The organism is Bradyrhizobium sp. SZCCHNS3052 (genome assembly GCF_032484495.1).
Taxonomy (GTDB): Bacteria; Pseudomonadota; Alphaproteobacteria; order Rhizobiales; family Xanthobacteraceae; genus Bradyrhizobium.
Map to the genome: position 1 here is coordinate 629,904 of NZ_JAUETB010000003.1, position 57,671 is coordinate 687,574.

At 63.4% G+C, this 57,671-nt stretch carries 52 protein-coding genes (2 of these 52 cut by a window edge); 32 read left to right on the forward strand and 20 right to left on the reverse strand.

From position 1 onward, the window contains the following. The 4 genes in view from fabF to QX073_RS14520 are tightly spaced (at most 13 nt apart) and all read right to left on the reverse strand, a layout consistent with a single transcriptional unit that may run on beyond the window. On the reverse strand, positions 1-1,131 hold the 5' portion of the coding sequence (gene fabF / locus QX073_RS14505; protein ID WP_315714210.1) for a beta-ketoacyl-ACP synthase II. Its footprint begins 132 nt before the window's first position; only the first 1,131 of its 1,263 coding nucleotides appear in the window; the start codon lies at positions 1,129-1,131; its stop codon lies beyond the left edge, outside the window. A gap of 13 nt (positions 1,132-1,144) precedes the next feature. Further along, complete coding sequence (locus QX073_RS14510) at positions 1,145-1,999, reverse strand: xanthine dehydrogenase family protein subunit M (protein WP_316225914.1); 855 nt, start codon at positions 1,997-1,999, stop codon at positions 1,145-1,147. After that, complete coding sequence (locus QX073_RS14515; protein WP_316225915.1) at positions 1,996-4,368, reverse strand: xanthine dehydrogenase family protein molybdopterin-binding subunit; 2,373 nt, start codon at positions 4,366-4,368, stop codon at positions 1,996-1,998. The genes QX073_RS14510 and QX073_RS14515 overlap by 4 nt, the downstream gene beginning before the upstream one ends. Further along, complete coding sequence (locus tag QX073_RS14520; RefSeq protein WP_315714213.1) at positions 4,365-4,856, reverse strand: (2Fe-2S)-binding protein; 492 nt, start codon at positions 4,854-4,856, stop codon at positions 4,365-4,367. Before QX073_RS14520 ends, QX073_RS14515 begins: the two co-directional genes overlap by 4 nt. 161 nt (positions 4,857-5,017) lie before the next feature. On the opposite strand from QX073_RS14520, the gene QX073_RS14525 reads away from it, so the two are divergent. Beyond that, on the forward strand, positions 5,018-5,512 hold the full coding sequence (locus tag QX073_RS14525; RefSeq protein WP_315750123.1) for a helix-turn-helix domain-containing protein: 495 nt from the start codon (positions 5,018-5,020) through the stop codon (positions 5,510-5,512). Between the two features lie 103 nt (positions 5,513-5,615). Here the strand turns inward: QX073_RS14525 and QX073_RS14530 are convergent, their stop codons facing one another. After that, entirely contained in the window at positions 5,616-6,812 is a 1,197-nt protein-coding gene (locus QX073_RS14530; protein WP_316201263.1) for an acetyl-CoA C-acyltransferase, read from the reverse strand. A gap of 219 nt (positions 6,813-7,031) precedes the next feature. Here QX073_RS14530 and QX073_RS14535 point away from each other — a divergent pair, with 219 nt between their 5' ends. Next, positions 7,032-7,691, forward strand: a complete 660-nt coding sequence (locus tag QX073_RS14535) for a TetR/AcrR family transcriptional regulator (RefSeq protein ID WP_316201261.1) — start codon at positions 7,032-7,034, stop codon at positions 7,689-7,691. A gap of 9 nt (positions 7,692-7,700) precedes the next feature. Here QX073_RS14535 and QX073_RS14540 read toward each other — a convergent pair whose 3' ends face one another. Continuing rightward, on the reverse strand, positions 7,701-8,795 hold the full coding sequence (locus QX073_RS14540) for an alkene reductase (RefSeq protein WP_316201259.1): 1,095 nt from the start codon (positions 8,793-8,795) through the stop codon (positions 7,701-7,703). A 113-nt stretch (positions 8,796-8,908) separates the two neighbouring features. Further along, the gene (locus QX073_RS14545; protein WP_315714218.1) at positions 8,909-9,694 is read right to left on the reverse strand and encodes an oxidoreductase; all 786 of its coding nucleotides are present in this window, start codon (positions 9,692-9,694) and stop codon (positions 8,909-8,911) included. Between the two features lie 117 nt (positions 9,695-9,811). Between QX073_RS14545 and QX073_RS14550 the strand changes: the two genes are divergently transcribed. Next, a complete protein-coding gene (locus tag QX073_RS14550; protein WP_315714219.1) occupies positions 9,812-10,402 on the forward strand; it encodes a TetR/AcrR family transcriptional regulator in 591 nt (196 codons plus the stop codon). A gap of 66 nt (positions 10,403-10,468) precedes the next feature. After that, a complete protein-coding gene (locus tag QX073_RS14555; protein ID WP_316201256.1) occupies positions 10,469-11,503 on the forward strand; it encodes an NAD(P)H-binding protein in 1,035 nt (344 codons plus the stop codon). Positions 11,504-11,540: 37 nt separating this feature from the next. Here the strand turns inward: QX073_RS14555 and QX073_RS14560 are convergent, their stop codons facing one another. Both QX073_RS14560 and grxD read right to left on the reverse strand, forming a co-directional pair. Beyond that, positions 11,541-12,866 carry a 4Fe-4S binding protein gene (locus QX073_RS14560; protein WP_316225916.1) on the reverse strand — a complete coding sequence of 442 codons (1,326 nt, stop codon included), beginning with the start codon at positions 12,864-12,866 and terminating at the stop codon, positions 11,541-11,543. Between the two features lie 230 nt (positions 12,867-13,096). Then, positions 13,097-13,423 (reverse strand): Grx4 family monothiol glutaredoxin, encoded by a 327-nt coding sequence (gene grxD / locus QX073_RS14565; protein WP_316201252.1) that lies wholly within the window; start codon positions 13,421-13,423, stop codon positions 13,097-13,099. Positions 13,424-13,920: 497 nt separating this feature from the next. On the opposite strand from grxD, the gene QX073_RS14570 reads away from it, so the two are divergent. The 5 genes from QX073_RS14570 to QX073_RS14590 all read left to right on the forward strand — a co-directional run bounded on the left by QX073_RS14570 (position 13,921) and on the right by QX073_RS14590 (position 19,217). After that, complete coding sequence (locus QX073_RS14570; RefSeq protein WP_316225917.1) at positions 13,921-14,502, forward strand: 2-hydroxychromene-2-carboxylate isomerase; 582 nt, start codon at positions 13,921-13,923, stop codon at positions 14,500-14,502. After that, positions 14,499-15,212, forward strand: coding sequence for an SDR family NAD(P)-dependent oxidoreductase (locus QX073_RS14575; protein ID WP_316225918.1), 714 nt, complete (start codon positions 14,499-14,501; stop codon positions 15,210-15,212). The genes QX073_RS14570 and QX073_RS14575 overlap by 4 nt, the downstream gene beginning before the upstream one ends. A gap of 145 nt (positions 15,213-15,357) precedes the next feature. After that, on the forward strand, positions 15,358-16,527 hold the full coding sequence (locus QX073_RS14580) for an iron-containing alcohol dehydrogenase (RefSeq protein WP_316201249.1): 1,170 nt from the start codon (positions 15,358-15,360) through the stop codon (positions 16,525-16,527). Between the two features lie 145 nt (positions 16,528-16,672). Next, positions 16,673-18,493 carry an AMP-binding protein gene (locus QX073_RS14585; protein ID WP_316225919.1) on the forward strand — a complete coding sequence of 607 codons (1,821 nt, stop codon included), beginning with the start codon at positions 16,673-16,675 and terminating at the stop codon, positions 18,491-18,493. A 235-nt stretch (positions 18,494-18,728) separates the two neighbouring features. Beyond that, entirely contained in the window at positions 18,729-19,217 is a 489-nt protein-coding gene (locus QX073_RS14590; RefSeq protein WP_316172568.1) for a MaoC family dehydratase, read from the forward strand. A gap of 156 nt (positions 19,218-19,373) precedes the next feature. Here the strand turns inward: QX073_RS14590 and QX073_RS14595 are convergent, their stop codons facing one another. Further along, entirely contained in the window at positions 19,374-20,309 is a 936-nt protein-coding gene (locus QX073_RS14595) for an alpha/beta hydrolase (RefSeq protein ID WP_316225920.1), read from the reverse strand. A 124-nt stretch (positions 20,310-20,433) separates the two neighbouring features. Then, on the reverse strand, positions 20,434-21,216 hold the full coding sequence (locus tag QX073_RS14600; protein ID WP_315714229.1) for an SDR family oxidoreductase: 783 nt from the start codon (positions 21,214-21,216) through the stop codon (positions 20,434-20,436). Here QX073_RS14600 and QX073_RS14605 point away from each other — a divergent pair. Beyond that, positions 21,200-21,391 carry a hypothetical protein gene (locus QX073_RS14605; RefSeq protein WP_315827696.1) on the forward strand — a complete coding sequence of 64 codons (192 nt, stop codon included), beginning with the start codon at positions 21,200-21,202 and terminating at the stop codon, positions 21,389-21,391. The genes QX073_RS14600 and QX073_RS14605 overlap by 17 nt on opposite strands. Further along, complete coding sequence (locus tag QX073_RS14610; RefSeq protein WP_316169258.1) at positions 21,375-21,884, forward strand: helix-turn-helix domain-containing protein; 510 nt, start codon at positions 21,375-21,377, stop codon at positions 21,882-21,884. The genes QX073_RS14605 and QX073_RS14610 overlap by 17 nt, the downstream gene beginning before the upstream one ends. A gap of 680 nt (positions 21,885-22,564) precedes the next feature. Here QX073_RS14610 and QX073_RS14615 read toward each other — a convergent pair. Further along, positions 22,565-23,263: a helix-turn-helix domain-containing protein gene (locus QX073_RS14615; RefSeq protein WP_315827697.1), complete on the reverse strand. Its 699-nt coding sequence runs from the start codon at positions 23,261-23,263 to the stop codon at positions 22,565-22,567. A 197-nt stretch (positions 23,264-23,460) separates the two neighbouring features. Here QX073_RS14615 and QX073_RS14620 point away from each other — a divergent pair, with 197 nt between their 5' ends. The 11 genes from QX073_RS14620 to QX073_RS14670 all read left to right on the forward strand — a co-directional run bounded on the left by QX073_RS14620 (position 23,461) and on the right by QX073_RS14670 (position 37,216). Next, complete coding sequence (locus tag QX073_RS14620; protein WP_316174909.1) at positions 23,461-26,205, forward strand: MFS transporter; 2,745 nt, start codon at positions 23,461-23,463, stop codon at positions 26,203-26,205. An 11-nt stretch (positions 26,206-26,216) separates the two neighbouring features. After that, positions 26,217-29,969, forward strand: coding sequence for a nitrate reductase subunit alpha (locus QX073_RS14625; RefSeq protein ID WP_316225921.1), 3,753 nt, complete (start codon positions 26,217-26,219; stop codon positions 29,967-29,969). Then, positions 29,966-31,486 carry a nitrate reductase subunit beta gene (narH, locus tag QX073_RS14630; RefSeq protein ID WP_316225922.1) on the forward strand — a complete coding sequence of 507 codons (1,521 nt, stop codon included), beginning with the start codon at positions 29,966-29,968 and terminating at the stop codon, positions 31,484-31,486. The genes QX073_RS14625 and narH overlap by 4 nt, the downstream gene beginning before the upstream one ends. Next, positions 31,486-32,196 (forward strand): nitrate reductase molybdenum cofactor assembly chaperone, encoded by a 711-nt coding sequence (narJ, locus tag QX073_RS14635; protein WP_316225923.1) that lies wholly within the window; start codon positions 31,486-31,488, stop codon positions 32,194-32,196. The genes narH and narJ overlap by 1 nt, the downstream gene beginning before the upstream one ends. A gap of 10 nt (positions 32,197-32,206) precedes the next feature. Beyond that, positions 32,207-32,929, forward strand: coding sequence for a respiratory nitrate reductase subunit gamma (gene narI, locus QX073_RS14640; protein ID WP_316225924.1), 723 nt, complete (start codon positions 32,207-32,209; stop codon positions 32,927-32,929). 3 nt (positions 32,930-32,932) lie between these two features. Continuing rightward, positions 32,933-33,757: a peptidylprolyl isomerase gene (locus tag QX073_RS14645; protein ID WP_316225925.1), complete on the forward strand. Its 825-nt coding sequence runs from the start codon at positions 32,933-32,935 to the stop codon at positions 33,755-33,757. Between the two features lie 10 nt (positions 33,758-33,767). Next, the gene (locus QX073_RS14650) at positions 33,768-34,061 is read left to right on the forward strand and encodes a hypothetical protein (protein WP_315750143.1); all 294 of its coding nucleotides are present in this window, start codon (positions 33,768-33,770) and stop codon (positions 34,059-34,061) included. 45 nt (positions 34,062-34,106) lie between these two features. Next, complete coding sequence (locus QX073_RS14655; protein ID WP_316225926.1) at positions 34,107-34,712, forward strand: DUF2478 domain-containing protein; 606 nt, start codon at positions 34,107-34,109, stop codon at positions 34,710-34,712. Between the two features lie 335 nt (positions 34,713-35,047). After that, complete coding sequence (locus tag QX073_RS14660; protein WP_316225927.1) at positions 35,048-36,385, forward strand: hypothetical protein; 1,338 nt, start codon at positions 35,048-35,050, stop codon at positions 36,383-36,385. 10 nt (positions 36,386-36,395) lie between these two features. After that, positions 36,396-36,905: a DUF2249 domain-containing protein gene (locus QX073_RS14665; RefSeq protein ID WP_316225928.1), complete on the forward strand. Its 510-nt coding sequence runs from the start codon at positions 36,396-36,398 to the stop codon at positions 36,903-36,905. Beyond that, positions 36,902-37,216, forward strand: coding sequence for a metal-sulfur cluster assembly factor (locus QX073_RS14670; RefSeq protein WP_315750147.1), 315 nt, complete (start codon positions 36,902-36,904; stop codon positions 37,214-37,216). Before QX073_RS14665 ends, QX073_RS14670 begins: the two co-directional genes overlap by 4 nt. Positions 37,217-37,351: 135 nt before the next feature. Here the strand turns inward: QX073_RS14670 and QX073_RS14675 are convergent, their stop codons facing one another. Further along, on the reverse strand, positions 37,352-37,984 hold the full coding sequence (locus tag QX073_RS14675) for a UbiX family flavin prenyltransferase (protein ID WP_316191979.1): 633 nt from the start codon (positions 37,982-37,984) through the stop codon (positions 37,352-37,354). Next, the gene (locus tag QX073_RS14680) at positions 37,981-39,507 is read right to left on the reverse strand and encodes a UbiD family decarboxylase (protein ID WP_316225929.1); all 1,527 of its coding nucleotides are present in this window, start codon (positions 39,505-39,507) and stop codon (positions 37,981-37,983) included. The genes QX073_RS14675 and QX073_RS14680 overlap by 4 nt, the downstream gene beginning before the upstream one ends. A gap of 101 nt (positions 39,508-39,608) precedes the next feature. Between QX073_RS14680 and QX073_RS14685 the strand changes: the two genes are divergently transcribed. Genes QX073_RS14685 through QX073_RS14700 form a run of 4 tightly spaced genes read left to right on the forward strand, consistent with a single transcriptional unit; the run spans position 39,609 to position 42,311 of the window. Then, on the forward strand, positions 39,609-40,169 hold the full coding sequence (locus QX073_RS14685; protein ID WP_316225930.1) for an SCP2 domain-containing protein: 561 nt from the start codon (positions 39,609-39,611) through the stop codon (positions 40,167-40,169). Then, positions 40,160-41,137: a peptidase U32 family protein gene (locus tag QX073_RS14690; RefSeq protein ID WP_316225931.1), complete on the forward strand. Its 978-nt coding sequence runs from the start codon at positions 40,160-40,162 to the stop codon at positions 41,135-41,137. The genes QX073_RS14685 and QX073_RS14690 overlap by 10 nt, the downstream gene beginning before the upstream one ends. A 36-nt stretch (positions 41,138-41,173) precedes the next feature. Beyond that, positions 41,174-42,064: a U32 family peptidase gene (locus tag QX073_RS14695; protein WP_316225932.1), complete on the forward strand. Its 891-nt coding sequence runs from the start codon at positions 41,174-41,176 to the stop codon at positions 42,062-42,064. Between the two features lie 49 nt (positions 42,065-42,113). Continuing rightward, a complete protein-coding gene (locus tag QX073_RS14700) occupies positions 42,114-42,311 on the forward strand; it encodes a hypothetical protein (protein WP_316225933.1) in 198 nt (65 codons plus the stop codon). An 11-nt stretch (positions 42,312-42,322) separates the two neighbouring features. Here QX073_RS14700 and QX073_RS14705 read toward each other — a convergent pair whose 3' ends face one another. Continuing rightward, positions 42,323-43,258 (reverse strand): LysR family transcriptional regulator, encoded by a 936-nt coding sequence (locus tag QX073_RS14705; RefSeq protein WP_316225934.1) that lies wholly within the window; start codon positions 43,256-43,258, stop codon positions 42,323-42,325. 108 nt (positions 43,259-43,366) lie between these two features. Here QX073_RS14705 and QX073_RS14710 point away from each other — a divergent pair, with 108 nt between their 5' ends. Next, complete coding sequence (locus QX073_RS14710; protein WP_316169253.1) at positions 43,367-43,780, forward strand: hypothetical protein; 414 nt, start codon at positions 43,367-43,369, stop codon at positions 43,778-43,780. 413 nt (positions 43,781-44,193) lie between these two features. Here the strand turns inward: QX073_RS14710 and QX073_RS14715 are convergent, their stop codons facing one another. Beyond that, positions 44,194-45,531: an MFS transporter gene (locus QX073_RS14715; RefSeq protein ID WP_315750153.1), complete on the reverse strand. Its 1,338-nt coding sequence runs from the start codon at positions 45,529-45,531 to the stop codon at positions 44,194-44,196. Positions 45,532-45,981: 450 nt separating this feature from the next. Between QX073_RS14715 and QX073_RS14720 the strand changes: the two genes are divergently transcribed. Further along, positions 45,982-47,007, forward strand: a complete 1,026-nt coding sequence (locus QX073_RS14720; RefSeq protein WP_316225935.1) for a histone deacetylase family protein — start codon at positions 45,982-45,984, stop codon at positions 47,005-47,007. A gap of 224 nt (positions 47,008-47,231) precedes the next feature. Further along, positions 47,232-48,665, forward strand: coding sequence for a lysophospholipase (locus QX073_RS14725; protein WP_316225936.1), 1,434 nt, complete (start codon positions 47,232-47,234; stop codon positions 48,663-48,665). 13 nt (positions 48,666-48,678) lie between these two features. Here the strand turns inward: QX073_RS14725 and ppsA are convergent, their stop codons facing one another. Further along, entirely contained in the window at positions 48,679-51,132 is a 2,454-nt protein-coding gene (gene ppsA / locus QX073_RS14730) for a phosphoenolpyruvate synthase (protein WP_316225937.1), read from the reverse strand. A 174-nt stretch (positions 51,133-51,306) separates the two neighbouring features. Between ppsA and QX073_RS14735 the strand changes: the two genes are divergently transcribed. Further along, entirely contained in the window at positions 51,307-52,434 is a 1,128-nt protein-coding gene (locus tag QX073_RS14735) for an SbmA/BacA-like family transporter (RefSeq protein ID WP_316194275.1), read from the forward strand. On the opposite strand, the gene QX073_RS14740 is transcribed toward QX073_RS14735, so the two are convergent. From QX073_RS14740 to QX073_RS14750, 3 genes are read right to left on the reverse strand one after another with little or no spacing between them, the layout of a single operon-like run. Then, positions 52,394-53,332, reverse strand: coding sequence for a 1-phosphofructokinase family hexose kinase (locus QX073_RS14740; protein WP_315827712.1), 939 nt, complete (start codon positions 53,330-53,332; stop codon positions 52,394-52,396). The genes QX073_RS14735 and QX073_RS14740 overlap by 41 nt on opposite strands. A 6-nt stretch (positions 53,333-53,338) precedes the next feature. Next, entirely contained in the window at positions 53,339-54,319 is a 981-nt protein-coding gene (gene glk, locus QX073_RS14745; RefSeq protein ID WP_315714260.1) for a glucokinase, read from the reverse strand. A gap of 2 nt (positions 54,320-54,321) precedes the next feature. Next, positions 54,322-55,674: a GH1 family beta-glucosidase gene (locus tag QX073_RS14750; protein WP_315714391.1), complete on the reverse strand. Its 1,353-nt coding sequence runs from the start codon at positions 55,672-55,674 to the stop codon at positions 54,322-54,324. 212 nt (positions 55,675-55,886) lie between these two features. Here QX073_RS14750 and QX073_RS14755 point away from each other — a divergent pair, with 212 nt between their 5' ends. Continuing rightward, on the forward strand, positions 55,887-56,837 hold the full coding sequence (locus QX073_RS14755) for an ABC transporter permease (RefSeq protein WP_315714261.1): 951 nt from the start codon (positions 55,887-55,889) through the stop codon (positions 56,835-56,837). A gap of 8 nt (positions 56,838-56,845) precedes the next feature. Continuing rightward, positions 56,846-57,671 carry the 5' portion of an ABC transporter permease gene (locus QX073_RS14760; protein WP_315714262.1) on the forward strand. Its footprint extends 41 nt past the window's final position, so only the first 826 of its 867 coding nucleotides appear in the window; its start codon is at positions 56,846-56,848; its stop codon lies off the right edge, out of view.

Here is a 57,671-nt window from a genome sequence, read left to right on the forward strand (position 1 = left end):
AGTTTCGAGATTGAGAGTAGGTGGCGCGACCTGATCGCGCAGTGCCAGAATCGTGAAGATTGCTTCCGCTCCGCCGGCCGCTCCGAGCAGATGGCCAGTTGCGGATTTGGTGGCACTCACGGCAATCTGCCCCTCGCGGCCGAAGACCGCCTTGATCGCCTCCAGTTCGGAAACATCGCCAACTGGCGTTGACGTGGAATGCGCGTTGAGGTGCTGGACGTCACCGGGTTTGAGGCCGGCCTGCCGCAATGCGCCTTCCATGGCGCGGCGCGCACCGTCGCCGTCCTCGGGCCCTGACGTGATGTGGTACGCATCTGCCGTCGTTCCGTAGCCGACGATTTCCGCAATCGGCTTTGCGCCGCGGCGGATCGCATGCTCCAGCTCTTCTATGACCAGGACGCCCGCGCCTTCGCCCATGACAAAGCCGTCGCGATCACGGTCGAAGGGACGGGAAGCGCGGGCGGGCGTTTCATTGAAGCCGGTCGAAAGCGCACGCGCAGCGGCGAACCCGCCCAGGCTCACGAGATCGATGCAGGCTTCCGAACCGCCGCAAACCGCGGCGTCGGCTTCTCCAGATCGGATCAGGCGTGCGGCATCGCCGATTGCCTGCACGCTCGCGGCGCAGGCGGTGACCGGCGCGCCGATGGGACCCTTGAAGCCGTAGCGGATCGAGATGTGGCCAGCCGCGAGATTTGCGAGAAAGGACGGCACGGTGAAAGGCGAGAGACGCCGGACCCCGCGCTGGTCTGTGGTGCGGACCGCTTCCACGATCGCCGGAAAGCCTCCGATGCCGGAAGCGATCACTGTTGCCGTGCGCTCGAGCGAATGCGCATCGGACGGAGTCCATTCCGCCTGGGCAATGGCCTCGGCCGCGGCGGCAAGCGCGAACAGGATGAAGCGATCCATCCTTCGCTGATCCTTAGGCGCGACGGTCAGATCCGGATCGAATCCGCCCTCTTGATCTTTGGCCCTTGTCGGCACCATTCCTGCGACCCGCGCCGGCAGGGCCGCCGCCCACTCGGGAAGGGCGGCAAGCCCCGAACGGGCCGCGAGCAGCCGTGACCACGCCAGCTCGCTGCCGCAACCCACCGGCGATACCAATCCCAATCCCGTAACGACGACTCGGCGCATCACGGATTCCGTCTCACAAGGAAAGCGCAAGTAGCGCGCGTCTGGTCTCGGTCCGGATCAGATTCGCCCGATACTCCGCTGAAGCGTAGCGATCCGAGAGGCATTCGGTGGTCTCGCTCAGCAATGTGGCCGCCTGGTCGATATTCTCCCGCGACAACGTCTTTCCGGTCAGGAAATCGGCAGCGGCCTGGCCGGCGAAAGCGTGGTTCGCCGCGCCTGTCACGCCGAGGGAGACCTCGGCCACCACGCCGTCTCGCATGCGCACGCCGACCGCAATGCCCACGACAGCAAAGCCGCTCGCGGGATGCCGGATCTTTCGGTATATGAAGCGCATGCCGGCTGTCGGCCGCGGGATATGAATGCTGGTGAGAACCTCGTCCGGTTCCAGCACAGTAGAAAAGATATCGACAAAGAAATCCTGCGCCGCGACCCGTCTGTGGCCGTTCGCGCCGGCGATCTCGATCTCTGCCTTCAGTGCGACGACGACCGCCGGCCAGTCAGCTGCCGGATCGGCATTCGCAAGCGAGCCGCCGATCGTGCCACGGTTACGCACCTGGGGATCGGCTATCAGACTCGCCGCCTGGCGAAAGATGGGCAATTCCTCGAACAGCGTCTCTGATGCAAGCAGGTCGGCATGCCGCGTCAGCGCGCCGATCCTGACTCCGGCTTTGCCGATCTCGATGCCCTTGAGCTCGGTGATGCCTCCGATATCGATCAGAAGTTCGGGCGACGCCAGCCGCAGCTTCAGGGCCGGAAGCAAGGTATGGCCACCGGCCAGGAGCTTCGTTCCGTCGGGATCTTCCCGCAGCAGATCGATGGCCTGGGCGAGCGAAGCCGCGCGGACATAGTTGAAGGCTGCCGGGATCATTGGAGTTCTCCCGAGCGCGCCTCTTGTACCGCCTTCCAGATTCGCGGCGGCGTCAGCGGCATATCGAGATGTTTGATACCGAACGGTGACAACGCATCGAGTACGGCGTGGACCATGCAGGGGGGCGCCGCGATCGAGCCACTCTCGCCGATGCCCTTGACGCCAATCGGATTGGTCGGCGAGGGCGTCTCCTGGAACTGCGAGCGGATGTTCGGCACGTGCTCGGCGCGCGGAACGGCATAGTCGAGCAGTGAGCCGGTCAGGAGTTGTCCATTGTCTGGATCGTAGCTGACCTCTTCATAGAGCGCCTGCGCGATGCCCTGCACGACGCCACCATGAATCTGGCCCGCCGCGAGACGTGGATTGATCAGGGTGCCGACGTCGTCAACCGCGACATAGTCGAGAATGTCGACGATGCCAGTCTCAGGATCGACCTCGACGTAGGTGAGGTGGACGCCTGACGGCGAGCCCATACCGGTTGGGTCGTAAAACTCCGTTTCGTCCAGGCCCGGTGTAACGCCATCCGGCAGCTTGTGGCCGACATAAGCCATGCGGGCCACCTTCGAGAACGTTAACGGCGCGATATCCGTGCCAGGCACGCTGAACGCACCGGCGGAATAGGAAACGTCCTTCTCATCCACTTCCAGCATGCTCGCCGCGATCTTCTTTGCTTTGGCCACGACGCGCTGCGAGCACACATGCACACTGGATCCGCCGACCGCCATCGAGCGGGAATTGAACGTGCCGTGGCCGGCCTGCACTTGCCGCGTGTCCCCCTGCACGATGTCGATGTCCTCAACGGGAATCTGCAGCACGTCCGCGGCAATCTGCGACAGCGACGTGATATGGCCCTGACCCTGGCTCATCGAGCCTGAATAGATCGTAGCCCGGCCGCTGGAATCGATGCTGACCCGCGCACTTTCCCAGCCGCCGCGATCAAATCCGCTGAGCGCCAGCCGCCGCGACGGCGCCATGCCACACATATGCGTATAAGCGGCGATGCCGACGCCGCGATAGACACCGCTGGCCCGCAAGGCATCACATTCCTTTCGGCGCCCTTCGTAGTCGAAGGCGGCAAGCGCCTTGTCCAGCAGTCCCTGATAATTACCGCTGTCGTACATCACGCCCGTGCTGCCATACGGTCGATACGGAAATTCCGCTGCTTGAACGAAATTCTTCCGCCGCACCTCGACCTGGTCGAGATGAAGGTGACGCGCGACCGCATCGATCGCCCGCTCGGCGATATAGGCGCCCTCTGGCCGTCCATAGCCGCGATAGGCATCCACCGGCACCGTATTGGTGACAACGACTCGGGATATCGCCTCGTAGTTATCGATCTTATAGGTTCCGGTACCGAAGTTGACGGTGTTCACGGTGGGACCGCCGCTCGCCATGTTCGACAGATAGGCGCCGACATTACCAAGGGTCTCGACTTTCAGGCCCAGGATCTTGCCGTCGTTTTTGAACGCGATCTCGATATTTTCCGTGTGCGCGCGACCGTGGCTGGTCGATTGATGGCTTTCGGAGCGGCTTTCCCACCATTTGACTGGCACGCCGAGCTCGCGTGCGAGATAGGGGCAGAGCAAGTCTTCGGGGTAGAGGTGCATTTTGGCGCCAAACCCACCTCCGATATCAGGCGCGATCACCCGCAACTGATGCTCGGGAATACGAACCGTCTCGGCGATCCAGCGCCGGTGCATGTGCGGAACTTGGCTGCCAATATAGACCGTCAGCGTCCCGTCTGGCTCCGGCGTGGCAACGATCGCGCGCGTTTCCATGCAGGTCGGGATCAGGCGGTTGTTGACGACGCGCAGTCCGATGACCTGATCGGCCTCGTGGGCGGCCTTCTGGTAGTCGCCGCCACGCACCTTGTAGATCGTAGTGATGTTGCCGGGAACGTTGTCATGAAGTTGCGGCACGTCCTGCCGGATTGCGGTCTCTTCGTCGATCACGGCAGGCAGCACTTCGTAACCGACGTCGATCAGCCCGACGGCGTCGTAGGCTTCGGCCAACGTTTCCGCCACTACCAGCGCTACGCATTCGCCGACAAAGCGGACGCGGTCGGTCGCGACTACAGGGCGGAACGGCACCTTGCTGCCCGGAAGAACCCAGTTCGGAACAATCGGGCCAATCTTGCCGGCGAGCGCCATCCCGGAAAGGACCAAGCGAACCCCTGGTGCGGCTTTTGCTGCAGAGAGATCGACGCTTCTAATCTCGGCGTGGGCGTGCGGCGATCGCAGTACCGCCATGTGCAGCATGCCCGGCAGCCTGACGTCATCGACGTAGCGGCCCTTGCCAGCGAGCAGCTTGAAATCTTCGCGCCGCTTTAAGGGCCGACCGATATGGCGGATCGCAGGCGTGTCGTTCAAGGCTGCTGCTCCTTCGCTGCGAGGCTTTCAACGGCGCGGACAATGTTGTGATAGCCGGTGCAGCGGCAGATATTGCCGGCAAGTCCATGGCGGATGTCGTGCTCGCCGGGATTGGGATGATCCCTCAGGAGCTGCCGTACGCTCATCACCATGCCCGGCGTACAGAAGCCGCATTGCAGCGCGTGATGTTCGTGAAAGGCGGCCTGAACGGCGCTGAGTTCGCCACCGGGATCGGTCAATCCCTCGACCGTGGTGATCGACGCGCCGTCCGCCGTCACGGCCAGTACCGTGCAGGATTTGACCGCCAGTCCATCGATTTCGACGGTGCAGGCACCGCATTGGGAGGTGTCGCAGCCGACATGGGTGCCGGTGAGGCCAAGATCCTCCCGGATCAGATGGACCAGCAACTTTCGCGCTTCAACGAAAACCGTCTTGCGCGATCCGTTTATCTCGAATGTCACCAAGTGCCGGCTGTGAGGGTCGGGCATTTATCCTCCTGGGATCGGCGCGCGGTTTTTGTTATCCAATAGTCACTCTAATAATAAGAGTGACAAAAATGCAAGACATTTCTTGTCGACGTTCGCGGCTTGGCGCTTGGATGGCGTCCCGAGCATGATTATTCTGCTGAGAAGTGTTGTTAGGAGGGATGATGCGCTCGAAGGGCTTTGAAGGAATGGCGTGCTCGATCGCCGGCGTATTGAACGCTGTCGGTGACCGCTGGGCCATGCTCATCCTGCGCGATCTGTCACTGGGATTGAGCAGATATGAGGAGTTGAGGAAGTCGACCGGCGTCACACATGCCACCCTGTCCGATCGGCTCAAGCATCTCGAAGAAAATGAACTGCTCGAGCGGCGTCGGTATCAGACCGGCCCTGAACGCTACGAATACCTTCTGACCCGAAAGGGCAGGGACATTATCCTGGTGATCCAGGCGCTTGCCCAGGTCGGGGACAAGTGGGCGATTACGGGGGATGCGGGTCCGCCGCTCAAATTCATCAACAAGAACAGCGGACGTCCGGTTAAGCTCGCTCTTGTCGATGACAAGTCGGGCGAATTGGTACGCATGAGGGATGTCCGGCCGCTGGCCGGACCAGGGGCTGACGACCTTGTTCGGTGGCGACTCGCCAAGTTCGACCAGCGATGATTCGGATTGCAGAAGGTGGACCGGGGGTGAGCTTCCCGATAGAAAATCGGCAAGCGACACCATGTGGGCCGCTTGCCAAGTGCTTTTTGCGAGCTGGCCTCGACTAGCGAACGATACGCTGGACGGCGATTGCAGTGGCTTCACCGCCGCCGATGCAGAGTGCGGCGACGCCGCGTTTGAGGTTCTGCGCTTCCAGCGCATGCAGCAGCGTCACGATCAATCGCGCGCCGGTGGCGCCGATCGGGTGGCCGAGCGCGCAGGCGCCACCATGGACGTTGAGCTTTTCGCGGGGAATGCCGAGGTCCTTCTGCGCGGCCATCGCCACCACCGCAAAGGCTTCGTTGATTTCAAACAGGTCGACGTCGCCGACGCTCCAGCCGACCTTGTCCAGGAGCTTGCGGATCGCCGGGATCGGCGCGGTGGTGAACCATTGCGGTTCTTGGCTATGGGTGGCATGGCCCCTGATTTCCGCCAGCGCCGGCAGTCCCTCGCGATCGACGAGCGAGCGCTTCGCCAGGATCAGGGCGGCGGCTCCGTCCGCGTTCGCCGAGGAGGCGGCAGGCGTGATGGTGCCGTTGGCGCGGAACGCCGCCTTCAAGCCAGGGATCTTGGCAGGGTCTACCTTCAGCGGATGCTCGTCATTGGCGATGACGCGCGGCCCTGCTTTTTCGGCCAGAGTGATCGGTGCGATCTCGGCCTTGAACGCGCCGCTTTCCACGGCCTCGCGTGCTCGGATCAGCGTCTCCATCGCATAGGCGTCTTGGTCCTTGCGGGTGAACTGATAGGCTTCGGCCGTGGCCTCGCCGAAGTCACCCATCGAACGGCCGGTCTCATAGGCATCTTCCAGGCCGTCCATCAACATGTGGTCGATGATCCGGTCGTGGCCGGCCCGATAGCCGGCGCGCGCCTTTGCCAGCAGATATGGCGCGTTGCTCATGCTCTCCATGCCACCGGACAGCACGATGGCGGCAGAGCCCGCATTGATGATGTCGTGGCCGAGCATGGTCGCCTTCATGCCGGAGCCGCAAACCTTGTTGATCGTGGTGGCCCCGGTCGCATCAGGCAGCCGGGCGCCGCGCGCAGCCTGGCGGGCCGGCGCCTGACCCTGGCCGGCCGGCAGCACGTTACCCATGAAGACCTCGTCGATCCGCTCCGGCGCGAGCTTGGCACGCTCCAGCGCTGCCGCGATCGCGTGAGAGCCGAGCTTATGTGCCGAGAGCGGCGACAACTCACCCATGAAACGTCCCAAAGGCGTGCGTACGGCCGAAAGAATGACAACGGGATCGGTGACTGCGGACATGATGAAATCTCCCCGACAAGCGGTGTTGTTTGTATGACGATAATCATATAACTTGGCTCATCTTGCAATGAAATGTTGCGGGGAGGCATGGCGCAAAATCCAGGACTGAAACGCCGTCGCCGATGCTTAGATGTCGGCTGGAATCGGAGCGGCCGGCCATGGGGCGTTTGGCGTCTGATGAGCCGCCCAACAGATCTTCTGCAAATCGGATGAAGCACGATGCGTTACGTGAGAGATCATAAGCGTCAGACCCGCGACCGGATCGTCGAGAATGCCTCCTACGGTCTGCGCAAGAAAGGTGCCGAAGCGCTCAGCGTTGTCGATTTTATGCAGCTCGTCGGTCTGACACATGGCGGCTTCTATAACTATTTCGCGTCCCGTGCGGCTCTCGTTGCTGAAGCAACTGGCTTTGCAATGGATCAGACGATCGAGCGCTGGAAGCGGCTGACGAATGGGAGCGCTGTCCCGACGTGCGTTGATGCGATCGTTGCCGATTACCTCAGTCCTCGCCACCGTGACGATTCCACGCACGGTTGCGCGCTTCCGGCGCTCGCCGCCGACATCGGGCGATCAGAAGCGCGGGCACGCCGGAGCTTTGAGCGTAAGCTGGATCAAATGGTCGACGTCCTAGCTGAGCTAAATTCCGGCGGTTCTTCTCAAGAGGCACGCCAGATCGCCACAGGCATCATCTCGACCATGGTAGGTTCAATTCTGCTCGCCCGTGCTGTCAACAGCAAAGCAGCTTCTGACCATATTCTTGGGGCCGGTCGAGAGATCGTTGGTGAACTTGGTGCTCGACGGTCCGACCGCGCGGCCAGCAGCTTAGTTCGAAAAAATGATCGTGATGGCGCTTCTGTTCCACACCGAGGTGTTCGGTGAGGCCCGCTCCTATGTTTTCGCCGGATCTTCGCGCCCCACGTTCTCCGGAGATTTCGGCAGTGTAGGATAGTCGGTATAACCGTGGGCATTCGGCCCGTAGAAAGTTTCGGGGCGGGGCTGATTGAGCGGCGCGCCGAGCGCCAAGCGCTTAGGCAGATCCGGATTGGCAATGAATGCCTTTCCGAAGGCAACCGCATCGGCCCAACCCGCATCGAGGACCGCCTGGGCGGTTTCCGCAGTGAAACCTTCATTTGCAATATACTTTCCGCCGAAGGCGGCCTTGAGAGACGGTCCCAAGCTGTCGGGTCCCAAGCGCTCGCGAGCGCAGATGAAGGCGATGCCGCGCCGTCCGAGTTCAGCTGCCACGTATCCGAACGTCGAGGCACGGTCGGAGTCGCCCATGGAATGCACGTCAGCCCGAGGCGCAAGATGCATTCCCACCCGGTCGGGTCCCCATACCGACACTGCAGCATCTGTGGCCTCGAGCAAGAGCCTGGCGCGGCTTTCGATTGAGCCTCCGTACCGATCCGTCCTTTGGTTGGAGCTATCTTGGAGGAATTGGTCCAGCAAATACCCATTCGCGCCGTGGAGCTCCACGCCATCGAAGCCAGCTATCTGGGCAAACTTGGCAGCATTGCGAAATGCTTCGACAACCTCCAAGACTTCTTCTGTCGTAAGCGGGCGCGGCACGCTGAAAGCCCGTTCCGGACGGACAAGGCTGACGTTGCCTTTCGCGGCGATGGGGCTGGGGCCGACCGGCGCCTGACCATCCAGGAATATTGGATCGGAGATCCGGCCGACGTGCCAGATCTGCATGAAAATCCGCCCCCCACGTGCCTTCACCGCGCGTGTAACGGCTTTCCAGCCCTCGACGTGGTCTGCCGACCAAATGCCGGGAACGCCGGCATAGCCCACTGCCTGAGGCGAAACAGGAACACCTTCTGTGATGATCAGACCCGCCGAAGCCCTCTGCGCGTAATACTCCGCCATGATCGCATTGGGGATCCGGCTCTGGCCTGCGCGTAGCCTGGTCAGCGGGGCCATGATGACCCGGTTCGGCAGATGCAGATCGCCAATAGTTACGGGGTCAAACAGCGACGGCATTTAGCCTCCGGAATACGGTTGCAAGGCGTTCGCGCGAAGTTGTTGATCGGGAGGTTCAAACATCCTGTCGCGGCGATCGTGGAAATCGCTCGCGATCGACTGTTTCGACGGGATCACCCCGGCAGCCCCATCTGCTTGCGAAGGCTTTTGTCGAACATTCCTTCAGGCACAAAACGACGAAGGATGCTCACCTGGCGCGCAACCTTTCCGCAGGTGTATCGCCGACGAGGTGATGGCGTTGTCGCGGCCAAAATCACCTTCTCGGCAACAACCTCGGGACTCTCGGCTGTATTCATCACATCGCGTAGCAGCGCGCTGGCTCGGGTTCGCGCCGACACATATTCCTTCAGGTTCCGGTCCGGAAGCACCATGTTCTGCTCAAACGAGGTGCGGGTATAGGCCGGCTCAAGCAGGCAAACGCGAACGCCAAAGATCCGCACTTCGTGGTCGAGAGATTCGGAGTAACCCTCGATGGCATGCTTCGTAGAAGAATAGAGGGCGGAAAACGGCGCAGGTATCAATCCCAGGACAGAACTAATGTTGATGATCCGTCCGGCTTTTCGATCTCGCATGGTCGGGAGGACCGCATTTGTCATGCGCATCACTCCGAAGACGTTCACGTCGAACAAGGCCTTGGCCTGATCGGCCGAGGATTCTTCGGCCCCGCCCAGCAAGCCGAAGCCTGCGTTGTTCACCAGAACATCGATCCTGCCGGTCGCAGCCAGTACCTTGTCGACGGCCGCTTTCACCGAGGCGTCGTCCGTCACATCGCAGCTTAGCATCTCAGGATCGCTCGCGGCAGCTCGTCGGCTGGTCCCGAACACCCGGAATCCCGCCTCGCGCAATGCTCTTGCGGAGGACAGCCCGATTCCCGTCGAAGCCCCGGTCACGATCGCCACTTTTCCGTCCTGTCGCACAGAAGCTCTCCGTTGACGCAGTTGAACCCTAGATTAGATTAAGATATACATATCACATGATTTACATCATACAATAGGCTGTTCGTTCGGAGGGCCTGCATGCGGTATGCCAAGGGGCACAAGGATAGTTCGCACGAACGGATACTGAAGGTCGCCGCAAGGAAATTCCGGCGCCAAGGCATTGCGGCGACTGGAATGACGGGAATTATGTCCGAGGCGGGCCTTACGAATGGCGGCTTCTATTCTCACTTCGGCTCGAAAAGCGATCTCGTTCGGGAAGGGCTTGAGCGGGCGCTGGACGAGCAGTTGCGGCGACTGAGCGAAGCCGACGTTGTCCCTGGGGAACTGAGCACGCTGATCAGGTCTTACCTGTCTGCGGAGCATCGCGATCGGCCTGACGTTGGATGCGCCTCGGCTGCACTGCTTCCAGAGATCGGTCGCCAACCTCGATCCGTCCGAAAGGCCTACACAGCTCGATTGCGCGAAATATTCGAGCAGCTAAAGAGGCGATTGCCGCGGAAAACGTCCAGCCGCGCCGCGCAAGAGGCCGCAATCGGAATTTTCGCTGTACTCGTCGGCTCTCTCCAGCTTGCTCGTGCCGCCGAAGACTCGTCGATGTCGGATGCGATACTTGCGGCTGGCATTCATGCAGCAAATGCGCTCGCTCTCGTACCTCAACAAGAGCGCTGAGTTTGTCTCGTCCGGCTTTCAGATAATCAGACCAAGTAAACGATCGAGATCAGGGAGGACACGAGTATGAAGAGCAAGGCGCCAATTCTGGTGACGAGCGCCGGTGGACAAACCGGCTCGGTTGGCCGAACCGTTGTTCGCGGCCTGCTGCAGCGCGGCCTTCCCGTCCGTGCGTTCGTGCGGAAAAATGACGAGCGGGCGCAGAGTTTGCGCGACATGGGAGCCGAGGTGTTCGTGGGCGATCTCCTAAATCCGCGTGACGTCACGCAGGCCGTCAAGGGTGTGCGGCGCATCTATTTCAGCATGAGCCTGAACCCGTCCTACGCCGATGCCACCATCTTAATGGCCGCAGCGGCCAAGAAGGAAGGAGGCACCGAGATATTCGTCAACATGTCGGACTATGAGCAATGTTACATGACGCTCGAGACCATGTCCGCGCCGGACGCGGAGCGCATCGCCGTGCTGGGCGCGGACGTCCAGTGGTCGCCCCAGCAAAGGGCGCATTGGGCGGGCGAGCGAGCCCTCGATTGGTCAGGCCTGCCGATCGTCCATATCCAGGCGGCGATGTTCGTCGAGAACCCAATCACACTGTGGGTGCCGGCTATGACCATCAAGGAGGACGGCACGATCCGTCTGCCATTCGGCCTGGGAAAGACCGCGCCGGTGGCAACGGCCGACGTCGCTGATGTCTGTATTGAGGTGTTAGCTGACCCAGCCGGCCACGCTGGGAAGTCCTACGAGTTGACGGGGCCGGAACGAAAGGACATGTACGGGTTTGCCGAGGATTACTCGGCGGCGCTCGGTCGAAAGATCGAATACCTGCCGACGACGATGGAAGAGTTTCGGCAACGTATGCGTAAGCTCATGCCTCATATCGCTGAGCATCCTGCGTTGCATCTGGAAAACCTGTGCATGCAAAATGGCGGTGATCGGTATATTGCCGAGGTAACGCAGGACGTCGAGAAGCTGCTCGGCCGGCCGGCCACCACATTCAGGAAGGTCATTGAAAAGGAGGCGTGGCGCTTCGAGAGGGGGACGCCAAACCATCTGCAGCACCGCGAAGTGAAGGATCTGAACCCGACCCGTGTCTTGCAGGCGTAGCGGCCTTGCCTCGCTCAAAACTCTGGACCTGAAAGCCCTAGAATGGAAAGCAGCGTATATAGGCGGCGAACAGATCTGCATCGCTTGGAACGATGAGCCGCGACTCGATCGCCTCCGCAAGCTCGAGATCGCGGCTAAGCACTCGGAGCCATGCTTCGCTATCGGCCGTGATCGAAAGCCGGGCGTCGCCGGCATGGGTTCCGGGCGTTACATCCAGAATCTTGTCGTTGATGCGCACTGTCCCTTGGAACGGAGTTTTTCCCGTAAAGGTCCAATGAGTGACCAGATCGAGCTTCTTTGCCTTTCCACGCTGGAAGCCGAGCCTCAGTGTAAAGAGGTACGCCTGAACGCTTCCGATCGGACGTCCTGCGCGCACATGCCGGATCGTCTTATTCGGGAACCGTCGTGGCGCACTCTCCTCGGCGTCCGATCCAGGAATCACGAACAGCGCTTCTTCTTTCTCGAGCAGAGGTTTGACCACATCATTCACATAAGACAGCCGGTCATCAAGATACGGCCCGATTACATCCTCACCAGCCGGGCAGACCGATATGCAATATGCAGCCTTGTACCCGGGCTTGAATGAGAGAGATTGCCAAATGCTCTGAGTCTCGGAAGGGCTCACGCGAGACCTGTAGTCCTTTGCGTCACGCGAGTCCGCAACCTCTTCGACCCATTTGGTAAAGTTTCCGAGAAAATCGTGGTAGTTGTGCGTGAAGCAGGTCTGAAAATCGAAGTACCCATCGTGCTTTATCGCGCCGACGGGGCAAGCTCCGACACATAGTCGGCATTCCAAGCAAGGATTATAGTCGATCGGCTGGTCATAGGCATCGATCTCGTCCGCCAGCAAGATCGTTCCAAGCAGGATGAAGCTGCCAAATTTCGGGTGGATGATGTTGCGATGAATCCCCATGCGACCCAGTCCGGCCTCGACGGCGACCGGCTTGTGCTGCACCATCATGATGCGTGCCTGGTCCATCTCCATGGGGAATGCGGCAACCGAGTTGCAGGCCGCGATGCCGTGCTCCGCCAGGGCACGGACAATTGCGCGCGAAGTCTCGTTCAAATGGTCATAGGTTCCATGAAATTCCTCATTAGCCACCGAGCGAGTGGGAGAGCGTACCGGCTCGCAATTCATATGACATGCGATCGCCATCAAGGACTTCGTGCGACCATAGACCTTTCGGATGTAGTCGACTTGGGGACTGATTGCCGGACGACCAATCTCGACCAGCCCGACATCGTCCGCTCCACAGCTTATCGCGATCCTCTTGACGAGCTCCGCCGACAGCGGCGCCGCGCCGGTCCGGGCCAGGCTGCGCGACCGAAAGGCCTTTACCGTAGGATGATCCTCAATGGTCAATTTTCGTCTCCTCAGATGCGTCGAGTTTCATTCCGACTGCGAAGCGACCGGCTATTGATGCAACGAAAGAATGCTGAGACCGCCACCAGGCGCTGCCCCATCCACGATAGCGCTTGGCCCTGCACATCACACTGCAAATGACCAAACATTGCGCGGACGCTCATGTGTTTTCGCGACATCGGCGCCCTCTGATGACGGGGTAGGCCATCGACAGAGGGCCCACCCGTGGTTCATGATCGCACCGCTTCCCGCGGCTCCGAGAGAATGGCCTGCAGCTCTCCAGACCGGAACATCTCCGTCACGATATCGCAGCCGCCCACGAATTCGTCCCGTACATACAGCTGTGGAATGGTCGGCCAGTCCGAGTAGTCCTTGATACCCTGCCGCAACTCCTCCGACTCGTAGATGTTGTGCGATTTGAACGAAACTCCCAGATGATCGAGGATGCGAACTACCTGCGCCGAGAACCCACAGGCCGGCGACGAGGGCGTACCTTTCATGAACAGGACGATCTCGTTGGACTCCACCTCACTGCGAATGAACTGCGCAACGCTCATGTTGGTCTCTCCATCTGTCCGTCATATCAGTTCGAATTTAGAACGTAATGATCGGACAAGAAAAGAGCGAAATCGCTTTGAAGCCTGCTTGGCCGGCCTCGCGCTAAGGCGCGTTGGCTATCATTTTCCGCGGCTTTCACGGAGGATGTCGGTCGATCGGACAGTCGAGCATCGCTTGGAGGGATTAGAACGACCGGGCGCTCGATTGGATCGAATGTCAATTCGAAAAAGGAATTGACGAGCGTTTTGTGGCGGCTAAAGTCGGGTCAATCACAAGAAGGGACTGATGGCTGTCGTCTGCGCTGAAGCCGCTGTTTCAGGAGGGAAAATGGGCGCTCGACCCCAACTTTTGGAATTTGGAGGTTTTCCGCGCATCAGGGGTGGCAAGTTCAAGACGGCTGGGGCGGTCGAAGTCGGCAAGCCCAGACTCAATGCGTCTTAACATTCCGTCTTGGCGGGCTCCGCTGCTTCTGCCGGGGAGTGGGATGAAGAGCGCAATGACCAGCATCGACTTCTATTTCGAATTTCGCAGTCCTTATTCCTATCTCGCCCACGCTCAGCTCGGCACGCTGGATGCTGAGCTGAGCGACCATCCTGTAGATATCGTCGCAGCCATGAAGCAGGTCGGTAACACGCCGACGGCCTTGACCTGTCCGACCAAAGGCAAATACGCCGGCGCAGATCTACAGCGCCGGGCGAAGAGATACGGCGTACCGCTGAGCCGGCATAAGGACATAAAATCGATCGACGGCCGCAGGCTGCTGCGCGCGGTGCTCGCGGCGGGAGACTGCGGTCTCGCCAAGGAGGTCGTTGCGGCGATCTTTCAGGCGTTCTGGCGACATGGCTTGCCGCTGAGCACAGCCGAGGGTCTGGTGCGGATCCTTGAAGCTTCCGGAATACGTGACCCCCAAGTTGCTTCCAGAGCCGATAGCACCGAATTGGATGATCGGGTGACGCAGGGAAATGAAGCAGCGGGAGCGCGCGGCATCTTCGGCGCGCCGACCTTCATCGTGAACGACGAAATGTTTTTCGACAATGACCGCCTTGAATTCATTCGCGAAGCACTGAGGGCAGCATGAGCAAGATTGATGCGCAGCCGCTGGCAATTGTCACCGGAGTCGGACCTGGTACCGGCTCTGCTATCGTCAGGCGGTTCGCGGCCGGAGGGTATCGCGTCGCGATGCTCGCGCGCGACAAGGCGCGCCTGGACGCGCTATCGGCGGAGATTCCGTCGAGTATTCCGATGGCGTGTGACGTCTCGGACTCGGCAGCGCTCGCGCGGGTGCTCGACGAGATCGACCGGCGGTCCGGCCCGCCGAAGGTCGTTGTCCATAATGCGGTTGGCGGGGCGTTCGGAAAGTTTCAGGAGGTAGGTCCCGAGGTTCTCCGAGCCAATTTCGAGACAAACGTGATGGCACTGCTCCATCTCGCGCGGCACGTCGCGCCCCCAATGATAGCGGCTGGCGGCGGAGCGCTCCTCGTAACGGGCAACACGTCGGCTCTGCGAGGAAAGGCGAACTTCGCGGGTTTTGCGCCGACGAAGGCAGCCCAGCGTATCCTCGCCGAGTCGATCGCGCGCGACCTCGGCCCGCAAGGGATTCACGTGGCTTATCTGGTCATCGATGCGGTCATTGACGTGCCGTGGCAGCGGGAGCGAATGAAGGACGCGCCCGACGATTTCTTCATCAAACCCGCGGCGATCGCCGAGGAAATCTACCACATCGCGCATCAGGACCGCTCGGCGTGGTCTTTCCTCTCGGAAGTGCGACCGTACCGCGAACCCTGGTAGATCCGGGGCGAGCGGTCCGTCGTCGTCCGCGGTGTTGGCGCCGCGCTCCACATCTGAACGTCATCGGGCAGCCCGCCTGACTGATCGGGAGGAAACGGCCAACTCCCGGTTGGTGCGACGAGAACCTCTTTTTAGGAGAGAGCCCATGATCAAGGTTGGACTTCATCAATATCCCCCGATGGATCAGGTGATCTTCGGAAAGCCTGCCGGGCAAGGGCTGGCCGAGGAGGCGGAGCGGCTCAACGCGCACAGGGTGTTTCTGATTGCCAGCCATACGTTGAATACGAAAACCGACGAGATCGAAAAGATCCGCAAAGCATTAGGTTCTAGGTATGCGGGGACGTTTGATGGGGTCCCGCAGCACACCACCCGTACGTCTGCCGTAGCTGCAGCCGCAAGGGCGGTCGGGGCGGGCGCCGACCTGATCGTGGCCGTCGGCGGTGGTTCTGTCGTCGACGCGGCAAAAATCGTTCTGATGTGCATTGAGCACAAGATCACCGATGAGGGCGGCCTCGACGGGTTTGAAGTAGTCTCGACCCCGGAGGGCCCGCGCCCTGGTCCGTTTCGAGCCCCGCGCGTCAGGATGATCGCCATCCCGAGTACATTGTCCGGCGGCGAATACAACGCCGGTAGCCTCGTTACCGATACACGGCGGAAACTGAAGCAGATCTTTCACCATCCCTTGATGATGCCTCGTTCGATCATCCTCGATCCCGCGATTACGGTTCACACGCCCCAAAACTTGTGGCTCGGCTCCGGAACGCGCGCGATGGACCACGGGATCGAAGCCGTCTGCTCGCCGAGAGGCAATCCCCTCGTCGAAAGCGTTTGCCTGCGAGGACTGCGCTATCTCTATGACGGGCTGCTCGCGACAAAAATGAATCCGGACGATCTTGAGGCCCGGCAATCCTGCCAACTCGGGTCGTGGCTGTCCGCCTTCGGGCTGCAGTGTCGGGTTCCGATGGGGGCGAGCCATGCTATCGGACACGTGCTTGGCGGTACATGCGATGTGCCGCATTACTTTTGCACCGCGGTCATGATGCCCAGCGTGCTGGAGTTCAATCGCCCGGATACGGCTGGAGCACAAGACAAGCTCGCCGAAGCTTGGGGAGTGCCGGGGACGAAAGCAAGCGAGACGTTCGCCGAATTTATACGACAGTTGGAGCTCCCGCGTCGATTGTCTGAAGTTGGCGTGACCGAGGACAAATTCGATCTGATCGGACGGAACGCGATGCTTTCGGTTTTCACGCGCGCAAACCCGCGTCCGATCAAAGGCCCCGAAGACATCGTTAAGATTCTCCGGATGGCCGCTTAGCGCGTGTCAGCCCGGCGGCCAGGGATGCGGTGGGCCGTACGGTCGGTACAAAGCTCGTCTATTTCAATCGGATAGACCGGCCGAACGGAAGGCGAGCAAATTGCAGAGTGTTCAAGTCGCTCGTGAATGGGAGCGGAGGAAATCCATGACGACGAATGTTGCCGCGCGCGCCACGTCTGACGTCAACTTCGCTCCACGCGAGGTCCGTATCGAAGCGCAACCCGACGGAAGCCTCATCCTGAGGTCGCCGATCAACTTCGTCGAGCCGAGCTGGTCGATCACCGACTTTCTACCCGTATGGGCGATGCAGGAGCCCGATCGCGTCTTTCTGGCGCAACGCGAAGCTGCCGGGTGGCAAAAGATCTCGTATCGGCAGATGTGGCTACGGACTCAGTCCGTAGGTCAGGGGTTGATCGATCGCGGAGCTCAGCCGGGCGACAGGATTGCAATTCTCTCGGGGAATTCGATCGAGCATGCAATCGTCATGTTCGCGGCCATGTCGATCGGGATGGCCGTCGCTCCCATTTCGCCCAACTATACATTGATGCCGGGCGGGCTGTCCCGCTTGACGGACATCGCTCGGCTGCTCAGGCCATCATTTGTATTCGTGCAGGACGGCAGCGCCTTTGCCGCAGCCCGATCAGTTAGTGGGCTGGAGGAGGCGACTTGGATCGCATGCGGTGGATCCGACGGGCTTCTGCCGCTTGAGACCCTGTACGAGGGACGACCAACCTCGGAGTTTCAGCGGCGGTTCGGAAACCTCGATCGTGACGCCATCGCAAAAATCCTGTTCACGTCGGGCTCGACCGGCCTGCCGAAGGGCGTCATCAACACGCATCGCATGATGGCATGCGCCCTCGAAATGGGCAGTCTGCTGGCGCCGGCAAACCAAGCTCCGGTTCAGGTCGAGTGGTTGCCCTGGCATCACACGATGGGGGGCAATGTCATTCTGCAGGGCACCCTGAAGAATGGGGGGACGCTCTACATCGACGACGGACGCCCCGTCCCACAACTCTTCCATAAGACCATCGCCAACCTGAGGGAAATTTCCCCCACAGCGATGTTCAACGTGCCCGGCGGCTACACGCTCCTGTGTGATGTTCTCGAAGCGGACGAGCATTTCAGAAATACCTTCTTCAACCGCATGGAGCGAATGACCTACGCCGGAGCGGCAATTCCGCAGTCCACGCTGGACAAGCTCTATGACCTGTCGTTTCGTGCGACCGGCCGCCGCATTCCCGTCATGTCTGGGTACGGCACGACCGAAACGGCGCCAACGATCAGCACGACGCACTGGGCCACCGAGGAACCGGGAGAGGTCGGTCTTCCGGGACCTGGTCTCAGGCTCAAGCTGCTGCCTGCGGGAGACAGTTACGAGGTTCGCGTAAAGGGACCGAACGTCACGCCGGGATACTTCGGCAGATCCGATCTCACGGAAAGTGCATTCGACGAGGAGGGCTACTACCGGGTCGGAGACACCGTGGCTTTCCTCGATTCGAAGCAGCCGCATCTCGGATTGAGATTCACGGGACGTCTTTCCGAAAACTTCAAGCTCACGAACGGGACCTGGGTAGTTGTCGGGAACCTCAGGGCGACCATCCTCGGCGCAACGCGTGGCGTTCTTCAGGACGTCGTCATCGCGGGCGAAAACCGGGACCAATGCGCGGTTCTTGCCTGGCTAAATCCCAGCCAAGCCAAACAACACGCCTCCGCGCCCGTTGGCGATCTCGAGCGAGATCCAGGCGTGCTGGCATTCCTGAGAGGGGGCTTTCGGGCACACAACGAAACAGTCGGAAGCAGCGAACGAATCCGCTCATTCAAGTTGCTGAAGGAGCTTCCGTCGCTTGCCGCTGGTGAAATCACCGACAAGGCCTATGTAAATCAGCGGGCTGTACTCGGCCACCGAGCGCATAGCGTTGAGGAATTGTATGCCGGGTCACCTGCTGAAGATGTGACCTTCATCTGAGTGCCCCGACTTCGTAAGGAGTGCTCCTGGAAGTGAAGGTCCGAGGTGGCACTGAACCGGCTCTGAGCAAGGTTCCTCCATCTCAGACGTTGTCATCGCGGCGAAGCCATCGGCTGAAGTTGAGACGCTCGCCGGCGCCGGACAGTCGACCTCATCAGAGGAGAGCCGATGGTCGGTGCCGCGCAGACTCGGCTCACGCGGAATAAATCATCGGTCTCTAACGAGGAAGAGGGCAATGAAAGGATCGAGCCTGCCTGACATTTCGCCGAAGGAATATGCGGCAATGGTGGGCAAGGAGGTCGGCGTGTCACGCTGGTTCGAGATTGACCAATCTCGCATCGACCAATTCGCCGACATTACGGAGGATTGGCAATTCATCCACATAGATCCGGTGAAGGCCGCCGAGACGCCGTTTGCCGGAACCGTCGCTCACGGCTTCCTGACGCTTTCTTTGCTTGCGCCGATGGCGTTTGACGCGCTTCCGAAGCTTTCGGGGAGAGTCATGGCGGTCAACTATGGTTTCGACAGGATACGATTTGTGTCCGCCGTACGATCCGGAGGTCGGGTGCGGGCCAGATTCAAACTTCTGGATATGACGGCTCGCAATCCGAAGGAGGTGGCCACCAAGTTGGAGGTCACTGTTGAGATCGAGGGGGCGCAAAAACCCGCGTTGATCGCCGAATGGCTCGGAGTGGCCTATTTCGCCGAAGCAGTCGTCATCTAATTCGCCGCGGATACTTTCCATCTGCGTCCGGTCGACATAGCGAAGAAGAGCCGCGAACATTATGCTCTGCTCGCAAGGTCTGCCGCGGAAGAGAGGGAGCAGTTAGCGGTTATCTCTTGTGTCCAACTGCCCCTCGCTCCGCGGCCTCGAAAATGTTCAGCCCTTGCTGGCGGCCTTGATGAAAGCGCCGATTTGGGCGGAAGCCTCGTCCGGATATTGATGATGCGGCCCGTGCCCGGCTCGCGCATAGGTGATCAGATGAAGGGTCGGCAGCTGTCGATTCAACGCATACCAGTTTTCGATCGGGAACACGATGTCGTGGTCGGCTCCCAGGTGCAGGATCGGAACCGACGTCGTCTTCAAGAGCTGCAAAATCTGGTCTGATGGAAACACCGGGTTACGCGGCGTGTTGCCGATCTGCGCCATGGCCCAGTCGGCCGGAACGTCGGGGCTGCGGTCTTTCTTTCGCGCCATGATGCGATCGAACGAGCGCTTTGAGGCCGCCCGGCTGCCTGCGTCCGCAGGTTCGAAGAACACAGTCGTGAACTGCTCCAATGCGATGCCGGGGATTGCCGCGGTATCATAGAAGAGTTGTTCGCCCGTCTTGACCAGCGGGCCCGGAGGTGTCGTAGCCAACAGAACCACATGAGTTGCCATCGGCCCGGTCATTGCCAGCAAGATCTGCGCGGCGATCCCACCGATCGACCATCCACCGATCGTGACCTCCTTGAGGCCGAGTGCCTCGATGAGATCCTTACCATCCTTCGCGAGCGACATCGGATTGTAGGATTTTTCGCCAGTCGACTGGCCGAGACCTGAATAGTCGAAGGTTACGACCTGAAAGCCCTGAGCGGCCAATCCGTCGATGAAGGCGGGATCCCAAAGATCGAGGACGCCTCGAAAACGGTTGCACAGGACCAGCGGCTTGCCCGTGCCGACGGATCGATAGGCGAGGCGGCGTCCGCCAACGTCGACGAACTGGGTGGAGGCGGTCGCCGAACTGGCGGCGGCCTGCGCCTTCAGCGGTAGCGCAAGTGCCGCAGCGCCCAGCGCTCCGGCGGTGATCATCGTGCGACGAGATTGAGAGTTCATGTCCGCAATTCCTGATGAGGCAGCATTGAGGCTGCACGCTGGATCGAAGGGATGGCTACGCGTTTCGAGATGAGGAGCGGGAGTACCGATCGGCCGGTATCGCCGGCCGATCGGAGCGTTGTGACTAGGCGCTGGCGCGCGCGCGGTAGCGCTCGGCGGGCTGCGCACCCAAACCTGAGGGCAGAACCGCTCGTGCGCCCTCGAACGCCTCCCAGAGGCCCAGGTCCGAAAGGGGCGGTATCGTCACGGCTTCGCGGCGATCGAAGCCGACCAGCGCCGCGTCGACCAGGTCCTCGACGCCCATGAGATTGGGAATTTTCGAGAGATCGGCACCCGCCCGTTCCCAGATTTCGGTCCTGGTTGCCGCCGGTACCACGGCCTGGACGTAGACGCCCTTGGGCCCGACCTCGGCCGCCAGCCCCTGCGAGAACGTGAGCACGTAAGACTTGGTCGCCGAATAAATCCCCGGAAAAAACGCGGGCATGAACGACACCACCGAACCGAGATTGATGATGGCGCCGCTTCCGCGTTTCACCATGCCCCCGATCGCCGCCGAAGCCAGCAGCGTCGGCGCAGTCACATTGAGCTTGAGCAGTTGCTCCATGGCGGCGGGATCCGCCGCCTCGAACGGGCCGAGCAGCGCCGCGCCAGCGTTGTTGACCAGAATCTCGACTGGGCTGCCCGAATGGAGCCGGTTCGCCACCATTTGCAGCTGCGCGGCATCCGTCAAATCCGCTGTCAGGACTTCGACGGCAATCCCGTGCGCCTTGCGCAGTTCCGCGGCCAGGGCCGCCATTCGCTCCGTCGCGCGAGCGACGAGGACGAGGTCATGGCCGCGCGCGGCGAGGCGCCGCGCATAGACGGCGCCGATGCCGCTGGAGGCGCCAGTAATGAGTGCAGTGGACATGTCTTCTTCTCCGTGGGAGGGGCCAATCTGTCCCCAAAATGTAGATGACAATCATCATCTACTTGCAAAGATGATGTTTGTCATCTACATTTTTGAACTGAGGGAGATTTATTTTGGCAAGAAGCCGGGAGCAGAAGGCGGAGAGCAGGCGGGCGATCGTGAACTCGGCCGCTAAGTTGTTCCGGGAGAAGGGAATTGACGGTGTTACCGTCGCCGAGATCATGGACGCAGCGGGGCTGACGCACGGCGGCTTTCCAAGGCACTTTGCGAGCAAACAGGAGCTCGTGACCGAGGCCCTGGCGGACGTTTTCGAGGCCAGCAGGCGTCAACCCCTGCTGCCGACGGATGTCCGTGGCTTCGCCCGCGCGTATCTGCGGCCAGAACATCGGGATGCGGCGGGGGCGGGATGCGTCTTCGCGGCGCTCGGGCCCGAGATGTCGCGGGCGCCGGCGCCCACACGCCGCGTCCTGACCGAGGAGATGCGACGGCAGATCGAACAATTCATGGCCTCGGCGCCAGGTGACGATCCGCAACAGAAGCGTGTCGCGGCGATCGGCAGTTGGGCAGCGATGATTGGGGCGATGTTGCTCGCGCGCATCTCCGATTCAGAAGAACTGTCGGACGAAATCCTACGGGCGACCCGCGCGTTCCTCGGCGCGGAGCCCTGAGAGCTGGAATTCCCAAAGTGCGGTCATAGTCGCCTGTCCAAAGCCGTCGCGCAGATCCTCGCTGGCGAAGCGGGCGGTCAATTCGATACGTGCGCGAAGAGGGCGCAACGCCGAAGATCGCCAAAAGACGGTCCTGAAGGTGCTCCCGTCTAGTAGGCGCCAAACCTTTCTGTGCGCATCGCAATCACCTCTGCCGATGTCGGAACGCTTCATGGACCGCTTAGCGCAGAAATCCAACGGCGGCCCGAGCCTCGCTTGGAACGCGGGTCCGAGGCCGGAAGCGATGGTCCAGCATGAGGTGCTGACCGAGCCAGCACCAAGGAGCCTCGTTGTGCGTAGGATTGCAGGAAGTATCGTAGGTCCGCCGGCTGTGGGGAAAGGCGGTAGCGCTCCCCCGCGACCACCTTTCCCTGCACTCGCTTCATTCGGCTCGGATACGCCTCTCCGCCAAGCGGTGAGGCTGTGACCGTTTCCACCGGGTCCGGTTTGCTTTCCTCGGCATCGCCCGCGATCACGGCTTTGCCGGCCGCACGTTCCAGGGCCCATCGGTTTCGGGGCGTCCCAGCGACTGCCACGCGGGGTGGGTGTGCGGCGGAGAAGAACTATATCGACGGCTCCGTTTCCGTACTCTGCTGATTTGCCGTTCCCAACAGAGGGGCAGGACCGATCGCAAAAGAAGCCTACGAGCCGGGATCGTCGATCAGGGGCTTTGGCCGGGCAAACAGCTCCAACCGCTCCTTGTGGTCGATGACGATCTCTCGTCCGCGGACGCGAACCCCATGGCTCGTAAGTTGGGCGAGACTGCGTGACAGGTTTTCGCGCGTCGTGCCGATGTGGGAGGCCAGCGTGCCGCGGTCGAATGGGATGACGATATTCGCATGCCCCGGCTCGCGCTGGGCCTCGGCGAGGATCCAGTTGGCGAGGCGCTCGATGCTCGACCGGGCCAGGGTGCCCTTCAGCTTCTTGACAGAAGCGCGATAGGCATACGCCAGCTCCTGAGCAACAATCCGTGCGAATGCGATGTCTTCGTCGAAGAGCGCCCTTACATCGCGGGCGGGGATCAGCAGCACCCGCGACTCCGTCAGCGTGCGGGCTGAATTGAGATACGCCTGATCGACGACGACTGCAGCAAGTATGAAGGTCGACACGGGACGCAGCAGTGAGATGCCCCACTCGGCCTCGTCGAGCTCGGTGTAGATTTCCACCAACCCGCCAATCAGCACATGCAGGAAGTCGGCCTGATCTCCCTCGCGAGCCAACCGCACCCCGGGCGGAAATTGCTGCAGCAGAGCCGCGCCGAGCAGCCGCTTCAGGTTCTCCTCGCTGAGGTCCGCAAACAGCGGCAGCGTCTTCAACTGGGCGAGTTCGTCGGGGCGCAAGCGAAGCTCCAAGAGTCACTCATCCGCTATCGCGCCGAACTGTGACAAAAGTCAATTGCATACGTGCAGTCTGACAATTCGATCTGGGACATTTGGCAGATTGTGGCCGACCGGACCGTCCGGTTGATGCATCGCAAAACCTTTTCCCGGTGCCCCGAATAACTGCTGTGGCGTCGAAGCCATACGTCGAGGCCACCATGGACGCCGTAGATTTCAGCCCTGAGCACCGAACGCGAGCACTCTGGCTCTCAACAATCTCGTTCACGATCTGCTTTGCGGTGTGGACGATCTTCTCGATCATCGGCATCCGGATCAAGCAAGAGCTGGATCTGAACGAAACCGAGTTCGGTCTCCTGATCGGCACCCCGATCCTGAGCGGCTCGCTGATCCGGCTGGTGCTCGGCATCTGGACCGATCAGTATGGCGGGCGCCGCGTCTACACCGTCGTGATGCTCGCCGCGGCGGTCGCGACCTATCTCCTGACCTGGGCGCATACCTATCCGCAATTTCTCGTCGCCGCGCTCTTCGTAGGAATCGCCGGTGGCTCGTTCGCGGTCGGCGTCGCCTATGTGTCGCGGTTCTATCCGACGGCCAAGCAGGGCACTGCGCTGGGAATCTTCGGCGCCGGCAATGTGGGCGCCGCCGTTACCAAGTTCGTCGCGCCGTTCGTGCTGGTCGCCTATGGCTGGCAGACCGTGGCCCAGATATGGGCGCTCGCGATCGGCGTCATGGCGATCGTCTTCTGGCTGTTCTCCGAGGAGGACCCGGTGGTCCGCTCGCGAAGGCAGCGCAAGCAGAAGGCCGGCAGCGCCTGGCTCGAGCTCGCGCCGCTCAAGAACATCCAGGTCTGGCGCTTCGCGCTGTACTACTTCTTCGTTTTCGGCGCCTTCGTCGCGCTGTCGCTGTGGCTGCCGCAATACCTGATCAAGGTCTACGGCGTCGGAATCCAGTCGGCCGGCATGATGGCCGCCATGTTCTCGTTTCCGGCCAGCGTGTTTCGCGCCTATGGCGGACACTTGTCCGATCGCTTCGGTGCCCGTCGCGTGATGTACTGGACATTTCTGGTCGGTGTCGCGGCGACCTTCCTGTTGTCCTACCCGCCGACGGACTACGTCGTGACGACCGTCAACGGAAAGGTCGGCTTTCATCTGGAGATGGGGCTCGTCCCGTTCGTCGTCATCGTCTTCGTGCTCGGCTTCTTCATGGCGCTCGGCAAGGCCGCCGTCTACAAGCACATCCCCGTCTACTATCCGAACAATGTCGGAGCCGTCGGCGGCCTGGTCGGCATGATCGGCGGGCTCGGCGGATTCGTGCTCCCGATCGCGTTCGGCGCGCTGGTCGATCTCACCGGTCTGCGAACCAGCTGCTTCATGCTGCTCTTCCTGCTCGTCGGGGTCGCGCTGGTCTGGATGCATCTCTCGATCCGGCAGATGGAGCGCGGCGTTGCCGGCGAGGCGCTGAAGCGGCTGCCGGAGCTGCCCGAAATGGAGGAGATCCACCGGCCCGAGCACATCGGAGCCCTATCCGGCGCGGTTCTCACCGACTGGCGGCCTGAGGACGACACGTTCTGGAGGGAGCAGGGCCGAGCCATCGCGCGACGCAATCTCTGGATCTCCATTCCGGCGCTGCTGTTGTCCTTCGCGGTCTGGCAGGTCTGGTCTGTCGTGGTTGCGAAGCTGCCTTCGGTCGGCTTCAAGTTCACGACCGATGAGCTGTTCTGGCTGGCGTCGCTGCCTGGGATCTCCGGTGCAGTTCTGCGCATCTTCTACTCCTTCATGGTGCCGATCTTCGGCGGCCGGCTGTGGACCACGCTGGCCACGTGGTCGCTGCTGATACCCGCGATCGGAATCGGCTATGCGGTGCAGAATCCCGCAACGCCCTATCCGGTGTTCCTGATACTGGCGCTGTTGTGCGGCTTTGGCGGCGGCAATTTCGCCTCGTCGATGGCCAACATCTCCTTCTTCTTTCCCCGCGCCGAGAAGGGCAACGCGCTCGCGCTCAATGCCGGCCTCGGCAATCTCGGCGTCAGCGTGGTCCAGTTCGTGGTGCCAATCGTCATCACGGTCGGCGTGTTCGGCTGGTTCGGCGGAGATCCGGCGATGGCAACGAGCGGGTCGCAGCCGATGCCGATCTGGCTTCAGAACGCCGGCTTCGTCTGGGTGCCGTTCATCGTCGCCAGTGCTTTCGCCGCCTGGTTCGGGATGAACGACATCGCCTCCGCGAAAGCGTCCTTCGCTGATCAGGCCGTCATCTTCCAGCGGCGGCACAACTGGATCATGTGCTGGCTCTACACCGGCACGTTCGGCTCGTTCATCGGCTATTCTGCGGGCTTCCCGCTGCTGGCGAAGACCCAGTTCCCGGCCGTCGACGCGTTGCAGTTCGCATTCCTCGGGCCGCTGGTGGGTGCCTTGTCGCGGTCCGCGACGGGCTGGATGGCCGACAAATGGGGCGGCGGGCGCGTGACCGTCGGGGTGTTCCTGCTGATGATGGCCGGCGTGCTCGGGGTGCTCTACTTCCTCGGCATCAAGGATCAGCCCGGTGCATTCTGGGGCTTCTTCGCGATGTTCCTGCTGCTGTTCTTCGCGACCGGCGTCGGCAATGCGTCGACCTTCCAGATGATCCCCAACATCATGCGCCAGGAAATGACCCGGCTCATGCCGACCGCGGACGCGGAGACGCGGCTGCGCCAGGCCGAAAAGGAATCCGCCGCCATCACCGGCTTCACCTCCGCGATTGCCGCCTTCGGCGCATTCTTCATTCCCAAATCCTACGGCACCTCGATCGACCTCACCGGCGGCGTGCAAGCCGCCCTATGGGGCTTCTTCGGCTTCTACGTCACCTGCGTGCTGATCACCTGGGCCGTCTACACCCGCAAGGGCGGCGTCCTGCACGATGTCGAACGGCGCCGGGCGATCGCGGCCGCTGCCCAACCCGCTGAATGAGGACGTAAAAGATGAGCCATTTTCTCGATAGGCTGACCTTCTTCACCCGGGCCAAGGAGGAGTTCGCAGGCGGACACGGCGTGACGACGACCGAGGACCGTTCCTGGGAGGAGGGCTATCGCAAGCGCTGGCAGCACGACAAGATCGTGCGCTCGACGCACGGCGTGAACTGCACCGGCTCCTGCTCGTGGAAGGTCTACGTCAAGGGCGGCATCGTCACCTGGGAGACCCAGCAGACCGACTACCCCCGGACGCGCCCTGATCTTCCCAATCATGAGCCGCGCGGCTGCGCCCGCGGCGCGAGCTACAGCTGGTACCTCTATTCCGGAAACCGGGTAAAATATCCGCTGGTGCGCTCGCGGCTGCTCAGGCTGTGGCGCGAGGCGCGAGCGCGGATGACGCCGGTCGCAGCCTGGAAGTCGATCGTCGAGAATCCGGGCAAGCGCTCGGACTATGTGCAGAAGCGCGGACTGGGCGGCTTCGTGCGGGCGAGTTGGGCCGAGGTCAATGAGCTGATCGCGGCAGCCAATGCCTATACGGTCAGAGCCCATGGTCCGGACCGCGTGTTCGGATTTTCGCCGATCCCGGCGATGTCCATGGTGAGCTACGCGGCCGGCGCGCGCTATCTGTCGCTGCTCGGCGGCGTCTGCATGTCGTTCTACGATTGGTATTGCGACCTGCCGCCGGCCTCGCCACAGACCTGGGGCGAGCAGACCGACGTACCTGAAAGCGCGGACTGGTACAATTCAGGCTTCCTGATGCTGTGGGGCTCCAACGTGCCACAGACGCGTACGCCGGATGCGCACTTCTACACGGAGGTACGCTACAAGGGGACCAAGAGCGTCGTTGTCTGCCCGGATTATTCCGAGGCTGCGAAATTCGCCGATCTCTGGCTGTCGCCGAAGCAGGGCACCGACGCGGCGCTCGCGATGGCGATGGGTCACGTGATCCTCAAGGAGTTTCACATCGACCGGCAGACGCCGTACTTCAACGACTATGTGCGCCAGTATACGGATATGCCATTTCTGGTGCGGCTGGTGAAATCCGAGGGACGGCTCGTTCCTGAGCGGTTCGTGCGCGCCTCGGATTTCGCCACATCTCTCGACGAGGCCAACAATCCCGAATGGAAGACCGTCGCCTATGATGAGATCAGCGGGGCCATTGTCGTGCCCAAGGGATCGGTCGGCTTCCGCTGGGGCGAAAAAGGCAAGTGGAGCCTGGAAGAGAAGAGCTCGGCGAACAACGACACCCGGCTGCGGCTGTCTCTGGCCGGCATCGAGGACGACATCGCACCGGTGGGATTCCCCTATTTCGGCAACCGTCAGCACGATCACTTCAGCGGCACCAATCATCCGGATGTGCTGACCCGCAACGTGCCGGTGAAGCGACTTCGTCTTGCCGATGGCGAGGCGGTCGTGGCCACTGTGTTCGATCTGTTCGCCGCCAATTATGGCGTCGATCGCGGCTTCGGCGGCGACCACCTCGGCAGGAGCTACGACGATCTGGAACCGTACACTCCGGCATGGGCCGAGGCGATCTGCGGCGTGCCGCGCGGCCAGATCATCGCGGTTGCCCGCGAGTTTGCCTCGAACGCGTCCAAGACCCGGGGGCGCTCGATGGTCATCGTCGGGGCCGGTCTGAACCACTGGTACCACATGGACATGAACTATCGCGGCATCATCAACATGCTGGTGATGTGCGGCTGTGTCGGCCAGTCCGGCGGTGGCTGGTCGCATTATGTGGGGCAGGAAAAGCTGCGGCCGCAGTCGGGCTGGACGCCGCTCGCCTTTGCGCTCGATTGGGGGCGCCCGCCGAGGCAGATGAATTCGACTTCGGCGTTCTACGCTCACACCGACCAATGGCGCTACGAGACGGTCAATGTCAGCGAGATTCTCTCACCGACCGCACCGGCCGGTTCTTGGGACGGAGCGCTGATCGACTACAATGTCCGCGCGGAGCGCATGGGATGGCTGCCGTCCGCGCCGCAACTGCAGGCCAATCCGATCGAGGTATCGAAGCGCTCCGCCGCCGCGGGCCTGGATCCGAAGGACTACGTCGCGAAGGCCTTGAAGTCGGGCGAGCTGAAGCTCGCCTGCGAGGATCCCGATCATCCGAAGAACTGGCCCCGCAACCTGTTCGTCTGGCGCTCCAACCTGCTCGGCGCCTCAGGCAAGGGCCACGAATACTTCCTCAAGCATCTGCTCGGCACCAAGCATGGCGTGATCGGCAAGGATCTCGGCGACCAGGGCCACAATAGACCGGTCGAGGTCGCTTGGCACGAAGAAGCCCCGGAAGGAAAGCTCGATCTGCTGGTCACGCTCGACTTCCGGATGTCGACCACGTGCATGTATTCGGACGTCGTGCTGCCGACGGCCACTTGGTACGAGAAGAACGACCTCAATACGTCCGACATGCATCCCTTCATCCATCCGCTCTCGGCGGCGATCGATCCGGTGTGGGAATCGCGCAGCGATTGGGACATCTACAAGGGGATCGCCGAGGCCTTCTCCAGGGTCGCGCCCGAAGTGCTCGGGGTCGAGAAGGACGTCGTGCTGACGCCGATCATGCATGACAGTCCGGGCGAAATCGCACAGGCGTTCGACGTCAAGGACTGGAAGCAGGGCGAGATCTATCCGATCCCCGGCAAGACCATGCCAGCGGTCACCGTGGTCGAACGTGACTATCCGAATCTCTACAAGCGCTTCACCTCGCTTGGACCGTTGATGAACAAGCTCGGCAATGGCGGCAAGGGGATGACTTGGAACACCGACCATGAGGTCGAGCTCCTGAAGCGCCTCAACGGCGTCGTCGCCGACGACGGGCCGACCCGGGGGCTGGCTCGCATCGACAGTGCGGTCGACGCTTGCGAGGTGATCCTCAGCCTGGCGCCGGAAACCAATGGCGAGGTCGCGGTCAAGGCGTGGTCGTCCCTGGAGCAATTCACCGGCCGCGACCATGCTCATCTCGCCATTCCGAAGGAGGACGAGAAGATCCGATTCCGCGACGTCGTCGCGCAGCCGCGCAAGATCATCTCGTCGCCGATCTGGTCGGGGCTCGAGTCGGAGAAGGTCTGCTACAACGCCGGCTACACCAATGTCCACGAGCTGATCCCCTGGCGGACGCTGACCGGAAGGCAGCAGCTCTATCAGGATCACCTATGGATGAGGGCCTTCGGCGAGGGCTTCTGCGTCTACCGGCCGCCGATCGATACCAAGACCGTCAAGCCGGTGATCGATCGCAAGCCGAATGGCAATGCGTCCGTCATCCTGAACTTCATTACGCCCCATCAGAAGTGGGGCATCCACTCCACCTATACCGACAACCTCCTGATGCTGACCCTGTCGCGCGGCGGTCCCATCGTGTGGATCAGCGAGATCGACGCAAAGGCTGCCGGTATCGCCGACAATGACTGGATAGAGGCCTACAACACCAATGGCGCGCTGGTTGCGCGCGCCGTGGTCTCGCAGCGGGTCAAGCAGGGCATGTGCATGATGTATCATGCTCAGGAGAAGATCGTGAACGTGCCGGGCTCCGAGCAGACGGGGCAGCGCGGCGGCATCCACAATTCGGTCACGCGTGTCGTTCCGAAGCCGACGCACATGATCGGGGGCTACGCTCAGCAGGCCTATGGCTTCAACTACTACGGCACGGTCGGCGCCAACCGCGACGAGTTCGTCATCGTCCGGAAGATGTCGAAGATTGATTGGCTGGACCAGCCGACTGCTGACCGGTCGGCCACGACCCCCTCGGAGGCTGCAGAATGAAGATCCGTGCTCAGATCGCAATGGTGCTCAATCTCGACAAGTGCATCGGCTGCCACACCTGCAGCGTGACCTGCAAGAACGTCTGGACCAGCCGCGAGGGGATGGAATACGCGTGGTTCAACAACGTCGAGACCAAACCAGGCGTTGGCTATCCCAAGGATTGGGAGAACCAGTCCCGCTGGAAGGGAGGCTGGTCGCGCAATCGCGACGGGTCGATCCAGCCGCGGATCGGCGGCAAGTGGCGGGTTCTGGCGAATATCTTCGCCAATCCCGACCTCCCCGAGATCGATGACTACTACGAGCCGTTCACCTTCGACTATCAGCACCTGCAAAGTGCGCCCGAGGTATCTGCGATGCCCACGGCACGGCCGCGCTCGCTGGTGTCTGGAGAGCGGATGGAAAAGATCGAGTGGGGACCGAACTGGGAAGAGATCCTGGGCGGCGAATTCGCCAAGCGCTCTCAGGACATCAATTTCGACGGCGTGCAGAAGGAGATCTACGGCCAGTTCGAGAACACCTTCATGATGTATCTGCCGCGGCTGTGCGAGCATTGCCTCAATCCGGCATGCGTCGCATCCTGCCCGTCCGGCGCGATCTACAAGCGCGAGGAGGACGGCATCGTCCTCATCGATCAGGACAAGTGCCGCGGCTGGAGAATGTGCGTCTCCGGCTGTCCATACAAGAAGATCTATTATAACTGGTCCTCGGGAAAATCGGAGAAGTGCATCTTCTGCTATCCTCGGATCGAGGCGGGGCAGCCGACCGTGTGCTCCGAGACCTGTGTCGGGCGCATTCGCTATCTCGGTGTCGTGCTGTATGACGCGGACCGCATCGCAGAGGCCGCGGCCGAGCCCGACGAGGGCGATCTCTACCAGGCCCAGCTCGACATCTTTCTCGATCCGAACGACCCGAACGTGCTTGCGGAAGCCGAGCGCCAGGGCATCCCTCATGCATGGCTGGAGGCGGCGATACGGTCGCCGATCTGGAAGATGGCGATGGAATGGAAGGTCGCCTTCCCCTTGCACCCGGAATATCGGACCCTGCCGATGGTCTGGTATGTGCCGCCGCTGTCGCCGATCACGTCGGCGGCCTCGTCCGGCAAGATCGGGCACGATGGCGAGATGCCCGACGTCAAATCCTTGCGCATTCCGATGCGGTACCTCGCCAATCTGCTGACTGCGGGCGACGAGAAGCCGGTGACGCTGGCGCTCGAGCGAATGCTGGCCATGCGTGCCTATATGCGGGCCAAGACCATCGACGGCGTGGTCGACGAGGCGATCGCGAGGCGCGTCGGCCTGAGCGGCCCGCAGATCGACGACATGTACCACATCATGGCGATCGCCAACTACGAGGACCGCTTCGTGATCCCGACCGCGCACCGCGAGCTCGGTGCCGACGCGTTTGATATCCGCGGCTCCTGCGGCTTCTCGTTCGGCAACGGCTGCTCCGGGGGCGAAAGCGAAGTCAACCTGTTCGGATCGCCGCGTAAGGCCAAGAACCCGATGGAGGTCGCCTGATGAAGACGTTCAAGGTGCTGTCGGCATTGCTGAACTATCCGAGCGGGGAATTGATCACGGCCATCCCGGAGCTCGCGCGGGTGCTCGACCGGGAAGGCCTCGTCCAGCCCGGCATTCGCCGGGAGCTCGATGTGCTGCTGCAGGAGATCGCCACGGGCGACGTCTACGACCTGCAGGAGCGCTACGGCCTGCTGTTCGACCGCAGCAAGACCCTGGCGCTGCATCTGTTCGAGCACGTCCATGGCGAAGGCCGCGACCGTGGCCAGGCCATGGTCGACCTGCGGGCCATGTATGATCGTGCGAACCTCGTCATCGCCGGCAACGAGCTGCCGGATTATCTGCCGCTGTTCCTCGAATTCCTCGCCACCCGGGAGATTGCGGACGCGCGCGAGTTGCTTGGCCAGACCAGCCACATCATCGCCGCGCTCGCGGAACGACTGGGGCGTCGGCAGTCGAGCTATAGGGCGGTGTTCGATGCGCTGCTCCAGATCGCCGCGGAGCAGCCCCGCGCGGAGATCGTCGATGAGCTGCTGAAGGCAACGGACGTGGATCCGATGGACCTGCGCGCGCTCGACGCGGCCTGGGAGGATGAAGAGGTCAGGTTCGGCCCGGGAGGGGGCGACCAGGCAGCCTGTGGGCACGACAATCTGATCGCAAAACTGCGCCACGCCAACCGTGCGGTCAACGCGCCGCCGTCACAGTTGCAATGAGGGATTGGCCATGCAAACACTCAATGCCATCGTCTTCGGCTGTTATCCCTATCTCTGCCTGACAGTCTTTCTGGTCGGCAGTCTGATTCGATTCGACCGCGAGCAATACACGTGGCGCTCAGGCTCGAGTCAGCTGCTTCGGCGGCGCCAATTGATCTGGGGCTCGAACCTTTTCCATGTTGGGATCCTCTTCATTTTTGCGGGTCATTTCGTCGGGCTGCTGACGCCGATCTGGGTGTTTGACATGCTCGGCGTGTCGCACGGCTTCAAGCAGATGCTCGCGATCGTCGCCGGTGGCGGCGCCGGACTAATGTGCCTGGTCGGCATTTCACTCCTCGCGCATCGCAGGCTTTTCGATCCCAGGATTCGCGCGACGTCGTCTTTTGCTGACACGGGTATCCTTCTGGTGCTGTTCGTCCAGCTGCTGCTTGGCTTGGCGACCATCCCCGTGTCGCTCGGTCATCTCGATGGTCATGAAATGGTCAAGTTCATGGCCTGGGCGCAGGGCATTCTCACGTTGCAGCCCGGAATCGCCGCCAACATCGTCGACGTCCATCCGATCTTCAAGGCGCATCTGGTCCTGGGAATGACCATCTTCCTGCTCTTCCCCTTCACCCGCCTGGTCCACATCTGGAGTGCGCCGGTGTGGTATCTCGGCCGCCGCGGCTATCAGGTGGTGCGCAGCCGCGACGGGCGCCGTCATCTTGTGCAACCAATTCAGCCCGCGGAGTAGCCGATGGACTGTTCATTGGGCGCGGCGCTTCCAAAGCCGAAGCCGGTCAGTGTGAACGGGGTCGTGATCGAACGCGACGTCATTGCCCGGGAAGTTCAGAACCATCCGTCGGACAAGCCGATCCTCGCCTGGCAAGCGGCGGCGCGCGCGCTTGCGGTGCGCGAATTGCTGAGACAGGAGGTCATGCGGCTCGGCATAACGGCCGCTCCCCTGCGCGATGCCGAAGGTCGCAGCGAAACCGAGGAAGAGGCGGCGATGCGGGCGCTGATCGCGCGTGAGGTTCTGATACACGAGCCGGACGAATCGACGTGCCGTCGCTTCTACGATCAGAACAGGCAGCGGTTCCTGGTCGGAGAACTCTACGAAGCGTCTCACATCCTGCTGATCGCGCCGAGCAGCGATTCGCTGGCTCGGTCGGCTGCGCGAGACGAGGGGCGGACGATCGTGGAGGCCGTGCAGAGAAGCCCGGAACTGTTCGAGACCATCGCGCGCGATCGCTCCAATTGCAGGGTCTCGGCGGAGAATGGTGGCAGGCTCGGGCAGCTGTCGCGTGGGCAGACGACCGCAGAGTTCGACGCCGCGCTGGCCCGGATGTCGGTTGGAGAGGTCGGTCTGATTGAGACACGCTTTGGTATCCATGTCGTGCGCCTCGACCGACGGGCCCTCGGACAAGTCCTGCCGTTCGACATGGCAAGGGCGCGCATTTCGCAATATCTCACCGAGCGTGTGCGGCATCAGGCGCTCGCGCAATATGTAGCCAATCTGGCAGACCGCGCGGAGATCGTTGGCGTGACGTTGCCGGCGCCGCAATCGGTACTGCCGCAGTAGGGGGGCGATCATGCTGCTCGGGGATCTCATTCACGATCTCAGTGACGACGCGAAGTCGAGTGCGGTGTTGCAGGGGTGCGGCGACCTCACGCTCCTGGTGCGCATCAGCTCTGTCGCGGATCGCCTCGGCGAGGATGTCGGTGAGTATGCGTCGGCTGCTGTCCGGCGCTTTGCAAATCTCGCAGAGAATGAGGATTGGCTCGGGTTGATGAGCGCTATCGACCGCGCCGCCGACCCCGCGATCGTCTGTCTGACGTCCATGATCAAGTGGTCGCTGCAGAGGGATGAAATCGAGCTCTCCTAGAACGGATCCACCGCAGGCTATCCGTGCTGGAGGGGCGGGTCAAAAATGTCGAAGCGTCAAATTGATGTTGGGATTCGCATGCACGATGTGATGGTAGAGAAAGTCGGCGTTGCGGCCGCGCCGCTCGTGGCGCTCGTATACGACGACGGGAAATATCCCTACGAGACGTTCGATCACCTCGTGGATCACTCGCGTCGAGCGCGATTGAAGGTCGCCGGCGCACTGCAGCGAAGGCTGTTCCTCGACGAAAATCGCAGGTGCGACGTCCTGCTCGAGGAGATCGACACGGCAAATCAAACCCCGATCTTCGAGGATCGTGGATCGGGAGCGAGAGGTTGCCGGCTGGATGAATCGGCGCTTGCAGAGGTGACAGTTCGGGTCCTCGCCAGCTTGGATGCGCGTCCAAACATCCTGGTGTTGAACAAATTTGGTAAGGCAGAGTGCGGGGGAGGCGGAACGCTTGATCTGATCGCCCGCGCGTTGGACCTTGCGATACCGACGATTGTCGGCGTGCCGCGCAGCAATATCGATGCCTGGAGAGGTTTCGCCGGAGATATGGGGGTTGAGCTCGAAGCCCGCGGAGACGTGGAGCGGTGGCTGGAAAATGTTCGGCAGGATCGAACCATAGACTCAGCCAGCCAGCTGCGCTGATTGCGATTGCGAGCAATCGAGGGGTCGGGGACACAGAACTGCCAAGCCAGACCGTCGAAGATGTCTGCCGGCTGACATGGATGTTCCTCGACGAGACAGGAAACCCGCCGGTCGATCTGGAGTGGTCATCACGACGCTGATGACACGGAATGTTGCGCTCCGACAAAGAATGGCCGGTCGCGCCAGTTTAGCATCTTTCCGATCGCCGGGGATTGTATGGCGCAAGCTCATTGTTCGCGCCCCCTTGGCTGCGTTCCTCCGGGCGCCACGGCAACTGCCGAATGGCGCATCGTCGTGGCGAGTGCTGCGTCCGCGATCAACAACTGGAGCCGCTCATGATTGGGGCGAAGATCTCGCGCTGGACGATGAGCTATTTCGCGGCAGCGCTGGGGTGGCTGCTCGTTGCCTTGGCAATGCTGGTCGGCGGACTCGGTTACCCCGCCGCAGAGCTCGGCGCTCCCGATACGCTTGTCGTTGTGCATGCGGTCTGTATCGGTTGGCTCAGTCTCTCGGTATGCGGCGCCTTGTTCCAGTTCGTTCCCGTTCTCGTCGCAAGGCCGCTCCCCTTCGACAAATGGGCCTTGCCGGCCTTGTTCCTCATCAACGTCGGTCTGGTCTGCTTGATATTGGGCTTCCTCTCACTGGCCGGACGAATTGCTCCAGCCCTTTGGCTTCTGCCGGCCGGCAGCGTGGTGCTCGGCGCGGGTCTGGCGATGGTCGCGCTCGATCTGGGCCTGACTCTCTTCAGCCAGCCGAAGGGATCTGCTCTCTTTGTCATCGCCGGACTTGGCGCGTTATGCGCAACTGTCGCGCTCGGCGTCGCGTTCGCGTTTGCTCTCGCCGGATCGGCGGGCGCCTTCGGCGACGCGCTCCTGGCCGCGGCGATTCCGATCCATGCGATTGCCGGGCTGGGAGGCTGGCTGACCCTGACCGCCATGGGGGTGAGCTATCGCCTGCTGGCCATGTTCATGCTCTCGGCGGACCTCGGCGAGCGACAGAGCACATCCGCGCTGAAATTTGGTGCGCTCGCGCTATCGGTCGCTGTCGTGGGCGGATTGTTCGCGATCGGCCTCGAGGCCGGGCTCCGAGCCGTGCTCATCGTCGCCGCCGTTCTTGGGGTGATCTCGCTTGTGCTCTATGGACGGGACATCGCGACGATCTATCGCTCGCGCAAACGGCGCCAGCTGGAGTTGAACATGCGGATGGCAACCGTGTCTTTCGCCAACCTGGCGGCGACGGTGACGCTCGGCACCGTCATCATCGTCAGCGGAAAGGTCGGCGTTCATGTCGGCGCGTTCGCGTTCTTGGCCGTGTTCGGCTGGCTGTCTGGTCTCATATTCGCGAAGCTCTACAAGATTGTCGCCTTTCTGACCTGGCTCGAAACCTACGGTCCCGTGATGGGGCGCGCCCCGACGCCACGGGTTCAGGACCTGGCGGTGGAACGTCGGTCCGAGAAGTGGTTCATCATCTATTTTCTAGGCGTCTGGGCGGCGACCATCATGTTGATGATGGGCGAGGGCCAGGCGTTTCGCGGCGCCGCGGCGGTCATGGCCGTGGGCAGTATTGGAATCATACACGAGCTAGTGCGAGTCCGACGTCTTTCCGATGTTGCGGACTCCCGTAGGCTTCCGGCCGGAGCCATCGCGCCAAGCCTGTTGTTCGCCAGAAACTAGGAGGAGAGCCATGACCGCGTACATTGACGTCGACGTCCGGCCGATTCTCAGGGCCGGAGGCGAACCGTTCTCCATCATCATGGACGCGGTCGACCGGCTGGCGCCAGGCCAGGGTGTGCGGCTGATCGCGAGCTTCAGGCCGGTTCCGCTGCTCTCCGTCATGGCAAGAAAGGGCTTCGCCCACACCGATCGACCGCTCGACGGTGGCGACTGGGAAGTGCTGTTTTCGCCGCTGGCTGCCGAGGACGCCGGTCAGGAAGACGCTGGTGCCGGCCTCGCATTCGAGCAATGGCCAGATCCCGTAGTCACGCTCGACAACCGAGAGCTCGACCCACCCGAACCGATGGTGCGCATCCTCGCGGCCGCGGAGGAGTTGGGTCCTGGAGAGACCTTGTCGGCACTTCTGGGCCGCGAGCCGATCTTCCTGTTCCCTGAACTTGAGAAGCGCGGCTTTCGCTGGCTCGGCGGGTTTACGCCGGATGGATCGACCTACCAACTTTCGGTGAGGGCTCCGCTATGAGCCGCGATGTCATCGACCGCATCCGCGACGCAATGCGCGTGGTCATCGATCCGGAACTGGGGGAAAACGTGGTCGATCTCGGCTTCATCTATGAGATCACGGCGACGGATGGCGTCGTGCATGTCACGATGACGGCCACAACGCCCGGGTGCCCCGCAACAGGTTTTCTCAAGGAAGGGGTCGCAAGCAGCATTGCGGAGATTGCGGGCGTCGAAGCCGTGGACGTGACGATGACATTCGATCCGCCGTGGACCCCATCCAGAATTGATCCGGCCGTTCGTGCTGCGCTGGGTTTCGACAACGTCAATTGACCGAACGAAAGCGAAAAGCTGGCAGCGCTCGGCCGGAGAGGCGGCGTCGTTACGCCCGCTCGAAGAACACGTCCACCGTCGTGGACGCCTTCGGCCCATCGCCCTAGTGCGTCTGTCGTGTTCTGTCTTCAAATCCTATCGCCTGTCTTGCTTCCCTATCTCAACAAGGTTGCCTGCTTCGGTCGTCCGGTCCGGAAGCCACTCACGCGCGTTGGCGCGGAGCCCGGGGACGCCGAGCAGGTTGATCGCGCGACAGGCGATCTGCTCGATGACGTCATCGAGCGACTGGGGCTTCAGGTAGAACGCCGGCATTGGCGGCGCGATGATCGCGCCGATCTCGGTGGCCTGCGTCATCGCTCGGAGATGACCGAGATGCAGCGGGCTCTCCCGCACCAACAGTATCAGCCGGCGGCGCTCCTTGAGTTGAACGTCGGCGGCGCGGACCAGCAGGTTGTCGAGTTGGCCCCAGGCGATCGCCGAGAGGGTGCGGATCGAGCAGGGCGCCACGATCATGCCGGCTGCAGAAAACGAGCCGCTGGCGATGCTCGCACCGATGTCGGCGACATCATGAGCATGCGCCGCGAGATCGCGCAGCCGCGCGAGGCCACCCTGGCCGACCTCCTCGTGCAAGGTGCGCACGGCAGCGTCGGACACCACGAGATGGACCGCGCATTGCGGCTGCTCCGCGAGCCGTTCGACGATGCGCGCACCGATCGCGGCGCCCGAGGCGCCGCTGATGCCGACGATGACGTGATGCCGCCCGTTCATGTCGAGGCCGTTCGGTCGGCTATGGAGTCGCCGAGGCCGAGGCTCGGCCACATCGCGTCGATGCGCGCGGCTACAGCAGGGTCCATCGCCAGCACCTCGCCCCAGGGGCGTTCGGTCTCGACCCCGAGCTTGGTCGTGGCGTCGATGCCGAGCTTCCCGCCGAGGCCGGATTTTGGCGAGGCGAAGTCGAGATAGTCGATCGGCGTGTTGGCAAGCGGCACGAGGTCGCGCGAGGAGTCGCTGCGCGTCGCGACGGCCCACATCACCGCGCGCCAGTCTCGGACGTCGATGTCTTGGTCGACCACGATGAGGAGCTTGGTGTAGCTGAACTGCGGCAGCATCGACCAAAGGCCGAGCATGATGCGGCGGGCCTGGCCCGGATAGCGCTTTTTGATCGCCACCACGGCGATCCTGTAGGAGCAGGCCTCCGGCGGCAGATAGCAGTCGACGACCTCCGGGAATTGTCGTCGGATCAAGGGGACGAACAGCGTGTTCAGCGCCTCGCCAATTCGAGACGGCTCGTCCGGCGCGCGTCCCGTGAACGTCGACAGATAGAGCGGACTTCGACGCGTGGTGATCGCGGTGACCTGAAGCACCGGAAAGCTCTCGACGGCGTTGTAGTACCCGGTGTGATCGCCGTAGGGCCCCTCCGGGGCGGTCTCCGTGGCCGACACGATGCCCTCGATCACGATCTCGGCGGCCGCCGGCACCGTCAGGGGCACGGTCAGGCATTCGACCAGCTCGGGACGGTCGCCGCGCAGGATGCCAGCGAAGCGCAGCTCGGAGATGGTCTCGGGCAATGGCAACACCGCGCTGAGGATGGTGGCGGGATCGGCCCCGATCACGATCGCAATCGGCATGTCGCGCCCCTGCGCCTGCCACTGCTGGTGGTGGCGGGCGCCGCCGCGATGGGCGAGCCAGCGCATGATGGCGCGATCGCGGCCGAGCACCTGCATGCGGTAGACGCCGACATTTTCCTGCTCGCCGGCGGACGCGTCCGGCGGCACGGTGATGACGAGCGGCCACGTCAACAGGGGCGCCGGCTCGTCCGGCCAGCAGATCTGGGCCGGCAAGGTGGTCAGGTCGATGTCATCGCCCATCGTGACACGTTCATGCACCGGCGCGGCTGATCGCAGCCTCGGCCGGGTCGACAGTGCTGCGCGTGCCAGCGGCAGCTTCTGCAGCGCTTCCCTGATGTCGCGCGGCGGCTGCGGGGCGCGCAACTCCGCCATCATCTCGCCGAGCTCCGCCAATCGTTCCGGCTGCACGCCCATGCCCCAGGCCACCCGCTCCACGGTGCCGAAAAGATTGGTGACGAGCGGCATTGCCGAGAGCGATCCGCATGCCTTGATCGGCCGTTCGAACAGCAGCACGGGCCCTTTGGCGGAGATGACGCGGCGATGGATCTCGGTGATCTCGTGGACGACCGAGACGTTGTCGCGAATGCGTCGCAGCTGTCCCCGCTCGTCGAGAAAGCGCAGGAAATCCGACAGCTCGCGGAAGCGAGGGACATCACGTCGCAACGATAGGCTCCGTTCAAAAAACGCCTCGTAGCTGGAACAATCAGTGTGATCTTTGTTCCGGGTCAAATACTTCCCGCGCCGATCCGGCCAGAGCTTGTGCCATGAGCTCTCTTCAGGACGCGTCTTCGACCTCACTGCCCCTGTTGCCGCCACTGCTCAGGCAGGTGCTGCGTCCGTTGCCATTGCTGCCCCTGCAGATCGCGCTCGGCGCTTTCCTGCGTGGGCTCTTGTGCCGGCATCCGCATCTGCTCGACCGGCTCGGGTCGCATCGCGGAAAGCGCTTTGGCATCAAGCCGACCGATCTGCCGTTCGCATTCGTGATTCAGGCGGGCCCACAGCAGCCGCAACTCGCGGCGGTGCGCGAGCTGCCCACCGGCCTCGATGCCTCCATCTCCGCGTCGATCGTGAGCCTGCTGGCGCTGGTCGAGGGCCGGCTCGATGGCGATGCGCTGATGTTTTCGCGTCAGCTCGTGATCGAAGGCGATATCGAGGCGGTGCTGGCGTTGCGCAACGCGATCGATGATGCCGGTCTGGATCTGGTCGGCGAGATCGCGGCGCTTTCGGGTCCGTTCGGCGTGCCCGCGCAACGTCTGCTGGCGGCCGCGCGTGACTCGCTGCTGAGATCAACGACGAAGGAAAGCGGGATGCGACGATGGAGCTGATCTGTCCGGCAGGGACGCCGGCGGCGCTGAAGAGCGCGGTCGAAGCCGGCGCCGATGCCGTCTATTGCGGTTTCGCCGACGAGACCAATGCCCGCAACTTTCCCGGGCTGAATTTCAGCCGCGAGCAGATGCGCGAAGGAGTAACGTTCGCGCATCGGCGCGGCGCCAAGGTGCTGGTTGCGATCAACACCTTCCCGCGCGCCGGCGCCGTCGAGCTGTGGCGTCGCGCGGTCGACGATGCCGTCGAGGCCGGGGCCGACGCGCTGATCCTTGCCGATGTCGGGCTGATGCACTATGCCGCGCGGCACCATCCCGAACAGCGACTGCATGTCTCTGTGCAGGCGGCGGCGGCGAATGTCGACGCGATCGCGTTCTATGTCGAGAATTTCGGCGCCCGCCGCGTGGTGCTGCCGCGCGTGCTGAGCGTACCCGAGATCGCCGAGATCACCCGTGAGACGGCATGCGAGACCGAAGTGTTCGTGTTTGGCGGACTATGCGTTATGGCCGAGGGGCGCTGCTCGCTGTCCTCCTACGCCACCGGCAAGTCGCCGAACATGCAGGGGGTATGCTCGCCGGCCAGTCATGTCGTCTATCAGGAGACGATACTGGGCACGACCTCGCGGCTTGGTGCTTTCACAATCAACCGATTCGGACGCAACGAACCTGCCGGCTATCCAACGCTGTGCAAGGGGCGTTTCTCGACCGCACAGGGCTCTGGCTACATCTTTGAGGATCCGGTCAGCCTCGATGCCACGACCCTGCTCGCAGGCTTGCGCGAAGCCGGCGTCACCGCGCTCAAGATCGAGGGCCGCCAGCGCGGCCGCGCCTATGTCGACGGGGTCGTGCGGCATTTCCGCAGCGTGCTGGCAGCGCTCGATGCCGGCCGGTCCGCCGACGCGTCCGACCTCACGGCGTTCACTGAAGGGCAGGCCACCACGCAGGGCGCCTACCGCAAGACCTGGCGCTAGGACCACATGACAATGGCGGAACAAGGCGCAGGCCGAATGCAGCTCACTCTGGGGCCCGTGCTCTACAATTGGCAGCCCGAGCGCTGGCGTGATTTTTACTTTCGCATGGCCGACGAGGCCCCGCTCGACCGCGTCGTGGTCGGCGAGGTCGTCTGCTCGAAGCGCGCGCCGTTCTTCGAACCCCATTTGCCTGAAGTCATCGAGCGGCTTATGGCTGCCGGCAAGCAGGTGCTGCTGGGTTCGCTGGTCCTGGTGTCGTTGCGACGCGAGCGCCGGCAGACCGCAAGCCTCGCCGAGTTTGGCCACGGTCTGGTGGAGGTCAACGACCTCACCTGCCTCAGATCGATCGCCGGTCGGCCGCATGCCATCGGGCCATTCGTCAACATCTACAACGAGGCCAGCGCCGCGTTTCATGCCGCCCAGGGCGCGACCCGGATCTGCCTCCCGCCGGAGCTGCCGCTGTCCTCGGTTGCCGCGATCGCCGGCGCCGTGCCGCAGGTGGCGATCGAAGTGTTCGCCTTCGGCCGTGTGCCGCTCGCGATCTCCGCGCGCTGCTATCACGCCCGCCTGCACAAGCTCGCCAGGGACAATTGCCGCTTCGTGTGCGAGCAGGACCCGGACGGCCTCGTCGTGACGACGCTGGACAATGAAGCGTTCCTCACCATGAATGGCGTGCAGACGTTGTCGCATGGTTGCTGCAACCTGCTCGGCGATCTCGATCGTCTGACGCAGAGCGGCGTGAGATCGCTGCGGCTGTCACCTCAGGCCTGCGACATGGTCGCGGTGTCCGAGCAATTTCAGGCGGTCCTGGCGGGCCGCGTGGAAGCTGGGGCCGCCACGGACCGCTTGCGCGAGATCTATCCGGACGTTCCATTCGCCAACGGCTTCTTGCACGGCGCCCCCGGTGCCTCCTACGTCTCGGGGTAGGTACTGCCGTGTCCTTCTGTCGAGGTGAACTCGGATGTGCTCAGTGTGCATGTCGACCCATCTCAAATTGACTGACCACGGATGGACGACGTTGAGAGACGGCGCGCAGCCCGTTCTTGCCGGCGTGCTGCAGATTGCCGACCGCGCCAAGGCGGAAGCCCAGGAAGCCGGGGAAATCGTGGTCTGTCCCCGATTTCCCCTCCCAAGCCGGCTGGTGTCCGACGCGCCGACCGCAGAGCCCAGCTGACGGCCGACGCCTCATCCCGATTTGTCGCTGAACGCGGCGGGAAGCGTAGCGAGGAACGCCATGACGCGCTGCGTGCGCAGCGGTGGCCGGCGGTTCGAGGTGCGCAGCATCCATAGGGGCTCCGCCGGCGCGCGCCACGGCTCAAGCACTTCGACGAGCCGACCTGTGCGCAAGTCGTCGTGGACGAGCCATGCCGGGCCCCAGCCAATGCCGAACCCATTCGCGATCAAAGCGACCGAAGCGTGCGCGTCGTCGCAAATATGCTTGGGCTTGAGCGCGACGCGAACGAGTTTTTTGCCGCGTGGGTCGGTGAAGCGCCAGGTCAGGATCTGCCCGCTCGCGGGATTGCGGAAGCCGACGTGGTCATGTTCGGAAAGCTCGTATGGAGTCGCCGGCGCACCGCGCGCGTTCAGATAGGCGGGCGAGGCGCAAGCGATCCAGGAGAACGTGCAAAGCCGCCGCGCCAGATGACCGGGCGCGCGATCGAGGGGTCCTGAGCGGATGGCGATGTCGACGCCTTCCGCCGCGAGATCAAGAATCTCGTTGCGGAATTTGATCTCGATCTCGATTTCGGGCCGCTCCCGCAGGAACGCAGGCAGTCGCGGCAGGATGCAGGCACGCGCGAACGAGGCGGGGGCGGTCACTCGCACCCGTCCGCCATCGTTACGCGCGGCTTCGCCGAGCGCGGATTGGACGCGATCGAGACTGTCGGCCAGCGCGCGTCCCGCCGCGATCAGCCGCTCGCCCTCTTCGGTCAGCGCCAGCGAATGGGTCGTGCGGTGCAAAAGCCGTATTCCGCGAGCCTGTTCGAGGCGGGCGACCGCCTTGGACATCGCCGAGGTGGTCGTCCCCGCTCGCCGCGCGGCTTCGGCGAAGGAGCCCGCCTCGACGACGCGGACGAAGGCGAGGAGGCGCGAGAGGTCGGGAGGCAAGGCCGTTGTGGACATCCAGTCCACATAGTCATGGCGGCGTGGTCGCTACAAGAGGCCGTTCCGATGGGCCAAATGGGGAGCGTCAGCGCGCATGCTGCGCCGCTAGAAACCGCGAGAAGTCCCATGCACCCCATCGAAATCACGCTGCAAGCCCTCGACGTCGCCGAGCGCGCGATTCGCCCCGGCCAGCCGGTCTACATGCTCAATCTGTTGCGCTACCGCGCGTATGCGCGTTACGAGGACGGCTTCGACGCCGCGCCCTGTTCGGGCCGCGAAGCCTTTAACGAACGCTATAGACCGGCCTTCCGGCGTCTCGCAGCCGGTAAGCCGCTGGTGCGGATGTTTTCCGGGCCGGTTCTGGCGAGCCTGGTCGGCCCGCAAGGCGAACGCTGGGACGAAGCGGCGATCAATGAATACGGCGATTTCGCCGCCTTCCGCTCGATCGTCGACACCGAGACCTACCAGCGCGAAGTCGCTCCGCATCGGCGCGCGGCGCTCGAGGATTTCCGGTTGTTCGCGCTCGCCAAGGCGATGTGAACGCCTTGAGGCGGCGGCCTCATGCATTTGCCTTAACCAAGCGTGACGCTCCGACGAGCCCGGGAATCCGTTCCACCGATGGCAAGAATTGGTGTCGCGGGCCCCGGGATTTGGACTTGTTCATCGGCATTTGGGCTACCCGCCGATAGAAAACAGGGCTTCCGAAATAGTGGGTCTAGCGATGTCGCGGACCCCTGCTATCAATGTTCCCCGCGTTCCCTTTTTGCTGGGCTCGAAATGTCTGTCCGCTGATCGGCGGGTTGAGATGGTGAGACCGTGTCCGTTTCCACGGGTCCGGGTTGCTTCTGATGGCTGTCGCGCGTCGCCCTGGAATGGCGGCGAGGCGCCGACAAAAAAACGGCGGCCGGGGGGCCGCCGTTGGAGTCGAGACCACGCGACGCTAAGCGTGGTGCTCAGGAGGTTCGGAGCTGGACGCGCTGGATCTTGCCGACGATCAGCAAGTAGGCACACGCCGCGACCAGGGCGTTGAGGCCGACGAACACCAGCGCGCCGTTGAAGGAGCCGGTGGCCGACAGGATGTAGCCGATCACGATCGGCGTCGTGATGCTGGAGAGGTTGCCGAAGGTGTTGAACAGGCCGCCGGAGACGCCGCCGGCTTCCTTCGGCGAGGTGTCGGAGACGACCGCCCAGCCGAGCGCGCCGATGCCCTTGCCGAAGAACGCCAGCGCCATCAGGCCGACCACCAGCGCCTGGCCGTCGACATAGTTGCAGCCGATGATCGCCATCGACAGCAGCATGCCGCCGACAATCGGGATCTTGCGGGCGAGCGTCAGCGATCCCGTCTTGCGCAGGATGGCGTCGGAGATGAAACCGCCGAGCACGCCGCCGATGAAGCCGCACAGCGCCGGCAGGGTGGCGACGAAGCCGGCCTGCAGGATCGAGAGGCCGCGCTCCTTGACGAGATAGACCGGGAACCAGGTCAGGAAGAAATAGGTCAGCGTGTTGATGCAGTACTGGCCGATATAGACGCCGAGCATCATGCGGTTCGACAGCAACTGCCCGATATGCGACCAGGTCGGACCACCGGACGCGGCCTTGCCGTCGCGCGCGCCCTCCATGTCGATCAGCGCGCCGCCGTCCTTGATGTAGTCGAGCTCGGCCTGGTTGACGCTCGCGTGCTCCTTCGGCCCGTACATGGTCCTGATCCACGTCAGGCCCATGAGAATGCCGAGCGCGCCCATCACGGTGAAGACGTGGCGCCAGCCGAATTCATGCGCGATCCAGCCCATCAGCGGCGCGAAGATCACGGTCGCGAAATACTGGCCCGAGTTGAAGAAGGCCGACGCCGTGCCGCGCTCGTTGCTCGGAAACCAGGCGGCGACGATGCGGGCATTGGCCGGGAAGCTCGGCGCTTCGGCGAGACCGACCAGGAAGCGCAGCGCGAACAGCGCGGTGACCGCGGCGGCGCCGGAGAAGAAGCCGATCCAGCCCTGCATCATGGTGAAGATCGACCAGATCACGATGCTGCAGGCATAGACCCAGCGCGAACCGAAGCGGTCGAGCAGCCAGCCGCCCGGCACCTGCGCGAGCACATAGGACCAGCCGAAGGCGGAGAACACATAGCCCATCGCGACGGGATCGAGATGCAGCTCCTTGGACAGCGAAGGTCCTGCGATCGACAAGGTCGCCCGGTCGGCGTAGTTCACGGTCGTGACCAGGAACAGCATGGTCACGATGAATAGCCGCACGCGCGATCGGCGCAATTCGGCCGTGGTTACGATTGCGCTCATGCGCTCCACCTCTCTTGTCACGTTCCTCGATGACTGTCCTAGAGGAGAGGGAGGGCCGGGGTCCAAACCGAAGCCTGTATCGATCGATCCAAATTTTGGATCAATCCCGGGGTCTCCATGCCGGACAAAGGCGCTCTTTCCTGAGCAGCCGCGGCGTGCGACGCATGAGCCGATCAGGCTTGCACGTCGAGGTTTTGCAGATTTCGTCGCGCATTCCGACGGCCGTCGCGGCAATCGCCAGCATGCGGATCTCTCCTCACGTCCACCGCGCTTCGCGCCGGATCGCCCGGATCCCGGCGAACCCGCTGCCGGCAAGATGCGAGGCGCAGCGTTCCGTTCCGCCGGTTGGAAGCTGCGGGCACGGACCAACGGACGTGCGAACCATCTGTGCTTGTATCGGCTGCGACTGCGTGCACAATCGTCGGTGCAAGCGAACAGGAGCCACTGCGCGTGAAGGCCGTCTACACCGAGCTGCATCGCAGCCATGATCCGCAATTCTATCTGGTGCGCGGCGTCGTCAAGCGCACCACCGAGCAGCCCGAGCGGGCGGATCGTCTGCTTGCGGGATTGAAGGCCAGCCATCACGAGGTGGTCGCGCCGCTTCATTTCGGCCAGGAAGCTCGCGCGCGCGTGCACAGTCCGGAATACCTCAGTTTCCTGGAAGAGGCTTGGGACGCTTGGGCCGCGCTCGGCGATGCCGGTGCGGAGATGATCCCGAACATCCATCCCGTTCGCAATGCCGCCACCTATCCGACGCACATCGTCGGGCGGCTGGGCTGGCACACGACCGATACCTCGGCGCCGATCGGGCCGGGGACGTGGGAAGGCGCCTGCGCCGCGACCGACGTGGCTGCGACCGCGGCGCAACTGCTGCTCGATGGCGAGGATGCGGTGTACGCGCTGTGCCGGCCGCCGGGCCACCATGCCTATCGGGACATGGCCTCGGGCTTCTGCTTCTTGAACAACTCCGCCATCGCGGCCGCGCATCTGCGTCAGCGCTACGAGCGCGTCGCCATCCTCGACGTCGACGTCCATCACGGCAACGGCACGCAGGGCATCTTCTACGAGCGGCCCGACGTGCTCACCATCTCGATCCACGCCGACCCCACGCATTACTACCCGTTCGTCTGGGGCTATGCGCATGAGCGCGGCGCAGGCGCGGGGCTTGGCGCCAACCTCAACATTCCGCTGCCGCTGAAGAGCGGCGACGACACCTATCTCAAGGCGTTCGAGACCGCGGCCAAGACGATTCATGCGTTCGCGCCCGGCGCGCTCGTGGTGGCGCTCGGTCTCGATGCCTCCGAGCACGATCCGCTCAAGGGGCTCTCCGTGACGACGCCGGGTTTCCGTCGCATCGGCGGCGCGATCGCGCGGCTCGGCCTTCCCACGGTGTTCGTGCAGGAGGGCGGCTATCTCTCGGACATTCTTGGGCAGAACCTGACCGCAGTGCTCGGAGGTTTCGAGGCCGCGCGGTAGGCCATCATCTCTTCCTCGCGATCTCTTCTTGGTGTGTACCCCAGAACGCCATCGCAAATCATTCGCATGGCGGCATCTGACGTGTGGAGGCGAGCCGCGACGCGACCACTCGAGGCTCGACGGTGCAGGCGACCGTCGAAACATCCGGCTCCAATTGCTGCACCATTTAGCAAGTGCTAGGCTTTGTGAACTACCCTCGGCTGTAGGCGGCTCGGAGGGACGTGATGAAGCGGCGAATGATCGGCCTGGAGACCCTGGTCACGGGATCCGAAGAGGCGTTGGCTCCGCCGAAGTCCAAGCCGACCGGGCCGGAGCTCAGCTCTGCAGCCTCGGCCGGCCGGCCATCCCGCCGAAGGCTGCTGGCCTCAGCCGGCCTTGGCTTCGGCGCTGCGGCATTGTCGTTCTCCGCCGGCCCGGCTGTCGCGCAGCCAGGTGACGGCGCAAGCCTCGGCCAGCCGGTGCGCGTCAGCAAGGATCGGCTCGATGCGCTCGCAGCGAAGCTCCACGCCGTCTTCAATGAGCACAATATCTTGCCGCCATTCTCGGCCGACAAGTACGGGGCGCGGGTCGACGTCGAACTGCGTCGGCTGACGACCTACACGCGCATTCCCGGCACCGGTGAGCGCGTCAAGGTCAGCGGCCTGCTCGCGCTGCCCGCCGATCACAAGGGCGCACTGCCGGTCGTGTCGTGGCAGCACGGCACCATCCTGTCGTTCGACCAGGTCCCGTCCAATCTCGTCAAGCTGGCCGATCCGAACTACGAGCCGCGCGACAATGTCGATTCGATCGAGACGCTGTTCAACGTCCAGCGCCTTGTCGGCAACGGCTTTGCGTTGATCGCGGCCGACTATCTCGGCAAGGGACCGTATCGCCAGGGGCGAGGCGAGGCCTATGCGGTGAAGGACGCGACCGTGCAGTGCTGCCTGGACGTGCTGAGCGCGGGTCTGCTCGCGCTCGATCATCTCCGCCTGCGAAAGTCCGGGCTGTTCCTGAACGGCTGGTCGCAGGGTGCCTTGAACACGCAATGGCTGCGCCAGGAACTGCAGCGGCGGCGCGTCGCGGTGGCGGCGAGCGCCACGCAGAGTCCGTTCAACAATCTTGCGGATTCGATGCGCTATTGGGTGTCGGCCCAACCGGGCAGCGCGTCGACCGACAGCACCTATCCGAAGCAGCCGATCTGGATAACGCCCTGCGTCATCGTCCTCCTGGGCAGCTATCGCCAGTATTACCGGCTCGGCGACCTGTTCAAGACTGCGATCAAGCCGCAGCACCTCGCGCTGGCCGAGAAATACTGGGCCGACTACAGCATGGACGAGGCGTTCAGCAAGTCGGTGCCGCAGCCCTCGGATCTGCTGGTCGACGGCTTCTTCGAGCGCTTCACCCACGAGACCAACAGCCGCTTCCTCCGCCGTCTGGCCGGCAACAGCTCGACCTATTGGGACTATGACTCCCCGATGCGCTTCTACTACGGCCTTCTCGACGAGGCGCTGCCGCCGAGCCTCGTCAAGATGCCGCTGGCGGCCGACGGCCGCTTTGCGCAAGGCATCGCGGTCACCGGCGCCAGCCATCGCGGCACGTTCCTGGCAAGCCTGTATGGCGGCGGCGACGTCATCGGCGGCGCTTCGACCGTGCTGGACTTCTTCAAGAGCAGCTCCTGAATTTCGGCCATGATCAGCTTGCCAGCGCATGCGGCGTGTGGGTCGCGAGCTCCCGCTCAGCGGTACGGACGATCTCCATGGTGCGCACGATGCTCGCCGGATTGACGCTGATCGAATCGATGCCGAGTTCGGCCAGATAGCGCGCGACTTCCGGATAGTTGGCCGGCGCCTCGCCGCAGATGCCGACATGGCGATGGTTGCGGTGCGCGCCCTCGACCGCCATCCGCAGCATCGCCAGCAGGCCTGGATCGCGCTCGTCGAAATCGAACGCGACGATGTCGGAGTCGCGGTCGACGCCGAGCGTGAGCTGGGTGAGATCGTTGGAGCCGATCGAGAAGCCGTCGAAATGTTTGGCGAACTCATCGATCAGGATCACGTTGTTCGGGATCTCGCACATCATGTAGATTTCGAGCCCGTTTTCGCCTCTGACGAGGCCATGCCCGGCCATCGCCGCGATCACCTTGCGTGCCTCCTCGACCCGGCGGCAGAACGGGATCATGATCTTCAGATTGGAGAGCCCCATCGTGTCGCGCACGCGCTTCATCGCCGCGCATTCCAGCGCGAAACCGGCGGCGTAGGCGGGATGCGCATAGCGCGAGGCGCCGCGGAAGCCGAGCATGGGGTTCTCTTCCTTCGGCTCGAAATCGGAGCCGCCGATCAGGCTGGCATATTCGTTGGTCTTGAAGTCCGAGAGGCGCACGATCACCGGCCGCGGGTGGAATGCCGCGGCGATGGTGCCGACGCCTTCCGACAGCCGCTCGACGAAGAAGTCGGCGGGCTTCTTGTAGCGCGCGGTCAGGCGCTTGATCGTCGCGCGGTCCTTTGCCGCGGTCACCTTTGCGGGCGTCGCCAGCGCCATCGGGTGGATGCCGATCGCCTGGTTGATGATGAACTCCATGCGGGCGAGGCCGACGCCATCGTTCGGCAGCAGCGCGGTCTTGAAGGCCAGTTCGGGATTGCCGAGATTGACCATGATCTCGGTGCGCGGCTTCTCCAGGCTGTCGATCGCCAGGCGCTCGACATCGAACGGCAGTGCGCCGTCGTAGACATGGCCGGCGTCGCCCTCCGCGCAGCAGACAGTGACCGTCGTTCCGGTCTTCGCGCGCTTGCTGAAATCCTCCGTGCCGACCACGGCCGGCACGCCGAGCTCGCGAGCGACGATCGCGGCATGGCAGGTGCGGCCGCCATGATCCGTGACGATCGCCGCCGCGGTCTTCATCACCGGCTCCCAGTCCGGACTGGTCGACGCGGCGACCAGCACCTCGCCGGGGCAGAACGCGTTCAGATCCTTGGGATTGCGGATCAAGCGGATCTTGCCGGTGGCGATCTTTTCGCCCACGGCGCGGCCGGTTGCCAGCGTTCTGCCGGTCTTCTTCAGAACGTAGGTCTCGATCGCCTCGGGCCGCCGCTGCGAGGCCACCGTCTCCGGCCGCGCCTGGATGATGTAGAGCGCACCGTCGCGACCGTCCTTGGCCCATTCGATGTCCATCGGCGTCGGCCTGCCGGCCTTCTGCGAGTAGTGCTCCTCGACGACGATGGTGGCCTGCGCGAGCTCCAGCACGTCGGCATCGCTGATGCAGAATTTCGCCCTGTCAGCCGGCGGCGTCGCCTCGGTGCGCGTCGTGGGGCCACGGCTGCGCGCGCCGGCCTTTGCGCTGGCTTTGGCATAGACCATCCGCTTGTCCTTGGCGCCGAGCCGGCGCGACAGCACGCTGCGGAAGCCGGCCGCGAAGGTGGGCTTGTGGACGTAGAACTCGTCCGGATCGACCGTGCCCTGCACGATGGTCTCGCCGAGGCCGTAGACCCCGGTGATGAAGGCGACGTCGCGAAAGCCGCTCTCGGTGTCCAACGAGAACATCACGCCGCTCGCGGCGCGGTCCGAGCGCACCATCTTCATCACGGCCACCGACAGCGCGACCTTGTCGTGGTCGAAGCCGTTGTCGATGCGGTAGGAGATCGCGCGGTCCGTATAGAGCGAGGCGAAGCAGTGGCGGCACGCCTCGAACAGGTCCTTGGCGCCGCGAATGTTGAGAAAGCTCTCGTGCTGGCCTGCGAAGCTCGCATTCGGCAGGTCCTCGGCGGTGGCCGAGCTGCGCACGGCAACCGCGACGCCGCGGCCATACTCCTGCTCCAGCTGCTTGTAAGCCTCTGCGACCTCGTGGCGTAGATCGTCACGGTCGGTCGCCGCGAACACGATCGCGCGCGCCTTCGCCGCGCGTTTGGCGAGATCGGCGATGCGGCGCTTGTCGAGGCCGGCGAGCAGCTTGCGCAGCGCGTCGTCGGCGCCGGTCGCGCGCAAGGCGTCGCGATAGGCGGCGGCCGTCAGTGCGAAGCCGTTGGGTACGCGCACGCCTTGCGACGCCAGCGCCGAATACAGCTCTCCGAGCGAGGCCGTCTTGCCGCCGACGCCGGGCACGTCCTCGATACGAAGGTCCTTGAACCAGCGGATGTAGCCGGGTGCCGTCATCGGTGATCTCCCGCATCGCAGCGCGAACTTCAGTTTGTCGCGGCGGGCGGCGACTGCCTTGCGCAAGATCAAGCAAGGCGCTTCGCGAGCCCCTTAAATCGCGGGATGACAACGGTTCCACCATAGGCGAGGATGTTTGTTAAGACCCATCAATCGTACCCATCCGGATCACCAATGATCTCCGACGACGAGAACGAGGACGGCAATCGCGAATGGTCGCGGTTCTGGCTCACGGCGCGGCAATTCTGGCTCGGATCGACGGCATGGCGGGTCTGGCTGCTCTGCGTCGCCCTGATCGTCCTCGTGGTGCTTCAGCTCTACGTGCAGTTTCGGTTCAATTACTGGAACAGGGATTTCTTCGACGCATTGGAGGGCCGCGATCCGACGCGGCTGCGGCAGCAGGCCGTTCTGCTCATTCCGCTTTGTCTGGCGAGCGTCGTGCTGGCGATCGTCTCGGTGTGGGGCCGCATGGTGATGCAACGCAACTGGCGGCAATGGTTGAGCGCCAAGGTGATCAACTACTGGGTCGAGAACGATCGCTATGCGCGGCTCGCGACGGTGCAGGGCGATCTGAAGATTCCGGAGTATCGTATTGCCGAGGATGTCCGCATCGCCACCGATGCACCGATCGACTTCGTGGTCAGTGTGATCTCCTCGCTGCTGACGGCGGTCGTGTTCGTCCAGGTGCTGTGGCAGGTCGGCGGATCCATCGGCTTTGCCGTGGCCGGGCACCAATTGTGGATTCCAGGCTACCTGGTGGTCAGCGTCGTCATCTATTCCGGGCTGGTGACCGGGGCCATGCTGTGGGTCGGTTCGCCACTCACGCGCGTCATCCAGACCAAGAACCAGGCCGAGTCGGAGCTGATCACCGCAGCCCATCACTTGCGCGACATCGGCGAAGGCATCGCGCCCAAGCAGGAAGAACGCAGCGTCGTTGCCGGGCTGTGGATGGCGCTCGACCGCACGATCCAGCAATGGAAGCGGCTGTGCTGGCAGCTGATGCGCAACACCCTGGTGTCTCATCTGAATACGCTGCTCGCGCCGATCATCGGCCTCGTGCTGTGCGCGCCGAAGTTCCTCGGCGATCAGATGACCCTGGGCGAACTCACCCAGGCAGCCGCTGCGTTCACGCTGGTGCAGGGGTCGTTCAATTGGATGGTGGACAATTTCAACCGCCTCGCAGAGTGGATGTCGTCGCTGGAGCGCGTCGGCGGGTTGCTGCTCTCGCTCGATCGGCTCAACGGTGATGCGGCGAGCGATGTCACGCCGTCTCGAGCCGCACGTCAGCCTGCAGACGGCTGACGTCGGCGGGATCGGACAGCGCGGTGCCGGTGCGCAGCAGCGCCGCGGCACCTGCGGCGACCGCAAAGCGAAACGCGTCGTCCAGCAACTCGCCCGCGGCGAGCTTCGCGACCAATGCGCCGAGAAAACTGTCACCGGCGCCGACTGCGTTGACCGGCACCATCGTCAGCGGCTGAGCGCGCAGCACGCGGTCGCGGGTGACCAGCAGGGCGCCGAGATGACCCATGGTCAGCGCGACGGTGCCGGCCTTGCCGCTCGCGACCAGCGCGTGGGCGGCTTTCTCCCACGCCGTGGCATCGGGCAGCGCGCCGCCGACCAGCTCTTGCATCTCGTGCAGCGACGGCTTCATCAGGTCGATGCCGCCGGCTACCGCCGCGGCCAAAGCTGGCCCCGAGGTGTCGAGCACGAATTGCGCGCCGCGTGACCGTGCAAGCGTCGCAACGCGCGCATAGAAGTCGGTCGGCACGCCGCGCGGCAGGCTGCCGCTGCCGACGACGAAGCGGGGAAACGGATCCTGGGCTGCGAGCAAGGCAAGGCCGGCCTGCCATTCGGCCTCGGTCAGCGTCGGACCCGGCAGGATGAAGCGATAGGGCTGGCCGCTGACGCGCTCCTGGACGAAGAAGTCCTCGCGCGTGTCCTCGGCCGTCGCCCAGGTGCGGCTGGCGACGCCTTCCTTCTCGACGAGCTGCTTCAGCAGCAGGCCGGTCGGACCGCCGACCGGATAGAGCGCGGTGACGTCGCCGCCGAGGCGGGCGATGACACGGGCGACGTTGATGCCGCCACCACCGGGATCTCGCTGTTGCGTCGTGCCGCGCAGCTTGGCCACCGGCACGATTTTCTCGACGGTCGTCGAGATGTCGACGGCCGGGTTCGGCGTGATCGTGACGATGTCGCTCATTCGATCTCAGTGGGTCGGGGAGCCGCCGCTCGCGGTGATGCCGGCCTCGAAGAACGATTTGAGACCGAGGAAGCTGATGTCGGGCTTGATAACGAGATGAACCGGGATCGGACGCAGATAGCTGTCATAGCGCCCCTTGCCCTCGAACTGCCGGCGGAAATCGGATCTGGCAAAGTAGTCCGGAAACCGCGGCGGGATGCCGCCGGCGATGTAGACGCCGCCGCGGGCGCAGAAGGTGAGCGCGAGGTTGCCGGCGACGGCGCCGAGCCAGGCGCAGAACATGTCGAGAGTCGCGCGGCTGGTGGCGCAACTGCGGTCCAGCGCGGCGTGAGTGATCGCTGCGGCATCGCGCGGCGGCACCGTGACCCCGTCGACCGCGGCAATGGCCTGATAGACGTTCGCAAGGCCCATGCCCGACAGCGCACGCTCGATCGAGACATGGCCGAAGCGCTCGCGCATCTTGGCGAGCACGGCGGCCTCGCGCGCCGTCGTCGCCGGCAGCGTGGCATGGCCGGCCTCGGTCACGGCAACCGTGGGACGGCCTTCTGCCGGGAGATAGCACGCGGCGCCGAAGCCGGTGCCGGGGCCGATCACCAGCATCGGCGCGCCGTCGACCGCGGCGCTTCCGCCAAGCGGAAACAGGTCGTCGGGATGCAGCACCGGCAGCGACCAGCCGACCGCCTCGAAATCGTTCAGGAGCTTGGCCGAGCGCAGCTTGAACCGCTCCGCCAGCTCGGCGCCGTCGATCACCCAGGTCGAGTTGGTGAGCATGCCGCGATTGCGCTCGATCGGGCCGGCGATGTCGAGCACGGCCGCGGTGGGCGGGCCGCCGGCGGCGTGTCGCAACAGGAAGTCGGTGATCGCGTCCGTGATGGTCGGGAAGTCGGCGACCTTGAGATGCGCGACCTCGCCGATGACGTGGCCGTCAAGCAGCGCGAACCGCGCATTGGTGCCGCCGATGTCGCCCAGAAGAACGCGTTCGCTCATCCTCACTCTTCCGCCCGGTTGTGCCGCCCGGCGGGATCGTCGGATACCCGGTGAGCGGCAATCATGTTCGAATACCACCGCGCCGACGCCTTGGGAATGCGGCGCTGGGTGGCGCGATCGACATAGACAATGCCGAAGCGCTGCGAATAGCCCGCTCCCCATTCAAAATTATCCAGGAGCGACCAGACGAAATAGCCGCGCACGTCGGCGCCCGCCGCGATCGCCTGTTCCATCGCGGTCGTATAGGCCTTGAGATAGCCGATCCTGCCGTCGTCCTGGATGCAGCCGGATGCATCGACGGTGTCATTGGCCGCCGTTCCGTTCTCCAGCACGTAGATCGGAAGCCGGAACCGGCTGTGGATGTCCAGGAGCGTATCGCGGAACGCCTCGGGCACGACGGGCCAGCCGATTGCGCTGCGCGGCACTGCCGCGGGAGGCGCTCCGAAGCTGGCGCCCATCAGGTTGCTGCCCGCCTTGATGTAATGCGGCGAATAGTGATTGAGCCCGAACCAGTCGACGGGGCGGGCGATCTGCGCCATGTCGCCGGGTGCGATATAGGGCGCGACGGCGTCCTGGAGCTCCGGCGGGTAGCAGGCAAAGGCCTGCGGAAACGGGAAGGCATCGTTCCAATAGGCGGCGAGCCGCAAGGCGGCCGCGGCGTCCTCCGCACTGTCGCTCGCAGGGTAGCAGGGCTGCCGATTGTGGATGGCGCCGATCGAGGCGCCGGCCACGTCCCTGCGCAGCACGTCGACGGCGCGGCCGTGGCTGAGATTGACGTGATGAATGGCCTTGTGCAGGGCCGCTCCGTCGGCGATCCCCGGCGCGTGCCAGCCGAGGCCGTAGCCGAACAGCGTGAACACGCAGGGCTCGTTGAAGGTGGCGAAGCGCTTGACCCGGTCGCCATAGCGCCGCGCGACCAGCGCGGCATAGTCGGCGAACCAGCCGACGATGTCGCGGTTCTGCCAGCCGCCGAGCGCCTCCAGCGCCTGCGGCAGGTCCCAGTGGTAGAGACAGAGCCACGGCTCTATCTCAGCGGCAAGCAGGGCGTCGATGAGGCGGTCGTAGAAGGCGAGGCCGGCTTCGTTGGCCGCGCCGCGGCCTTGCGGTAGCAGCCGCGGCCAGGCGATCGAGAACCGATAGGCATTGAGGCCGAGATCGCGCATCAGCGCCACGTCCTCCGCGTAGCGATGATAGTGATCGCAGGCGGTCTCGGCGGTGTCGTTGTGGCTCACCCGGCCGGGGGCGCGCAGATAGACATCCCAGATGCTGTCGGCGCGGCCGTCGAGGTGCGCCGCGCCCTCGATCTGGAAGGCCGAGGTCGAGGCGCCCCAGAGAAAGCTCGGACGGATGGTCATGATCGAGATGGGCCCTTGCGTTGTTGCGATCAGCCGCATGATGGCGGTCGCCGGCGCTCCGCCGTTGACCGGGATCAAGCCGGCGATACCCCGGCGGATGCGGTGTGTGAAGGTGCCTCCGCCCGGCAATGGCAATCATGCAGGCAACGGGCTTGCATCGGAGCCGAAAGCTGTGGAACGTGCGGCCGCCGAAAACTGGAGTCCCGGCGCGAATGAGCGTTTTTCTGCTGCGGCGCTTCCTGACCTTGCTGGCGACCCTCGTCGGCGCGTCACTGATCATATTCCTGGTGCTCGACGCGCTGCCGGGCAATGCCGCCCAGATGCTGATGGGCGCGGATGCCTCGCCGGATGCGGTCAGGGCGCTGACCGTCAAGCTCGGGCTGGATCAGCCGCTGGCGTTGCGTTACCTGCACTGGATCGGCGGCCTGCTGAGCGGCGATCTCGGCAACAGCTACGCCTATGGCACGCCGGTGGCCGAACTGATCCGCGAGCGGCTGGCGATGACCATTCCGCTCGCGATCCTGGCCATGGGGCTCACGACCGTGCTGGCGCTCACGGCCGGCATCTACACGGCCGCCAATCACAACCGTCTCGGCGATGTCGGCGTCATGTCGCTGACCCAGATCGGCATCGCCTTGCCGAACTTCTGGTTCGCGATCCTGCTGATCCTCCTGTTTGCGGTGAAGCTGCAATGGCTGTCGGCCGGCGGCTTTCCCGGCTGGGAGGACGGCATCTGGCCGGGTCTGCGCGCGCTGCTGTTGCCGGCTGTGGCGCTGGCAGTGGTGCAGGCCGCGATCCTGGCGCGGGTGACGCGCTCGGCCGTGCTCGACGTTCTGCGCGAGGATTTCGTCCGCACCGCGCGCGCCAAGGGCCTGACGAAGCGCGAGGTGCTGTGGCAGCACGTGCTGCGCAACGCCATGATCCCGGTGCTCACCGTGATGGGGCTGCAATTCGCCAACCTGCTCGCCGGCACCATCGTGATCGAGAACGTGTTCTATCTCCCGGGCCTGGGGCGCCTCATCTTCCAGTCGATCGCCAATCGCGACCTGATCGTGGTGCGCAACTGCGTGATGCTGCTGGCGGCCATGGTGATCATCGTCAACTTCGTGGTCGATGTCCTGTATGCGGTGATCGATCCGCGCATCAAGGTGCACGAGCTGTGAGTTCCGCCGTGGTCGTTCAAACGGGCGCTGCGCCTGCGTCCAACGCGTTCTGGCGCCGCGCGCTGCGCCATCGCAGCTTCACGGTCGGCGCGCTGCTCTGTCTGCTGGTGCTCGGCGCCGCGCTGCTGTCGCTGCTCTGGACGCCATGGTCGGCCTATGAGATCGATGTCGCGTCCAAATTGCGGCCGCCATCAGCAGCGCATTGGCTGGGCACCGACGTGCTCGGCCGCGACATCGTCTCGCTATTGCTGGTGGGTGCGCGCGCGACCATTCTGGTCGGCATCATCGCCGTCGGCATCGGTCTCACCTGCGGCGTCTGCCTTGGCCTGGTCGCAGCCGCGCAGCGCGGCTGGACCGAGGAACTGATCATGCGCTTCAGCGACTTCACCTTCGCCTTTCCCGCGGTGCTGTCGGCGATCATGCTGGCGGCGGTGATCGGGCCGGGCATGGTGACGTCGATCACCGCGATCGGCATCTTCCAGATCCCGGTGTTCGTGCGCGTCACCCGCGGCTCCGCCGGTGCGGTCTGGGCGCGCGAGTTCATCCTGGCTGCGCGCGCCGCCGGCAAGGGCCGCTTCCGCATCACCATCGAGCACGTGCTGCCGAACATCTTGTCGATTCTGATCGTGCAGGCGACGATCCAGTTCGCGCTGGCGATCCTGGCGGAAGCGGCGCTGTCCTATCTGGGCCTCGGCACGCAGCCGCCGCAGCCGTCCTGGGGACGCATGCTGAACGATGCGCAGACCCTGTTGTTCCAGTCGCCAAGCCTCGCCGTGTATCCCGGTGCCGCCATCGCGCTCGCGGTGCTCGGCCTGAACCTGCTCGGCGACGGCC

Coding starts and splice junctions, on each gene's coding strand:
- QX073_RS14695 (WP_316225932.1), top strand. CDS start 41,174: ATGCAGCTCACTCTGGGGCCCGTGCTCTACAATTGGCAGCCCGAGCGC.
- QX073_RS14735 (WP_316194275.1), top strand. CDS start 51,307: ATGATCTCCGACGACGAGAACGAGGACGGCAATCGCGAATGGTCGCGG.
- QX073_RS14510 (WP_316225914.1), bottom strand. CDS start 1,999: ATGATCCCGGCAGCCTTCAACTATGTCCGCGCGGCTTCGCTCGCCCAG.
- QX073_RS14520 (WP_315714213.1), bottom strand. CDS start 4,856: ATGCCCGACCCTCACAGCCGGCACTTGGTGACATTCGAGATAAACGGA.
- narJ (WP_316225923.1), top strand. CDS start 31,486: ATGAAGACGTTCAAGGTGCTGTCGGCATTGCTGAACTATCCGAGCGGG.
- ppsA (WP_316225937.1), bottom strand. CDS start 51,132: ATGACGGCACCCGGCTACATCCGCTGGTTCAAGGACCTTCGTATCGAG.
- QX073_RS14535 (WP_316201261.1), top strand. CDS start 7,032: ATGCGTTACGTGAGAGATCATAAGCGTCAGACCCGCGACCGGATCGTC.
- QX073_RS14710 (WP_316169253.1), top strand. CDS start 43,367: ATGCACCCCATCGAAATCACGCTGCAAGCCCTCGACGTCGCCGAGCGC.
- QX073_RS14670 (WP_315750147.1), top strand. CDS start 36,902: ATGAGCCGCGATGTCATCGACCGCATCCGCGACGCAATGCGCGTGGTC.
- QX073_RS14530 (WP_316201263.1), bottom strand. CDS start 6,812: ATGTCCGCAGTCACCGATCCCGTTGTCATTCTTTCGGCCGTACGCACG.
- QX073_RS14555 (WP_316201256.1), top strand. CDS start 10,469: ATGAAGAGCAAGGCGCCAATTCTGGTGACGAGCGCCGGTGGACAAACC.
- QX073_RS14750 (WP_315714391.1), bottom strand. CDS start 55,674: ATGACCATCCGTCCGAGCTTTCTCTGGGGCGCCTCGACCTCGGCCTTC.
- QX073_RS14650 (WP_315750143.1), top strand. CDS start 33,768: ATGCTGCTCGGGGATCTCATTCACGATCTCAGTGACGACGCGAAGTCG.
- QX073_RS14570 (WP_316225917.1), top strand. CDS start 13,921: ATGACCAGCATCGACTTCTATTTCGAATTTCGCAGTCCTTATTCCTAT.
- QX073_RS14620 (WP_316174909.1), top strand. CDS start 23,461: ATGGACGCCGTAGATTTCAGCCCTGAGCACCGAACGCGAGCACTCTGG.
- QX073_RS14585 (WP_316225919.1), top strand. CDS start 16,673: ATGACGACGAATGTTGCCGCGCGCGCCACGTCTGACGTCAACTTCGCT.
- narH (WP_316225922.1), top strand. CDS start 29,966: ATGAAGATCCGTGCTCAGATCGCAATGGTGCTCAATCTCGACAAGTGC.
- QX073_RS14705 (WP_316225934.1), bottom strand. CDS start 43,258: ATGTCCACAACGGCCTTGCCTCCCGACCTCTCGCGCCTCCTCGCCTTC.
- QX073_RS14590 (WP_316172568.1), top strand. CDS start 18,729: ATGAAAGGATCGAGCCTGCCTGACATTTCGCCGAAGGAATATGCGGCA.
- grxD (WP_316201252.1), bottom strand. CDS start 13,423: ATGAGCGTTGCGCAGTTCATTCGCAGTGAGGTGGAGTCCAACGAGATC.
- QX073_RS14600 (WP_315714229.1), bottom strand. CDS start 21,216: ATGTCCACTGCACTCATTACTGGCGCCTCCAGCGGCATCGGCGCCGTC.
- QX073_RS14660 (WP_316225927.1), top strand. CDS start 35,048: ATGATTGGGGCGAAGATCTCGCGCTGGACGATGAGCTATTTCGCGGCA.
- QX073_RS14685 (WP_316225930.1), top strand. CDS start 39,609: ATGAGCTCTCTTCAGGACGCGTCTTCGACCTCACTGCCCCTGTTGCCG.
- QX073_RS14605 (WP_315827696.1), top strand. CDS start 21,200: ATGAGTGCAGTGGACATGTCTTCTTCTCCGTGGGAGGGGCCAATCTGT.
- QX073_RS14700 (WP_316225933.1), top strand. CDS start 42,114: ATGTCGACCCATCTCAAATTGACTGACCACGGATGGACGACGTTGAGA.
- QX073_RS14655 (WP_316225926.1), top strand. CDS start 34,107: ATGTCGAAGCGTCAAATTGATGTTGGGATTCGCATGCACGATGTGATG.
- QX073_RS14690 (WP_316225931.1), top strand. CDS start 40,160: ATGGAGCTGATCTGTCCGGCAGGGACGCCGGCGGCGCTGAAGAGCGCG.
- QX073_RS14755 (WP_315714261.1), top strand. CDS start 55,887: ATGAGCGTTTTTCTGCTGCGGCGCTTCCTGACCTTGCTGGCGACCCTC.
- QX073_RS14645 (WP_316225925.1), top strand. CDS start 32,933: ATGGACTGTTCATTGGGCGCGGCGCTTCCAAAGCCGAAGCCGGTCAGT.
- QX073_RS14540 (WP_316201259.1), bottom strand. CDS start 8,795: ATGCCGTCGCTGTTTGACCCCGTAACTATTGGCGATCTGCATCTGCCG.
- QX073_RS14550 (WP_315714219.1), top strand. CDS start 9,812: ATGCGGTATGCCAAGGGGCACAAGGATAGTTCGCACGAACGGATACTG.
- narI (WP_316225924.1), top strand. CDS start 32,207: ATGCAAACACTCAATGCCATCGTCTTCGGCTGTTATCCCTATCTCTGC.
- QX073_RS14580 (WP_316201249.1), top strand. CDS start 15,358: ATGATCAAGGTTGGACTTCATCAATATCCCCCGATGGATCAGGTGATC.
- glk (WP_315714260.1), bottom strand. CDS start 54,319: ATGAGCGAACGCGTTCTTCTGGGCGACATCGGCGGCACCAATGCGCGG.
- QX073_RS14575 (WP_316225918.1), top strand. CDS start 14,499: ATGAGCAAGATTGATGCGCAGCCGCTGGCAATTGTCACCGGAGTCGGA.
- QX073_RS14595 (WP_316225920.1), bottom strand. CDS start 20,309: ATGAACTCTCAATCTCGTCGCACGATGATCACCGCCGGAGCGCTGGGC.
- QX073_RS14740 (WP_315827712.1), bottom strand. CDS start 53,332: ATGAGCGACATCGTCACGATCACGCCGAACCCGGCCGTCGACATCTCG.
- QX073_RS14675 (WP_316191979.1), bottom strand. CDS start 37,984: ATGAACGGGCGGCATCACGTCATCGTCGGCATCAGCGGCGCCTCGGGC.
- QX073_RS14525 (WP_315750123.1), top strand. CDS start 5,018: ATGCGCTCGAAGGGCTTTGAAGGAATGGCGTGCTCGATCGCCGGCGTA.
- QX073_RS14725 (WP_316225936.1), top strand. CDS start 47,232: ATGAAGCGGCGAATGATCGGCCTGGAGACCCTGGTCACGGGATCCGAA.
- QX073_RS14715 (WP_315750153.1), bottom strand. CDS start 45,531: ATGAGCGCAATCGTAACCACGGCCGAATTGCGCCGATCGCGCGTGCGG.
- QX073_RS14665 (WP_316225928.1), top strand. CDS start 36,396: ATGACCGCGTACATTGACGTCGACGTCCGGCCGATTCTCAGGGCCGGA.
- QX073_RS14625 (WP_316225921.1), top strand. CDS start 26,217: ATGAGCCATTTTCTCGATAGGCTGACCTTCTTCACCCGGGCCAAGGAG.